At 38.4% G+C, this 47,758-nt stretch carries 40 protein-coding genes and 1 pseudogene; 38 read left to right on the top strand and 3 right to left on the bottom strand.

The features are described from left to right. The first annotated feature begins 484 nt into the window (after positions 1-484). The 31 genes from UN64_RS16195 to hfq all read left to right on the top strand — a co-directional run bounded on the left by UN64_RS16195 (position 485) and on the right by hfq (position 38,119). A complete protein-coding gene (locus UN64_RS16195; protein ID WP_077364627.1) occupies positions 485-2,152 on the top strand; it encodes a ribonuclease J in 1,668 nt (555 codons plus the stop codon). Between the two features lie 95 nt (positions 2,153-2,247). Next, the gene (locus UN64_RS16190) at positions 2,248-2,991 is read left to right on the top strand and encodes a ClpP family protease (protein ID WP_077364625.1); all 744 of its coding nucleotides are present in this window, start codon (positions 2,248-2,250) and stop codon (positions 2,989-2,991) included. Next, positions 2,988-3,197 carry a YlzJ-like family protein gene (locus tag UN64_RS16185; RefSeq protein WP_077364623.1) on the top strand — a complete coding sequence of 70 codons (210 nt, stop codon included), beginning with the start codon at positions 2,988-2,990 and terminating at the stop codon, positions 3,195-3,197. The genes UN64_RS16190 and UN64_RS16185 overlap by 4 nt, the downstream gene beginning before the upstream one ends. 120 nt (positions 3,198-3,317) lie before the next feature. Next, positions 3,318-5,681 (top strand): DNA translocase FtsK, encoded by a 2,364-nt coding sequence (locus UN64_RS16180; protein WP_077364621.1) that lies wholly within the window; start codon positions 3,318-3,320, stop codon positions 5,679-5,681. Between the two features lie 416 nt (positions 5,682-6,097). Next, complete coding sequence (locus UN64_RS16175) at positions 6,098-6,823, top strand: GntR family transcriptional regulator (protein WP_077364618.1); 726 nt, start codon at positions 6,098-6,100, stop codon at positions 6,821-6,823. 90 nt (positions 6,824-6,913) lie between these two features. Further along, positions 6,914-7,978, top strand: a complete 1,065-nt coding sequence (locus UN64_RS16170) for a BMP family lipoprotein (RefSeq protein ID WP_077364616.1) — start codon at positions 6,914-6,916, stop codon at positions 7,976-7,978. An 89-nt stretch (positions 7,979-8,067) separates the two neighbouring features. Next, on the top strand, positions 8,068-9,594 hold the full coding sequence (locus tag UN64_RS16165) for an ABC transporter ATP-binding protein (RefSeq protein ID WP_077364614.1): 1,527 nt from the start codon (positions 8,068-8,070) through the stop codon (positions 9,592-9,594). Further along, on the top strand, positions 9,584-10,636 hold the full coding sequence (locus tag UN64_RS16160) for an ABC transporter permease (protein ID WP_077364612.1): 1,053 nt from the start codon (positions 9,584-9,586) through the stop codon (positions 10,634-10,636). The genes UN64_RS16165 and UN64_RS16160 overlap by 11 nt, the downstream gene beginning before the upstream one ends. Then, positions 10,636-11,598 (top strand): ABC transporter permease, encoded by a 963-nt coding sequence (locus UN64_RS16155; RefSeq protein ID WP_077364610.1) that lies wholly within the window; start codon positions 10,636-10,638, stop codon positions 11,596-11,598. The genes UN64_RS16160 and UN64_RS16155 overlap by 1 nt, the downstream gene beginning before the upstream one ends. A gap of 413 nt (positions 11,599-12,011) precedes the next feature. Next, on the top strand, positions 12,012-13,310 hold the full coding sequence (gene yfmF, locus UN64_RS16150) for an EF-P 5-aminopentanol modification-associated protein YfmF (protein WP_077364675.1): 1,299 nt from the start codon (positions 12,012-12,014) through the stop codon (positions 13,308-13,310). Further along, positions 13,291-14,580, top strand: coding sequence for an EF-P 5-aminopentanol modification-associated protein YfmH (yfmH, locus tag UN64_RS16145; protein WP_077364608.1), 1,290 nt, complete (start codon positions 13,291-13,293; stop codon positions 14,578-14,580). Before yfmF ends, yfmH begins: the two co-directional genes overlap by 20 nt. Positions 14,581-14,640: 60 nt before the next feature. Further along, positions 14,641-15,366, top strand: coding sequence for an elongation factor P 5-aminopentanone reductase (ymfI, locus tag UN64_RS16140; RefSeq protein WP_077364605.1), 726 nt, complete (start codon positions 14,641-14,643; stop codon positions 15,364-15,366). A gap of 69 nt (positions 15,367-15,435) precedes the next feature. After that, positions 15,436-15,693 (top strand): DUF3243 domain-containing protein, encoded by a 258-nt coding sequence (locus tag UN64_RS16135; RefSeq protein WP_077364603.1) that lies wholly within the window; start codon positions 15,436-15,438, stop codon positions 15,691-15,693. A gap of 135 nt (positions 15,694-15,828) precedes the next feature. Continuing rightward, complete coding sequence (locus tag UN64_RS16130; protein WP_077364601.1) at positions 15,829-16,605, top strand: YmfK family protein; 777 nt, start codon at positions 15,829-15,831, stop codon at positions 16,603-16,605. Between the two features lie 18 nt (positions 16,606-16,623). Further along, positions 16,624-17,490 (top strand): helix-turn-helix domain-containing protein, encoded by an 867-nt coding sequence (locus UN64_RS16125; protein WP_077364599.1) that lies wholly within the window; start codon positions 16,624-16,626, stop codon positions 17,488-17,490. 38 nt (positions 17,491-17,528) lie between these two features. Continuing rightward, complete coding sequence (gene pgsA / locus UN64_RS16120; protein ID WP_077364597.1) at positions 17,529-18,107, top strand: CDP-diacylglycerol--glycerol-3-phosphate 3-phosphatidyltransferase; 579 nt, start codon at positions 17,529-17,531, stop codon at positions 18,105-18,107. Between the two features lie 148 nt (positions 18,108-18,255). After that, entirely contained in the window at positions 18,256-19,497 is a 1,242-nt protein-coding gene (locus UN64_RS16115) for a competence/damage-inducible protein A (RefSeq protein ID WP_077364595.1), read from the top strand. Between the two features lie 128 nt (positions 19,498-19,625). Further along, positions 19,626-20,672, top strand: coding sequence for a recombinase RecA (recA, locus tag UN64_RS16110; protein WP_077364593.1), 1,047 nt, complete (start codon positions 19,626-19,628; stop codon positions 20,670-20,672). A gap of 807 nt (positions 20,673-21,479) precedes the next feature. After that, positions 21,480-23,045: a ribonuclease Y gene (gene rny / locus UN64_RS16105; RefSeq protein WP_077364591.1), complete on the top strand. Its 1,566-nt coding sequence runs from the start codon at positions 21,480-21,482 to the stop codon at positions 23,043-23,045. Between the two features lie 260 nt (positions 23,046-23,305). Then, positions 23,306-23,566, top strand: a complete 261-nt coding sequence (gene spoVS, locus UN64_RS16100) for a stage V sporulation protein SpoVS (protein ID WP_010193268.1) — start codon at positions 23,306-23,308, stop codon at positions 23,564-23,566. A 355-nt stretch (positions 23,567-23,921) separates the two neighbouring features. Then, a complete protein-coding gene (locus UN64_RS16095) occupies positions 23,922-25,664 on the top strand; it encodes a 2-oxoacid:acceptor oxidoreductase subunit alpha (protein WP_077364589.1) in 1,743 nt (580 codons plus the stop codon). Between the two features lies 1 nt (position 25,665). Next, the gene (locus UN64_RS16090; RefSeq protein ID WP_077364587.1) at positions 25,666-26,532 is read left to right on the top strand and encodes a 2-oxoacid:ferredoxin oxidoreductase subunit beta; all 867 of its coding nucleotides are present in this window, start codon (positions 25,666-25,668) and stop codon (positions 26,530-26,532) included. 178 nt (positions 26,533-26,710) lie between these two features. After that, positions 26,711-27,751, top strand: coding sequence for an L-threonine 3-dehydrogenase (gene tdh / locus UN64_RS16085; RefSeq protein WP_245802055.1), 1,041 nt, complete (start codon positions 26,711-26,713; stop codon positions 27,749-27,751). 16 nt (positions 27,752-27,767) lie between these two features. Beyond that, positions 27,768-28,943, top strand: coding sequence for a glycine C-acetyltransferase (locus UN64_RS16080; RefSeq protein WP_077364585.1), 1,176 nt, complete (start codon positions 27,768-27,770; stop codon positions 28,941-28,943). Between the two features lie 416 nt (positions 28,944-29,359). Beyond that, positions 29,360-30,952, top strand: a complete 1,593-nt coding sequence (gene miaB / locus UN64_RS16075; RefSeq protein WP_077364583.1) for a tRNA (N6-isopentenyl adenosine(37)-C2)-methylthiotransferase MiaB — start codon at positions 29,360-29,362, stop codon at positions 30,950-30,952. Then, positions 30,952-31,386 carry a YlbF/YmcA family competence regulator gene (locus UN64_RS16070; RefSeq protein ID WP_077364581.1) on the top strand — a complete coding sequence of 145 codons (435 nt, stop codon included), beginning with the start codon at positions 30,952-30,954 and terminating at the stop codon, positions 31,384-31,386. The genes miaB and UN64_RS16070 overlap by 1 nt, the downstream gene beginning before the upstream one ends. 353 nt (positions 31,387-31,739) lie before the next feature. Continuing rightward, complete coding sequence (cotE, locus tag UN64_RS16065) at positions 31,740-32,312, top strand: outer spore coat protein CotE (protein WP_077364579.1); 573 nt, start codon at positions 31,740-31,742, stop codon at positions 32,310-32,312. 108 nt (positions 32,313-32,420) lie between these two features. Next, positions 32,421-35,012 carry a DNA mismatch repair protein MutS gene (gene mutS, locus UN64_RS16060; RefSeq protein ID WP_171978943.1) on the top strand — a complete coding sequence of 864 codons (2,592 nt, stop codon included), beginning with the start codon at positions 32,421-32,423 and terminating at the stop codon, positions 35,010-35,012. Between the two features lie 16 nt (positions 35,013-35,028). Further along, on the top strand, positions 35,029-36,891 hold the full coding sequence (gene mutL / locus UN64_RS16055; RefSeq protein WP_077364577.1) for a DNA mismatch repair endonuclease MutL: 1,863 nt from the start codon (positions 35,029-35,031) through the stop codon (positions 36,889-36,891). 9 nt (positions 36,892-36,900) lie between these two features. Further along, entirely contained in the window at positions 36,901-37,851 is a 951-nt protein-coding gene (miaA, locus tag UN64_RS16050) for a tRNA (adenosine(37)-N6)-dimethylallyltransferase MiaA (RefSeq protein WP_077364575.1), read from the top strand. Positions 37,852-37,882: 31 nt separating this feature from the next. After that, complete coding sequence (gene hfq / locus UN64_RS16045) at positions 37,883-38,119, top strand: RNA chaperone Hfq (RefSeq protein ID WP_066289634.1); 237 nt, start codon at positions 37,883-37,885, stop codon at positions 38,117-38,119. A gap of 29 nt (positions 38,120-38,148) precedes the next feature. Here the strand turns inward: hfq and UN64_RS16040 are convergent, their stop codons facing one another. Then, the gene (locus UN64_RS16040) at positions 38,149-39,150 is read right to left on the bottom strand and encodes a tyrosine-type recombinase/integrase (RefSeq protein ID WP_077364573.1); all 1,002 of its coding nucleotides are present in this window, start codon (positions 39,148-39,150) and stop codon (positions 38,149-38,151) included. 72 nt (positions 39,151-39,222) lie between these two features. Here UN64_RS16040 and UN64_RS16035 point away from each other — a divergent pair, with 72 nt between their 5' ends. Continuing rightward, a complete protein-coding gene (locus UN64_RS16035) occupies positions 39,223-39,801 on the top strand; it encodes a YhcN/YlaJ family sporulation lipoprotein (protein WP_171978942.1) in 579 nt (192 codons plus the stop codon). 120 nt (positions 39,802-39,921) lie between these two features. On the opposite strand, the gene UN64_RS16030 is transcribed toward UN64_RS16035, so the two are convergent. Beyond that, positions 39,922-40,545 (bottom strand): YitT family protein, encoded by a 624-nt coding sequence (locus tag UN64_RS16030; protein ID WP_077364569.1) that lies wholly within the window; start codon positions 40,543-40,545, stop codon positions 39,922-39,924. A gap of 281 nt (positions 40,546-40,826) precedes the next feature. Between UN64_RS16030 and spoVK the strand changes: the two genes are divergently transcribed. The 5 genes from spoVK to glnA all read left to right on the top strand — a co-directional run bounded on the left by spoVK (position 40,827) and on the right by glnA (position 46,278). Further along, a complete protein-coding gene (gene spoVK, locus UN64_RS16025; protein WP_077364567.1) occupies positions 40,827-41,777 on the top strand; it encodes a stage V sporulation protein K in 951 nt (316 codons plus the stop codon). Between the two features lie 39 nt (positions 41,778-41,816). Continuing rightward, the gene (gene hflX / locus UN64_RS16020; protein WP_077364565.1) at positions 41,817-43,073 is read left to right on the top strand and encodes a GTPase HflX; all 1,257 of its coding nucleotides are present in this window, start codon (positions 41,817-41,819) and stop codon (positions 43,071-43,073) included. Between the two features lies 1 nt (position 43,074). Continuing rightward, a complete protein-coding gene (locus UN64_RS16015) occupies positions 43,075-44,343 on the top strand; it encodes a methionine gamma-lyase family protein (protein WP_077364563.1) in 1,269 nt (422 codons plus the stop codon). A 122-nt stretch (positions 44,344-44,465) separates the two neighbouring features. Continuing rightward, on the top strand, positions 44,466-44,867 hold the full coding sequence (locus tag UN64_RS16010) for a MerR family transcriptional regulator (RefSeq protein ID WP_077364561.1): 402 nt from the start codon (positions 44,466-44,468) through the stop codon (positions 44,865-44,867). A gap of 76 nt (positions 44,868-44,943) precedes the next feature. After that, complete coding sequence (gene glnA / locus UN64_RS16005; RefSeq protein WP_066289654.1) at positions 44,944-46,278, top strand: type I glutamate--ammonia ligase; 1,335 nt, start codon at positions 44,944-44,946, stop codon at positions 46,276-46,278. 119 nt (positions 46,279-46,397) lie between these two features. On the opposite strand, the pseudogene UN64_RS21455 reads toward glnA, so the two are convergent. Further along, positions 46,398-46,705 (bottom strand): annotated as a pseudogene (locus UN64_RS21455) (phosphoesterase); the annotation flags it as partial. Positions 46,706-47,249: 544 nt separating this feature from the next. On the opposite strand from UN64_RS21455, the gene UN64_RS15995 reads away from it, so the two are divergent. Continuing rightward, entirely contained in the window at positions 47,250-47,573 is a 324-nt protein-coding gene (locus tag UN64_RS15995) for a hypothetical protein (protein WP_077364559.1), read from the top strand. Positions 47,574-47,758 lie beyond the last annotated feature (185 nt).

Genomic DNA, 47,758 nt, shown 5'->3' with positions numbered 1-47,758 from the left:
GGTTTTTTCTCAAGGCTGTTTTTTAGCAATCTTTGTTGCTCAAAGGAATTGGTTGATTTCCGTTCCAGTATACTCGCTTTCAACGGGGCGTGCGGTGAGCCTCTTTGGAATGTAACTCTATGTTAAGTAAGCCTATGTTAAATCAAATTCAAGAAAGCATATGTGCTCCTGCGTCTGCTAGAAATCCTGCCGAAGCCGGTTTCCTCGTCGCATGCCTTGCAAGTAGAACATTCATGCAGTAGGCACGCACCTTGCACTCCAATCACCTTGTCAATGATGATAGAGAAAAATGAACCATTCGTTGATCAGTTAATATTCTAGCGGATATCAACCACTTCAATACCAACAATCCCTACGGACCCATCCTTTTATTTCAATTGATGTTGCCTCAGTCTTGTTTTGTAATCCTCTGATAAGTTATAATGTTTTTAAGTGACGTGATCGGGATTAATTTTTTACATACAACTTAGGAGGAATATACACATTGTCAAAACAAAATAGAGAGAAGATTAAAGTTTTTGCCTTGGGCGGCGTAGGTGAGATCGGCAAAAACATGTATGTAGTGGATACGGGTGAAGAAATTTTTGTTATGGACTCCGGTCTAATGTTTCCGCAGGAGGAAATGCTCGGAATTGATATCGTAATACCGGATGTAACTTACTTAAAGGAAAACATTGAACGAGTAACAGGAATCTTCTTGACTCATGCCCATGAAGACCATATTGGAGGACTTCCTTATGTTCTAAGACAAGTTCCGGTTCCTGTTTATGGGACTCGCCTGACATTAGGCCTTGTAGAAGCTAAATTAAAAGAGGCAGGTCTGCTTCGTTCTACAGAACTTAATTTAATCGAAACAAATCAGAAATTATCGTTTAACAGTGCAAAAGTTAGTTTTTTTCATGTGAATCATAGTATTCCAGATGCAGTCGGTATTGCAATTCACACGTCACAGGGAGTTATTGCAAATACTGGTGATTTTAAGATAGATCACACACCAATTGATGGTCAGCATACAGAATTCGGAAAAATATCAGCACTTGCAGAAGAAGGTGTTCTTTGTCTTCTTTCTGACAGCACGAATGCGGAACGTCCAGGTTCTACGGGACCCGAAGCTCAAGTTGGACATGAGATACTAGATGTATTCCAGGCTGCAAAAGGACGTATCATTATTGCTTCCTTTGCATCGAATGTCCATCGTGTTCAGCAAGTGATGAATGCAGCTGCCAAAACAAATCGTAAAGTTGCTGTAAATGGCCGGAGCATGGTGAAAGTAGTAGACATCGCTTCACAGCTTGGTTATTTAAATATCGAAAAAGACCTCCTCATCACAATCGATCAAGCAAACGATTACAGTGATGAGAAAGTTGTTATTCTAACAACTGGAAGCCAGGGAGAGTCTATGGCGGCCTTATCAAGAATGGCTCAAAAATCCCATAAGCAAATTGCACTTCGTCCTACAGATACTGTTGTTATTGCCGCTACCCCGATACCTGGTAATGAAACTTCTGTTGCTAAAATGGTGGATAAATTAATGCGGACTGGTGCAGATGTAATTTTCGGCCAGAAAAAGGTTCACGTTTCAGGTCATGGAAGTGCAGAAGAACTGAAATTCATGCTCAGTATGATGAAGCCGAAATATTTTATTCCCGTTCATGGTGAATATAAAATGCAAAAAGCCCATCAAAAACTTGCAATTGAAGTAGGCGTTGAAAAAGATAATATCTTTATCATTGATAAAGGTGAAGTCGTAGAATTTGCAAACGGACAGGCTCAAAAGACTGGAAAAGTTCCTTCAGGAAATGTTCTTGTAGACGGATTGGGTGTCGGTGATATCGGGAATATCGTATTGCGTGACCGTAAACTCCTATCACAAGACGGCATCCTTGTTGTTGTAGTAACAATAAGCAAGGATTCTCATCAGCTTGTTTCCGGACCAGAAATCATTTCCCGTGGCTTCGTATATGTGCGTGAAAGTGAGGCGCTTCTTCAAGAGGCTAACACAAAAGTCCGTGATGTACTTGAAAAATGCATGAGTGAGAATATGAAAGAATGGTCTAGTCTAAAATCAAATGTAAGAGATACATTAAGTCAGTATTTATTTGAAAAAACTAAAAGAAGACCAATGATCATGCCGATCATTATGGAAATTTAACCTGCTGTTTTTTAGCAGGTTTTTTTTATTTTCTTATCATACGTTTAGAAATAACGCCCATACTAAGAAGAACTAAAAGAGAAGGGGTGGAGATTATGGACCAAACACCAGAAACAGAAACACCGCAGCCAGAAGCGCCTCCTAAAAAAGATGAAAGCTCAGGATTGATACAAAAAATTCAATCACTGGGACAAACAAATGTACCTCAGCTGGAAGGTTCGAGTATTCACTGTTTAACGATCGTAGGACAAATAGAAGGCCATATGCAGCTGCCGCCAAATAATAAAGCTACAAAATATGAACATTTGATTCCGCAGCTGGTTGCCATCGAACAAAATCACAAGATTGAAGGATTGCTTGTAATATTAAATACTGTTGGCGGTGACGTTGAAGCGGGACTTGCTATTTCAGAAATGATTGCTTCTTTGTCAAAACCAAGTGTTTCACTAGTCTTAGGCGGAGGACACTCTATTGGAGTGCCTATCGCTGTCAGTGCTAAATATTCTTTCATCGTTCCTACAGCTACAATGACGATTCACCCTGTAAGACTTACAGGATTAGTAATAGGTGTGCCGCAAACATTTGAATATCTTGATAAGATGCAAGAAAGAGTGATTTCATTTGTGACAAGCCATTCCAAGATCAGTGAAGAGCGTTTTAAAGAACTGATGTTTTCAAAAGGAAATTTAACGAGAGATATCGGAACAAATGTAATCGGGACTGATGCCGTTAAAGATGGACTTATTAATGAGGTTGGAGGGCTGGGTCAGGCGATTAAAAAATTGAACGATCTTATCGAAGAACATAAAAATATTGAGTCGGACGGTATAAAACAATGACTTGGTATACTATGCAGCCGTATGAATTGATGTTTCCGGAAGAAGGAAACAATGGAGCTATGCAGAATGTAATACTCTATAATGATGTTCCTGTTCTTGTTGAGCGGATCGGTGATGAGACAAGAATCGTTCAGATCATGAGCACAGACCCTTCGCATTATTTATTAGAAGACTGTCAGCCCGGAATGACGCTGCGAAACTTTTAATTAGTCACCTAAGAAATATGCTATACTAATGTGGGCAGCCTTTGTATATGCAGGGCTGCTTTTCTTTCCTTTTCCTATATACATACATAAAGAAAACAGCATGGTTGTGAGGTGAAATTGGTGGCAAAAAATAAGAAAAAGAAAGTTAAAAATAAAGCAAGATGGAAAGAGCAGCTGACATATGAGATTGCAGGTTTATCATTATTAGCTCTTGCATCATTAGGTCTAGCTAAAATGGGAAACGTCGGTATGGCATTCGTGCATCTTTTACGTTTTTTTAGTGGAGAATGGTATGGCGTTTTGCTTTTAACCTGTATTTTATTATCTTTTTATCTTATTTGGAAACGAAGCTGGCCAGCTATGATTTCAAAAAGATTAACAGGTATTTATCTTCTATTCTTCTCATTCCTCGTTCTTAGTCATTTAACATTGTTTGAACATTTAACGAACGGCGGAGATTGGAAAGATGCTTCTGTAATACGTAACACATGGGATCTGTACTGGCTTCAGCTTCAAGGAACGACAGCTGCAAATGACCTTGGTGGAGGTATCATTGGATCTATAGGCTTTGCGCTATTTTATTTTTTATTTGGAGCGGGTGGTACTAAGCTAGTTATCTTTTTCTTGATTATTGGAAGTCTCCTCTTGATAACAGGCAAATCACTTTCTGTAGTTATGCAGAAGATTGTAACGAGTTTAAATGAAACGAGTGCAAAACTAAAAGAATATCTTTTAGAAAAGAAAAATTCAATTGCTGAAGAACGTTCTAGAAAGGCAAGTGAAAAGAAGACATTAAAGCCTGCTACACCTGATGCTGATGAAGCTGAGACAGAGGAAATCATCATATCTGAAGAACCTGTAATTGAGGATTTTACCAAAAGAGTGCATCATACAGAAAGCGGCGTTCAACTGAAATTCGGTTCTCAAAGCTTTAATGATTCTGAGGAAGCAATCAAGAAAAACGAAACAGAAAAAGCTGAGAGTGAACCTTCAATCTCACCGCTTCCAGCAAACTTTGGTGATGAAGTCATCCAGAACGAGCATTATCAGCTTCCTTCAATGAAACATCTGCGTACTCCTCAAAACAGCGGTCAGCATAAGGACAAGCAGTATGCAGCCAGTAAAAGCAATGCAAAAAAATTAGAAAAAACCTTTGAAAGTTTTGGGGTAAAAGCAAAGGTGCTCAAAGTCCATTTAGGACCGGCTGTAACAAAATATGAAGTGTATCCAGATGTGGGTGTTAAAGTAAGCAAAATCGTTAATCTTACAGATGATTTAGCCTTGGCACTTGCGGCAAAAGATATAAGAATTGAAGCACCGATACCTGGGAAATCTGCTGTTGGTATTGAAGTACCGAATGGCGAGATCTCAATGGTTACGTTGAGAGAAGTATTAGAAGCTCCTCAGTTCTCTGGACAAAAATCACCGCTTGCAATAGGTCTTGGGAGAGATATTTCTGGAGAACCAATAATCGCAGATCTTTCCAAGATGCCCCATCTGCTAGTAGCAGGTGCTACCGGAAGCGGAAAAAGTGTATGTGTAAATGGAATAATAACAAGTATTCTCATGCGGGCTAAGCCTCATGAAGTTAAAATGATGATGATCGATCCGAAAATGGTCGAGCTTAATATGTATAATGGCATCCCGCATCTTTTAGCACCAGTTGTTACAGAGCCTAAGAAAGCAGCTCAAGCACTTAAAAGAGTCGTGTCAGAGATGGAAAGAAGATATGAATTATTTTCTCACAGCGGTACCCGAAACATCGAAGGGTATAATGAATCGATCAGAAAACAGAATGGCAGAAGTGACGCCAAACAGCCGTTTTTGCCTTATATCGTTGTAATCGTCGATGAGCTTGCTGATCTGATGATGGTTGCTTCTGGTGATGTGGAAGACGCTATCACTCGCCTTGCTCAAATGGCGCGTGCAGCCGGAATCCATTTAATTATTGCAACACAAAGACCTTCGGTTGACGTAATTACAGGGGTTATCAAAGCGAATATACCATCAAGGATCGCATTTAGTGTATCCTCTCAAACAGATTCAAGAACAATCTTGGATATGGGGGGAGCGGAAAAACTTCTTGGAAGAGGAGATATGCTATTCTTCCCGTCAGGAGCTTCAAAGCCTGTACGTGTTCAGGGAGCTTTCCTGTCGGATGAAGAAGTTGAAACAATAGTTGACCATTGTGTAAGTCAGCAAAAAGCTCAGTATCAAAAGGAAATGATTCCTACTGAGGAAGCCGAACCTGCTGTAATGGAATCTGAGGATGACCTCTTTTCAGATGCGGTAAAGCTTGTTGTTGACATGCAGACTGCTTCAGTTTCAATGCTTCAAAGAAGGTTCCGTATCGGTTATTCCAGAGCAGCAAGATTAATCGACACGATGGAATCAAAAGGAATAGTTGGACCTTATGAAGGATCGAAACCTAGAGAAGTTTTGATATCAGCAATGCCTGAAGAAAAAGAAGCTTCAAGTTCATAAAAACGGGCTTAAATTGCCCGTTTTTTTTTAATGGCTCATTTCTAAAAGATTACTCCCGTTGAAGGTGTTTTTAAGTACGCTTCCTCGACTGGTTGATTGGAGTGTAGGGTGAAAGACTCCTGGGGGATCAGGGGGACAGGTGAGACTCCTAAGGGCGCAAAGCGCCGAGGAGGCTTACCGCACACCCCCCGGAAAGCGAGCATCCCGGAGCGGAAATCAACCACTTCCAAAGGCATCAAAGTGTAAGAAAACAGCCTTTTTCATTTACCTTTTTATTGAAGAAGTGGTAAATGAAAATAATACCTATTAAAAATTTGTAAAAATAGTATTTATTTATAGAATTAAAAATGGTATATTAATGTCGATTATTCAAACAATTTGTCATACGTCGAACAACTAGTTAAGGTGGTTTTGTAATGTCGATAAAAGCGGACCATCGCTTGTTATATATTAAAGTGATAGAGAAGTTAAAGAAAGATATTGAAAATGGTATTTATAAAGAAGGAGAAAAGCTTCCTTCAGAATTTGAACTTTCCAAACAGTTAGGTATAAGCCGTGCGACATTGCGAGAAGCACTTCGTATTTTAGAAGATGAAAACGTCCTCATACGTAAACATGGAGTTGGAACTTTCGTTAGAACAAGAGCACTTTTTTCTTCAGGTATTGAAGAACTGTACAGTGTTACCGATATGATTGAAAGAGGCGGTAAGAAAGCAGGTACGATTTTTCTTTCTTCGCAAACTACTGATGTTACCGATGAACTTCTTGCAAAGTTTAATAACTCGCTTCCAGACGGGCTTATGATGATGGAGCGTGTCCGAACAGCAGACGGAGAACCAGTAGTATTTTGTAAGGATCACATGCCGTCACATTTGTTTTCAGCCAAAGGGCTCCATGATTATGAATCTTTTTTAGAAATGCTTGAAAAAGAAACTGGAAGACGTGTAATGTATGCCGTTACAAACATTGAACCTATCGGGTATCACGACAGAATCTCTGAAATTCTGGAAAGTGATGAAGGTGTCCCGTTATTAGTGTTAAAACAAATGCACTACGATCAATATGATGAACCAGTGCTCTATTCTTGTAATTACTTTAGATCTGATAAATTTCTATTTTCTGTTTTAAGAAAGCGCTTTTAATAAAAGTCTTTTTTAGGGGGTGATGGGGGTACTTAATTGCACCTAGGGTTAGTCACAAAAAAATGAAAACATTTTTAGGGGGAAATTAACTTGAAAAAGAAATTAGGTTTAATGGTAACTGCAATGCTAACTGCTGGTACTATTCTTGCAGGTTGTGGAAATTCTGAAGAAGGAAAGTCTGGCGGAGACGCTAAAAAAGATTTTAAAGTAGCAATGGTAACGGATACTGGCGGTGTTGATGATAAGTCATTCAACCAATCGGCTTGGGAAGGTTTAACGAAGTTTGGAAAAGATAACAGCCTGGAAGAAAACAAAGGCTATAAGTACTTGCAGTCAACTGCTCAAAGTGATTACAAGCCAAACTTAAACTCTTTAATCCGTCAAAAGTATGATCTTGTTTTCGGAATCGGCTTCTTGATGGGTACTGATGTAGAAACAGTTGCTAAACAGCAGCCGGATGCAAAGCTTGCAATCGTTGATATGGTTGTTAAAGGCGATAACGTTGCTAACATCACGTTCTCTGAGCACGAAGGATCTTTCTTAGTTGGATTAATTGCAGGTATGCAAACTACATCTAACAAAGTAGGATTTGTTGGAGGTGTTAACTCTGAGCTTATCAAAAAGTTTGAAAATGGATTTAAAGCTGGTGTGAAAACTGCAAATCCTGATGCTGAAATTTTAGTTCAATATGCAGAAGACTTTAACAAAGCAGAAAAAGGACAGCAGATTGCTAACACATTCTATGAGCAAGGCGCTGACATCATCTATCATGCTGCTGGCGGAACTGGAATGGGTGTATTCACAGAAGCGAAAAACCGTAAGAAGAACGGTGAAGATGTTTGGGTAATCGGTGTTGACCGTGATCAGCACGAAGAAGGTATGCCAGAAAACGTAACATTAACTTCAATGGTAAAACGTGTAGACCAAGCAGTATATGAAGTTTCTGAGCAAACAGCTGCAGGCAAATTCCCAGGCGGAAAAGTTGTAGAATTCGGTCTTAAACAAGATGGAGTAGGTATTGCTCCAACTCAAGAAAACGTTAAGGAAGACGCACTAAAATCTGTTGAAGATTATAAGAAGAAAATCATTGATGGTGAAGTGAAAGTTCCTAAGACAGATGCTGAGTTCGAAGAGTTCGTAAAAAACTTAAAGTAAGCAAATTATGAAACTATTTTAATAACAGGCCAGGACTTGGCATAAGCCAAGTCCTTCCTTATGTACTTAAAAGGGGGGACATCATTAGAATGGAATACGTAATTGATATGAGGAATATCCGTAAAGAATTTCCGGGAATCGTAGCCAATGACAATATTACCCTTCAGGTTAAAAAAGGGGAGATTCATGCGCTTCTTGGAGAGAATGGTGCCGGAAAATCAACGTTGATGAATGTATTGTTCGGGCTATATGAGCCTGAGCAAGGTGAAATATACGTTAAAGGCAATAAAGTGGTGAACAATGATCCGAATATTGCAAACTCGCTTGGTATTGGGATGGTTCATCAGCACTTTATGCTCGTTGATAAATTTACAGTTACCGAAAATATCATTCTAGGAAAAGAACCGACAAAAGGTGGGAAAGTAGATTTACATACAGCCGCTAAAGAAGTTCAGGCACTTTCTGATCAATATGGACTCAGAGTGGATCCATATGCAAAAATTGAGGACATCTCAGTGGGAATGCAGCAGAGAGTAGAGATTTTAAAGACGCTTTACCGCGGTGCAGATATTCTTATTTTTGATGAACCTACTGCAGTTTTAACTCCACAGGAGATTGTAGAACTGATTCAGATTATGAGAAAACTAGTAAGTGAAGGAAAGTCTATCATACTAATCACTCATAAGCTGAAAGAAATTATGGAAGTGTGTGACCGCTGCACGGTCATCAGAAGAGGAAGAGGCGTTGGTACAGTTGACGTTAAGGACTCCAATCCTGATTCTCTTGCAGCGATGATGGTAGGTCGTGAAGTTAATTTTACCGTTATCAAAGGAATCTCAGAACCAAAAGAGGCTGTTTTGACGATTAAAGATCTTGTTGTTTTAGACAGCCGTAAAGTTCCTGCTGTAAATGGATTGAACCTGACAGTAAAAGCTGGAGAGATTGTTGGGATAGCAGGTGTTGATGGAAATGGTCAATCTGAGCTATTAGAGGCAATTACTGGACTTAGAAAAGCAAATGAAGGTTCTATTCATTTAAGAGATAAAGATATTACAAACAAAACACCTAGAAGTGTTACAGCAAGCGGACTCGCTCATATACCTCAAGACCGTCATAAGCACGGACTTGTCTTAGATTTTTCAGTTGGTGAGAACATGGTGCTTCAAACCTATTACCAAAGGCCATTTTCTAAGAACGGAATACTGAAATTTTCGCCAATTTTTGATAAGGCAAAAAATCTGATTGCAGAGTATGACGTTCGTACACCTGATGCTTATACACTTGCACGTGCATTATCAGGAGGGAATCAGCAGAAAGCGATCATTGCAAGAGAAGTAGACCGTGATCCTGACTTTTTAATTGCTGCTCAGCCTACCCGCGGACTTGATGTCGGTGCGATTGAATTTATTCATTCTAAACTAATTGAACAGCGTGATAAAGGTAAGGCAGTGCTGCTTGTATCTTTTGAGCTCGATGAAATTATAAACGTGAGCGATCGTATTGCGGTTATGTATGAAGGCAAAATCGTAGCAATCGTTGATCCGAAAGAAACGACTGAGCAAGAACTCGGATTATTGATGGCTGGCGGAAAGAGAGGTACTGTAAATGCAGAATAAAAATAATAAGATGAAACTTCTTGTGCCTCTTGTCTCTGTTTTCCTTGGATTGTTAATCGGCGGAATTATCATGCTAGTTAGCGGATACAAGCCTATTGAAGCTTATGTTGCGTTATTTCAAGGGATGTTTGGAGGCCCGTACTATATAGGTGAAACAATCAGACAAATGTCACCTCTGATTCTATCGGGACTTGCAGTCGCGTTTGCATTCCGTACAGGATTATTCAATATCGGAGTTGAGGGTCAGCTATTAGTTGGCTGGCTCGCAGCTGTTTATGTTGGTGTGACTGTAGATGCACCAGCGATTGTACACATTCCTCTTGCTATTCTTGCTGCTGCTTTAGCCGGCGCATTATGGGGAGCAGTGCCCGGTATATTAAAAGCTAGATTTAAAGTTCATGAAGTTATTACAACAATTATGATGAACTATATTGCACTTTACACTACTAATGAAATCATCCGTAGCTTTTTGCTTGCTCCGGGTGAAAGAACAGAGAATGTTAAAGAATCTGCATCTCTTGCTTCACCATTCTTGCAGAGCATCACTGAATATTCAACTTTGCATTACGGAATCATTGTTGCCCTGATTGCGGCTGTGATTATGTGGTTCTTGCTTTGGAGAACGACTATGGGATATGAACTCCGTGCAGTTGGTTTCAATCAGCACGCGTCTCAGTATGCGGGTATAAATGTATCAAAAAACATTGTTCTATCAATGGCCATTTCCGGGGCATTCGCAGGTATTGCCGGAAGTATGGAAGGTCTTGGAACATATCAGTACATGACGATTAACGCCGCATTCACAGGTGTTGGTTTTGATGGAATCGCAGTAGCTCTTTTAGGCGCAAACAGCGCTATCGGAGTAGTCCTTGGTGCAGCACTATTCGGCGGATTAAAGATCGGTGCACTCAACATGCAGTCTATCGCAGGTGTTCCAACAGAACTTGTTGGAGTTGTTATTGCACTTATCATCTTCTTTGTTGCATGCAGTTATATCGTTCATTGGCTGATGAACCGTGTAAGCAAAGGGGGTAAAATCTAATGAGTTTTATGGATATTCTTGCACTTATTATCCCTGCTGCAATCGTATCAGCAGCTCCACTGATCTTCACAGCTCTTGGCGGTGTATTCAGTGAACGTTCCGGTGTTGTAAATATCGGTTTAGAAGGGTTAATGCTGTTTGGTGCCTTTACCGGTGCCGTTACAATCTATTACGGTGAACAGTTAGGATTGAATGGAGCGGCACCTTGGGTAAGTTTTATCGTTGCAATGATCGTAGGAGCCATGCTTGCTTCTATTCATGCACTTGCGAGTATCACACTAAAAGCGGATCAAGTCGTATCCGGTGTTGCTTTGAACTTCCTTGCTGCAGGACTTGCAATCTTCTTAACGAAGAAAATCTTTAATGCAGGACAAACACCAGTAATTTCTGAAAGAATTTCAAAGAGCGACATTCCGTTCTTATCTGATATTCCTTTAATCGGAAAACTTTTCTTCTCTAATGCTTATTTAACATCCTATGTGGCTGTTGGTGTAGCATTGATCGTTTGGTATGTACTATACAAAACACCATTCGGGCTGCGCTTGCGTTCTGTTGGTGAGCATCCAATGGCAGCTGATACAATGGGTATAAACGTAACAAAAGTACGCTATATCGGAGTTTTATTAAGTGGAGCTCTTGCAGGTCTTGGGGGAGCGGTATATGTAGCTTCTATCTCTGGAAACTTCACTCACTCAACGATAACAGGTCAAGGGTTTATGGCACTTGCTGCAATGATTTTTGGTAAGTGGCATCCGCTAGGAGCATTAGGAGCAGCTTTATTCTTTGGGTTAGCTCAAGCAATCAGTATCTCCGGATCCCACATTCCATTTTTACAGGATATTCCAAAAGTATTCTTATTAATCGCTCCATACGTTCTTACAATCTTAGCATTAGCAGGACTTGTAGGACGAGCTGATGCACCAAAAGCTCTTGGAACTCCTTACGAAAAAGGAAAAAGATAAAGGCTGTTTTGTAAAACATTGTTGCTATTGTAAGTGGTTGATTTCCGCTCCAGGATGCTCGCTTTCCGCGGGGCGTGCGGTGAGCCCCCTAGGCTAATATAGCCTGCCGAGGTCTCACCTGTCCCGCTGATCCCGCAGGACAAGGAAGGGTTCGGCAGCGTTCCATCGCACGAAGAAAATGTAATTTTCATTTTCGAGGAGTCTCGCACCTTGCGCTCCAATCAACTAATCAAAGTAGCATTCTAAAAATAAAAAATGTTTAAGAGTAACATTCTTTCAAAATAAGCCCATCACATAAAAGTTCGCCTTATGGCGGACTTTTTTTCTTTTGAAAGAGGGATTGTCATGGTGAGTATAGAAAATGGGTAAACTAGGATGTAGGCTATAATGAAAGGGGCATTTATCCGATGGGAATTGTAAACCATGAACAAACAGATCTCCATGGTATTACCGTACATACGATAGAAACAAAAAAGTACAAGACCACATCATTTATTCTGCAGATAAAAGCTGCTATTAATGAAAAGAACGTTACAAAAAGAGCGCTGCTTTCCTATGTTCTCCAAAGTGGAACGAAAGATTTTCCATCCAGCAAAGAGTTAAGAAGTGCTTTGGATGATCTATACGGTGCTACATTACATGCTGATCTTTCAAAAAAGGGTGAAAACCAGGTAATCAGCATTCGTATGGAAGTAGCAAATGAGAAGTTCTTATCCAAGTCAGAACCTGTCCTCGACAAAGCGTTTCACTTGCTTTCTCAAGTTCTGCTCGCACCTGCTCTTGATAATGGTGTTTTCAAAGAAAATATCGTTAAAAAGGAGAAACGCAGCTTAAAACAGCAAATTGAATCCATCTATGATGATAAGATGCGTTATGCAAATAAGAGACTTCTTGAAGAAATGTATGAATCAGAACCTTACCATTTAAACGTATATGGAAACGAAAATGAAGTCGATGGGATCACTTCTAAAGAATTATTTGATTATTATCTGGAAGTCATTAACAACGACAAATTGGACCTATATGTAATCGGAGATATCTCAACAAATGAAATGATCGAAAAAGTTAAAAAGCACTTTCGTTTTCCAGAGAATCGGAATGAAACGCTTGTAACTGATGATCAAAATCGGGAAGAAAAGAAAATTTCAGAGGTTAAAGAAATTTTTGAAGAGCAGGATGTACAACAAGGAAAACTTCATATGGGGTATCGTACATATACCACATACAGCGACGAAGATTATTTTGCACTTCAAGTATTCAATGGGGTTTATGGAGGTTTTTCGCATTCAAAGCTCTTTATCAATGTGAGAGAAAAAGAGAGTCTTGCTTATTATGCAGCTTCCAGGTTTGAAAGCCATAAAGGTGCAGTGTTTGTAATGAGCGGAATTGAAACTGGAAATTACGAAAAAGCGGTAAAGATTATAAAAGAACAACACGAGGAAATTAAAAACGGGAACATCACTGATGCGGAATTTGAACAGACCAAAGCAATGATCAATAACCAGGTACTTGAAACGATTGACCATCCGATCGGATTATCAGAGGTTCTATATCACAATGTAGTCGCAGGGAAGAACAGAACGATTGAAGAGTGGATGGAAGGCATTCGGAATGTAACAAAAGAAGACGTTGTAAAAGTTGCTAAAAAGGTTACATTGGATACCATTTTCTTCTTGAAAGGAGCAGGCACAAATGGGAATGAAAACATTTGATCAACTAGATGAAACATTGCATTTTGAGGAGCTTGAAAATGGCTTGAAAGTGTATGTGCTCGAAAAGAAAGGTTTTAACAAAACATATGCTACTTTCACAACTCACTATGGATCTGTCGACAACCATTTTAAGCCTCTCGGAAAGAATGAAGAAGTAAAAGTTCCTGATGGAATCGCACATTTTTTAGAACATAAATTGTTTGAAAAAGAACATGGTGATGTTTTTCAAGATTTCAGCAAGCAAGGTGCCTCTGCAAATGCATTTACGACATTCAACCGTACCGCATATCTTTTTTCAACAACAGGTGATGTAAAAAAGAATTTAACCACACTGATCAATTTTGTTCAAGAGCCATACTTTACAGAGAAAACTGTAGAAAAAGAAAAAGGAATCATCGGCCAGGAAATCAGAATGTATGATGATAATCCTGACTGGAGAGTGTACTTCGGGCTGATCGAAAACATGTATCATCATCATCCTGTAAAGATTGATATTGCAGGTACGGAAAAATCAATCGCTAAAATTACGAAAGATACTCTGTATGAATGCTACGAAACATTTTACCATCCAAGCAATATGATCTTGTTTGTCGTAGGCCCGGTAAATGCTCAAGATATCCTTAATTTTGTAAAAGAGAATCAATCACAAAAATCTTTTAAAGAAAAAGCGCCTATTGAACGTTTTTTTGAAGATGAGCCGCCGATAGTAGCAAAAACTGAAAAAGTAATCGAGATGACGGTACAGACTCCTAAATGCTATATAGGTTTTAAAGAGGCAGCTCCTAAGCGTAAAGGAAAAGAATTGATGCGTCATGAGCTTTGTGTAAACTTGGCTCTTGAAATGATGTTTGGCAAGAGTTCACCAAATTACGAAGCCCTTTATGAAGAAGGATTGATCGATCAGACTTTCTCTTTTGATTATACTGAAGAGAACGGTTTCGGGTTTAGCATGCTTGGCGGGGATACTCAGTCTCCTGATGACTTAGTTAAGCGAGTATCGAATATGGTTGAAGCCTTTAAACAGGAGAATATTTCAACAGATTCTTTTGAAAGAGCTCGAAAAAAGAAAATTGGTGCCTTTCTAAGATCATTAAATTCTCCAGAGTTCATTGCAAACCAATTCACGAGATATGCTTTTAATGAAATGGATCTGTTTGATGTAATTCCTGTCTTTGAATCATTGCAAGCTAGTGATGTTGAAGAAGTTCTTCAAAGTCACTTCAAGAAAGAAGCGATGACTGTTTGCCAAGTCCGTAAAAAAAAGTCATAATATAATCAAAAAAACATCCTGGTTCTAGGATGTTTTTTAATTGCAAAGAGGGTTATTTATTTGAAAACTGCGCTCGTTACAGGAGCAACTGGAGCTATTGGCACTAAAATATGCCATATGCTTGCCAACCGCGGCTACTTTTTATATATGCACTACAATAGGAACGCTGATGCGGCGATAAAACTTCAAGAAGTACTCGAAACACGATATAAAGCTAAAAGTGCAATTATTTCTGCAGATCTGTCCCTTCCAAAAGGACCGGAAAACTTATTTAAACAGATAACGGGTCCAATCGATGTATTAATTTATAATTGCGGAGCACAGCATTACGGGCTGTTAACAGATTTCACGGATAAATCAATAAATGAAACGATGCAGCTGCACCTTCTTAGTGCTATTTCTATTACAAGATCAGTTATTCCGGCAATGGTTCAAAATAAAGCAGGAAAAGTTATTATGATTTCCTCGGTCTGGGGAGAGGTTGGAGCTGCCTGTGAAACAGTCTATTCTGCTGCAAAGGGAGGATTAAATGCTTTTGTAAAAGCATTATCCAAAGAACTTGCACCGAGCCGCATTCAAGTAAACAGCGTCTCACCAGGAGTTATTGCAACCCCTATGCTTGATCAATTTTCAGATTCAGAAAAGGCAGAACTTGCATCAGATATTCCAGCAGGAAGGTTTGGAGAGCCTGATGAAGTTGCTCATGCGGTTGAATTTTTAATAAGCAATAAAGCAGATTATATTTCAGGGCACATCTTATCAATAAATGGATCTTGGTTTACTTAAAATTAATGTATAAAAAAGAATGAACTAAGGGATATTAATGCTGTATCAAACCTTTAAGGAGGAGACAGCATGTCTGTATTAGACAACTTTGGCCAATGGAAAAATTTCTTGGCAGAACGATTGAATCATGCTGAGCATGAAGGCATGAACCACGATACGATCTCAAATTTAGCTACAGAAATCGGCGGATATTTAGCTAACCACGTTGAACCTAAGAACGAGGAAGAAAAAGTTCTTGCCGATCTATGGAAAGTGGCAGATGAAAATGAAAAACACGCCATTGCTAACATGATGGTCAAGCTTGTTCAAAACGACGGAAGCCGTTAAACTTAGAGAGGATGTTAAGATTTTTTTCTTAACATCCTTTTATTTTTCTTTCATAATAAATTGAAATCATTTATTATTAATTACAAAGAATAAATGTAGAAATTTGTTTCATTTTGAAGAATAAGGAGCTGAAGCATGGGAGAGCAGGAATGGTATTTAGAGTATGAAATACATAAAAACCGACCGGGCCTCCTAGGGGATATATCATCCTTGTTAGGTATGCTGGGCATTAACATCATAACGATCAATGGTGTTGACAACGAGCGGCGAGGTATGCTGCTGATTATTGATAATGAAGAGAAAACAAACCGGTTAAAATCAATACTGGAATCTATGGATAACATTACAGTAACCAAATTTCGCAAACCAAAGCTGCGTGACAGACTGGCTGTCAGACATGGACGATATATTGAACGTGATGCGGATGACAAAAAAACGTTTCGGTTTATTCGTGATGAGCTTGGTATATTGGTTGACTTTTTAGCTGAATTATATAAGGTTGAAGGACATAAATTAATCGGCGTCAGAGGAATGCCCCGTGTAGGGAAAACGGAAAGCATAGTAGCTTCGAGTGTATGTGCGAATAAAAGATGGGTCTTTATTTCATCAACCTTGCTTCGTCAAACCGTCAGAAATATGCTCGCGGATGATGAATATGATTCTGATCATGTTTTTATTATCGATGGAGCGGTATCTGCAAGAAATATGAACGATAAGCATTGGCAGCTGATTCGCGAAATAATGAGGCTTCCTGCGGCTAAGGTTGTAGAACACCCTGACCTTTTTGTACAGCAAACTGAATATACATTAGATGATTTTGATTACATTATCGAGCTAAAAAGTCACCGCGATGAAGAAATTACATATGAAGCTCTTAAAGAAGATTCAACAGGATTTGGAAATCTAGAATGATGTAAGTGGGTGGGAAGGTTGACAGAACTCGGAAAACTATTGAAAGAAAAGCGCGAAGAAAAAGGCATGTCGCTAGAAGAACTTCAAACAGCTACGAAGATACAAAAACGTTATTTAGCTGCGATTGAAGTGGGGAATTATGATGTGCTGCCTGGCACATTTTATGCAAGAGCCTTTATTAAAAATTATTGTGAAGCAGTAGGATTAAACTACGAAACGATTTTTGATGAATATGCTCATGAAATCCCGAAGGCAATTAAAGAAACAACAACGGAATTTGAACCCCGGTCAAAAAGAGAACGCTCATCTGTTAACGAAGAGAATTCTTTTTTAAAGCGGTTAATCCCGATTTTACTTATCGGAGTTTTAATTATTGCGATTCTTTTCTTTGTGTGGAAATTTTTGCTGCCGGATGGCAATGATCAGGCCAAAAGCGGTGAAGATGTAAAATCCGTTGAATTAGATGCGGACACAAACAAACCGAAAAAGAAAGAAGAACCAAAAAAAGAAACTGAAAAAGAAGAATCAAAAAATGAAGAACCAGCAGAGAAAGAAGAAACTGCAGCACCAAAATTGACAAAGCTTCAGACAGCCGGCAAAGTAACAACATATGAGATGTCTGATGGAAACGAACTCGTAATCGATCTGACTGCATCTGGGCCAAGTTATGTAGGAATTAAAGATGAAACCGGAAAAAGTCATTTTGATAGTCAGATTAAAGAAGGAGAAACAAAAACTTTTGATTTAACTTCTGCAAAAGAGGTTACTTTAAATATTGGTGCATCTCATGTAACATCTATAAAAATAAATGGTGAACCATTCACTTATCCTGTACCGCCTTCAGATTTAGTTCACCAAAAGATTGTTATTAAAAAGGCACAATAATTAAATAAGACGTTGACCGTATTTTGGAGGAATTTGTTTTGAATTTACCTAACAAGATAACAATATCTCGAATTTTTTTAATCCCGCTATTTATGATTGTACTTTTAGGCGGTTTCGATTGGGGAACATGGACAATCGCAGGAGAAAAGTTGCCTGTGACCCATTTTATTGCAGCCCTGATCTTTATATTTGCATCCAGTACTGACTGGGTAGATGGTTATTATGCACGTAAATACAACTTAGTAACAAACTTAGGAAAGTTTTTAGATCCTCTTGCAGATAAACTTCTTGTGTCTGCTGCTCTGATTGGATTAGTTGAACTAGGTGCAGCTCCCGCTTGGATGGTTATCGTTATCCTTAGCCGGGAATTCGCAGTGACTGGTATCCGGGCTGTTGCTTCTGCTGAAGGAGAAGTTATTGCAGCGGGTCAGATGGGGAAACTAAAAATGTGGATACAGATCATTGCAATATCCGCTTTGTTGCTTCATAATCTTCCTTTTGCATGGATCGGTGTTCCGTTTGCAACAATTAGCTTATGGCTTGCTACTTTAATTACTCTTTATTCCGGGTGGGAATATTTTGTGAACAGCAAACACATTTTACTAAAATCAAAGTAAATCATGAAAAACAGGAGAGGAATACTCCTGTTTTTTTATTCTTACTAAGAGAAATTGCTAAAAACCAAGCTATAATTATTATGCTATCTTTTCTTTTGCAAAGTTGAACTAATATTAATTGAAGATATAATCAGGGAGAGTGATTGAGATGAACGCAGAAATTATTGCAGTAGGCAGTGAACTGCTTTTAGGCCAGATCGTAAATTCCAATGCTCAATATATTTCTAAAAATCTAGCTGACATAGGGGTGAACGTCTTTTATCACACGGTTGCCGGAGATAATGAAAGAAGGCTGTCTTCTGCTGTAAAAACAGCTTGCTCTCGTTCAAACCTTCTTATTTTCACAGGAGGTCTGGGACCGACCAAAGATGACCTAACAAAAGAGACGATTGCAAAATTATTCAATAAAGAACTGGTTCATGATGAGGATTCACTGCGTTACATAACAAATTACTTTGAACAAACAAATAGGGAAATGACGGATAACAATAAGAAACAAGCCCTTATCATTAAAGATGCCAAGGTATTGCCTAATGAAAATGGAATGGCTCCTGGCATGGCATTTACTCAAGATGAAATAACCTGTATATTGCTTCCTGGTCCTCCGAGTGAGATGAAGCCAATGTTCATGAATTATGTTGTTCCTTTTCTTCTTTCAAAGATGGATGTGCAAATTAGATTATATTCCCGTGTTTTGAAGTTCTTTGGCATTGGTGAGTCGATTTTGGAAACAAAGCTTCAAGATTTGATTGAAAAACAAACGAATCCTACAATCGCACCATTAGCGTCTGAACATGAAGTGACAATCCGTCTGACTGCTGCACATACCGATCAAGAAGAAGCCAAAAAATTGCTTGATGAAACTGAGTCAGAGATTGTGGGAAGAACATCTGCTTTTTTTTACGGGTATGAGAATGATACTCTGGAAAAACAGACAATGGATTCATTGATGAAAAGGAAAGCTACTGTTGCCTCTGCTGAAAGTCTGACAGGCGGTTTGTTCGGAAGGATTATGACAGATCAGCCTGGATCCTCGGCTGTGTTTAAAGGCGGTATAATTGCCTATTCAAATGAATTAAAGAAAAACCTGCTAAATGTACCTGATTCTTTAATTAAAGAACATGGAGCCGTCAGTGAAGAATGTGCTGAATGGATGGCTGAACATATAAGAAAAATGGCTAAAACAGATTATGGGATCAGTTTTACAGGTGTGGCAGGACCAGAACAACAAGAGGAAAAGCCTGTTGGAACTATATTTATCGGCGTTGCAGGACCGCAGGAGACAAAAGTTTTTCCTATAAGACTTGCTGGAACAAGGAACAGTATTCGTGAAAAGACAGTAAAACATGGTTTATACTTATTAAACCGATTGGTCAAAGAAGATCAATAAAAAAATCGAATAAATGTTCGTAAAATGATTGGCAAAATGAAAAAAAAGAGATATGATAGAAAAGTAGTTAATAAAGGAATTAATGAATTAAAAATAAATGAAGATACAAATAAGAGGAGTGAATTTTGATGAGCGATAGAAAAGCGGCTTTAGATATGGCTCTGCGTCAAATTGAAAAGCAATTTGGTAAAGGTTCAATTATGAAACTGGGAGAACAGACAGATCAGAGAGTTTCAACTGTTTCCAGTGGTTCCATTGCTTTAGATATTGCACTTGGAATCGGTGGTTATCCACGAGGCAGAATTATTGAGGTTTATGGTCCGGAATCTTCAGGTAAAACAACTGTTGCACTTCATGCCATTGCTGAAGTTCAAAGAAACGGCGGACAAGCTGCTTTTATTGATGCTGAGCACGCGCTGGATCCTGTATATGCACAAAAACTTGGAGTTAACATCGATGAATTGTTACTGTCCCAGCCTGATACTGGGGAGCAAGCGCTCGAAATCGCTGAAGCACTTGTTCGAAGCGGAGCGGTCGATATCCTAATTATTGACTCAGTTGCTGCTCTTGTACCAAAAGCTGAGATTGAAGGGGAAATGGGAGACTCTCACGTGGGTCTTCAAGCTCGATTGATGTCTCAAGCATTGCGTAAACTATCAGGAGCGATTAACAAGTCCAAAACAATCGCAGTATTTATTAACCAAATCCGTGAAAAAGTCGGGGTTATGTTCGGTAATCCGGAAACAACTCCAGGCGGAAGAGCACTAAAGTTCTATTCTTCAGTACGACTAGAGGTGAGAAGAGCAGAACAGCTTAAACAGGGTCAGGATGTTGTCGGAAACAAAACGAAGATTAAAGTTGTGAAAAATAAGGTTGCTCCTCCATTCAGAACAGCTGAAGTTGATATCATGTACGGAGAAGGAATCTCTTATCAAGGCGAGATTTTAGATATCGGTTCAGAGATTGATATTGTTCAAAAGAGCGGAGCCTGGTATTCATATGAAGGTGAGCGTTTAGGTCAAGGCCGTGAAAACTCTAAGCAATTCTTAAAAGAAAATCCTGAGATTGCGGCAGCGATTGTTGCTGAAATCCGTAACTACTATCAGTTAGAAGGAAAAACAGCAGAAGTAGAAGCTCCTGCTTCAGAAGAAGAATTCGAGCTGACAGAAAAGTAAGAGATGAGGCCAGTCATTTGACTGGCCACTGAAAAACCGGTTGAATTTCACCGGTTTTTCTTTTTATACAGTAAAAAAACAAGGGCTTCGCATGGCATTCACTTGCGAAGCCCTTGTTTTTTGTCCTTGTCTTACCCTTTATTATTTAATTAACTTCATGATTATTTTAAATTTACAATAAATATCGGGACGGCATCTTGCATTTCCATGCTACCTCGTTAATGCGAGATGGTCAGAACCTTCTTTTGAATTTGCGATACAAACATGTAGTGATTGGAGCGGAAGGGTACTGACTCCTCGAAAATGAAATTCACATTTTCTTCGTGCGAGGCAATGCTGCCGAAGCCTTCCTTGTCCTGCGGGACGAGTGGGACAGGTGAGACCCATAAAGGCGCGTAGCGGCATGGGGCTCACCGCCCGCCCCGCGGAAAGCATGTACCCTGGAGCGGAGATCCTCTTCTATATGTTGGACTTTTTTAGTGGCTTCTCATTTGACTGGCAATTTTTATTTTTAACTCTTACGTAAAAGAGAAAAACAGCCTTATTTCCGGAGACTAATTTCGTCAAATACAGGCAAATAATGCTCCTTGCTATTTTTATGCCATCCTATTATTATAGAAGATTGACTCTCTTGACAAGCTATGGGCACACCTATAAAATGGAGATATATTTTGATTTCTTATGAAATTAAAAGATATGTATAGAATTTGTACGACATGAATGGTGCAAAGCACATGTAACATGAATGACGCCAAGAAATGCAGTATGAAAAGCAGAAAAGCAGAATAAGCAAGAGGAGGTGGAAATATGCCAAGTTTAGCAGTATTCATCTCCAGTTTGCTTGTCTCATTAGGTGTCGGTGCAATTGTCGGATATCTTGTTAGGAAATCAATTGCTGAAGCGAAGATTTCAAGCGCAGAGCGTGCAGCTGCGCAAATTGTTGAAGATGCAAAGCGCGATGCTGACGCCAGCAAGAAAGAAGCGCTGTTAGAAGCAAAAGATGAAATCCATAAGCTACGTACAGAGGCAGAACGCGAGATTCGCGAACGTCGAAACGAGCTTCAAAAACAAGAACATCGATTGGTTCAGAAAGAAGAGATCCTGGACAGAAAAGGTGAAACTCTTGACAAGAAAGAGGAAACTTTAGAAAGACGTGAGGAATCTCTCACCAAAAAACAGCGACAAATTGAAGAGATTGAAAGCAAAGTGGAGGAATTGCTGGAGGAACAGCAACGAGAGCTTGAGCGCATTTCCAGTATTACCAGGGATGAAGCACGCCAAATCATTATGACTGAAACTGAGAACGAGATGACACATGAGTTGGCGATGATGGTAAAAGAAATGGAAAATCGTGCAAAAGAAGAAGCGGACAAGAAAGCGAAAGAAATTCTTTCACTGGCTATCCAACGCTGCGCAGCCGATCACGTAGCAGAAACAACAGTCTCTGTGGTAAATCTTCCTAATGATGAAATGAAAGGAAGAATTATTGGGCGTGAAGGACGAAACATCAGAACACTTGAAACATTAACGGGAATCGATTTAATCATCGATGATACACCGGAAGCTGTTATTTTGTCTGGTTTTGATCCTATTCGTCGCGAGATTGCGCGTATGGCTTTGGATAAACTTGTTCAGGATGGAAGAATCCACCCTGCACGAATTGAAGAAATGGTTGAAAAATCACGCAGAGAAGTGGATGAGTACATTCGAGAAGTTGGAGAACAAACTACGTTTGAAGTAGGTGTTCACGGACTTCACCCAGATTTAATTAAGATCCTTGGTCGTTTGAAGTATCGTACAAGCTACGGTCAGAACGTACTGAAACATTCAACAGAAGTGGCTTACTTAGCTGGGTTAATGGCAGCTGAAGTAGGTGAAGATGTACATCTTGCTAGACGCGCTGGATTACTTCATGATATCGGTAAAGCGATTGATCATGAAGTTGAAGGCAGCCACGTTGATATCGGGGTAGAACTTGCTACAAAGTATAAAGAACACCCTGTAGTTATCAATAGTATTGCGTCACACCATGGTGATACAGAACCAACATCAATTATTGCTACTCTAGTGGCAGCAGCAGATGCACTATCAGCTGCTAGACCAGGAGCGCGCCGGGAAACTTTAGAAACGTATATTCGCAGACTTGAAAAGCTGGAAGAGATTTCAGAGTCATTTGATGGAGTTGAAAAATCTTTTGCTATTCAAGCAGGACGCGAAATTCGTATCATGGTCAAACCTGATATGATTGATGATGTAGCTTCTTATAGACTTGCCCGTGATATAACGAAGAAGATCGAGAGTGAACTGGATTATCCAGGACATATCAAAGTAACGGTTATTCGTGAAACACGAGCAGTAGAATACGCGAAATAATGAACAGGCTCTGAGGCTATTAAAAACCTTTTGAGCCTGTTTTTTTATTTTTTTATATGCAATATTCGGAGATTTCTAAATTACAATAAGGTTTGAACTGCCAATGTTAAGGGAAACAGATAACCGGGGTTTATTCAGAAGGTCAACTTAGCAGAACAAATATTTTATAAAGATGCCGGTAAATTTGTTACTGCAGGAATACAAGCCATGATCAATGAATATAGTAGAACAGGTATCTATCCTGAAGGAGGTTCAAAACAATGGAAATATTAAAAGTTTCAGCAAAATCCAACCCCAATTCTGTAGCTGGTGCACTTGCAGGTGTTCTCCGTGAAAGAGGAGGCGCTGAAATACAGGCGATCGGTGCAGGTGCATTAAATCAAGCTGTAAAAGCAGTAGCGATTGCAAGAGGATTTGTAGCACCGAGCGGAGTTGACCTCATTTGTATACCAGCATTTACAGATATCTTAATTGATGGGGAAGAAAGAACCGCAATTAAATTAATAGTGGAACCGCGATAATAAGAAAATGAAAAAACCTGTTTACTTAATATGAGTAAGCAGGTTTTTTTGTGATTTTAATATACTTACAGTGCTGCTTATGGAGGAATATGAAGAAATATAATAGAATTGATAGTACAAGAACAGGGGTGGTAACAATAACAATGAAGTTCTTACATGATTTGCCTGTTTTTGAAATAGTTTGAATAATTTCGGCCGAATACTTGCATTTTTATTAAGTTAAGTCTAGAATTGTAGACGTTTAGTACATAATTTATTTAACGTATCAAAACGTTGAAATCACCATGAAAGCAATACACAAAACTAAGTAATTCCTCAAAAAATTAACGTTTGGGTTACTGAAAGGGTGGAGTACATGATTGATCAACTTTCTTGGAAAGTTGGCGGACAGCAGGGTGAAGGTATCGATAGCACAGGTGAGATTTTTGCGATGGCTCTTAATCGCCTTGGCTATTATCTCTATAGCTATCGACACTTTTCTTCGAGAATTAAAGGCGGTCATACCAACAATAAAATTCGTGTAAGCACGAGTGAAACCCGTTCTATTTCTGATGATCTTGATATTTTAATAGCATTCGATCAAGAGACAATTGATGTGAATGTTCATGAGCTACGCGATGGCGGAGTTGTAATAGGAGATTCTAAATTTAATCCTACAGTACCAGAAGACCTCAATGTCAGATTGTATGCGGTTCCATTTACTGAGATTGCAAGTGAACTCGGAACTTCTCTCATGAAGAATATGGTGGCGATTGGCGCAACAAGTGCTGTACTTGGATTGCCAGTAGAAAGCTACTTGGAAGTTGTTGAGGAAATTTTTTCACGTAAAGGTGCAAAAGTAGTTGAAAAGAACATGGAAGCTATTCAAAAAGGTGCAGATCATTTTAATGAATTATCAGGCGGCCAGATTGACGGTTTCCAGTTAAATAAAGCAGACGGCAAAAAGAGAATGTTCATGATTGGAAACGATGCAATCGCATTAGGTTTTGTTTCGGGCGGCGTTCGTTTTATGGCAGCTTATCCTATCACGCCTGCTTCAGAGATCATGGAGTATTTAATTAAGAAACTTCCTGAATTTGGCGGAACAGTTATTCAGACAGAAGATGAGATCGCTGCATGTACGATGGCAATTGGTGCAAACTATGCTGGAGTTAGAACGATCACTTCATCTGCAGGTCCAGGACTTTCATTGATGATGGAAGCACTTGGTCTTTCTGGAATGACAGAAGTACCGTTAGTAGTTGTTGATACACAGCGCGGAGGACCATCCACAGGACTTCCGACAAAACAAGAACAATCAGATTTGATGGCAATGATTTACGGTACACATGGTGAAATTCCAAAAGTAGTTATGGCACCAAGTACTGTTGAAGAGGCATTTTATGATGCTGTAGAGGCTTTAAATATTGCAGAAGAATACCAATGCCCAGTTATTTTACTAACGGATCTTCAGCTTTCGCTCGGTAAACAATCTGTTGAACCGTTAGATTTCAGCCGTGTGGAAATTCGCCGCGGTAAACTTGATCCAAATCAAGAATTGCCTGAAACTGATGATAAAGACGGGTACTTTAAACGATATGAAGTTACTGAAGACGGCATCTCGCCTCGTGTAATTCCTGGTATGAAAAATGGTATTCACCATGTTACAGGTGTAGAGCATGATGAAACCGGAAAACCGTCAGAAGTAGCAGCTAACCGTCAAAAGCAGATGGATAAGCGTCTTCGCAAATTAAAGAACCTTAATTTCAATGTTCCTATTGTAAAGCAGGGACAACACGAGGAAGCGGACATTCTTCTTGTTGGCTTTAATTCTACAAGAGGTGTTATTGAAGAAGCGATGCCGCGTTTAGAAGCTGACGGGTTTAAAGTAAATCATGCGCATATTCGTTTAATTCATCCATTCCCGGCTGATGAGATGAAACCGTTAATTGACGCTGCGAAAACAGTAATCGTTGTTGAAAATAACGCAACAGGACAATTAGCTAACATTTTAAAAATGAATGTTGGGCAGCATGAAAAAATTAAGAGTTTATTAAAATATGATGGAAATCCTTTCTTGCCATCTGAAGTTGTCATGAAATGCAAGGAGCTGGTTTAATATGGCTACATTTAAAGAATTTCGTAACAGTATCAAACCTAACTGGTGTCCGGGTTGTGGAGATTTTTCTGTGCAGGCAGCCATTCAAAGAGCGGCAGCAAATGTCGGGTTAGAACCAGATAATCTTGCGGTCGTATCTGGAATCGGCTGTTCTGGGCGAATCTCTGGATATATCAAATCTTATGGGTTTCATGGAATTCATGGGCGTTCACTGCCTATTGCACAAGGTGTAAAGATGGCAAACCGCGACTTAACTGTAATCGCTTCTGGCGGTGACGGTGACGGATTTGCAATCGGTATGGGCCACACGGTACACGCGATCAGAAGAAATATTGATATCACATACATCGTAATGGATAACCAGATTTATGGACTGACGAAAGGACAGACATCACCGCGTTCTGATGTTGGTTTTAAGACGAAAAGTACGCCAGAAGGTTCTGTAGAATCAGCTATAGGCATTATGGAGCTTGCCTTAACCGCAGGTGCGACATTTGTAGCTCAAAGCTTTTCAACAGATCTTAAAGAACTTACTTCTATAATTGAAGCAGGTATTAATCACAAAGGATTCTCTTTAATCAACGTTTTCTCGCCTTGTGTTACTTACAATAAGGTAAACACATATGACTGGTTCAAAGAACACTTGGTTCCATTAAGCTCAATTGAAAACTATGATTCTTCAAATCGAATGATGGCTATGCAAACATTGATGGAGAACAAAGGCCTTGTCAAAGGGATTATCTACCAGGATAAAGTAAAGTCTTCTTATCAGGATCTTGCCCATGGCTACAGCAAAGAAGCTCTAGCTAAAATGGACTTAAACCTGTCAGAGGAAAAATTCAATCAGCTAATGACAGAATTTATGTAATTCATAGCCTCCTCCTATATTTAGGAGGAGGTTTTTGTTTAAGTTAAAATTTTTTCAAGAATTTTTTTCGGTGTCTGCGTATGTCCATCTGAGGAGAACACTGCTCTTTACCTCACTATTTATAAAATGTACAATGATGTTGGATATGATATTTGATGTTTAGTGAGGAGTGTTCAGTTTGGAAGGGAAAATGAAAGCAATTGTTAAGCATCATGCGGGATACGGTGCTCGATTAGAAACAGTAGATATACCTCAAATTAAAGATGATGAAGTTTTAATTAAAGTAAAAGCAACTTCGATCTGCGGTACGGATGTCCATATATACACTTGGGATGAATGGTCCCAAAGCCGTGTGAAAACTCCTTATGTTTTCGGACATGAATTTTCTGGGGTTGTTGAAAAAGTAGGAAGCTCAGTGAAAAATGTTAAAGCTGGCGATCACGTTTCAGCAGAAACTCATATAGTTTGCCATTCTTGTCCACAATGTTTAAAAGGGCAGTTCCATATCTGTAAAAATACGAAGATTATTGGTGTTGATACTCACGGCTGTTTTGCTGAATATGTGGCGATGCCTGCGGAAAACATCTGGAAGAATGATCCTGATATGCCATTTGAACATGGTTCTATTCAAGAGCCGATGGGAAATGCAGTTCATACGGTTCTAGCTGGTGATGTTGCAGGTAAAACAGTTTCAGTTATCGGCTGCGGACCGATAGGCATCATGGCTGTAAACGTAGCTAAAGCTGCTGGGGCCAGCCAGGTAATCGCGTTAGATCTTAACGAATACCGTCTTGATTTAGCAAAAAAAATTGGTGCTACAGCTGTTATTAATCCGAAAAATGAAGACCCTGTAGCAAGAGTGCTGGAGCTTACAGACGGGAATGGTGTGGATGTTGTCTGTGAGATGAGCGGGCACCCTGTAGCTATCGACCAAGGTTTTAAAATGATTACGAACGGTGGCCGGGTATCTATTTTAAGTTTGCCTGTTAAGCCTGTTGAAATTGACCTTACAAATGATGTTGTTTTCAAAGGAGTAACAGTACAAGGTATTACTGGCAGAAAGATGTATGAAACATGGCAGCAGGTGTCTGGACTTTTACAATCTGGAAACATGTACCCTGAAACAATCATCACTCACACTCTTCCATTGGAGCAGTTTGAGGAAGGTTTTGATTTAATGATAAAAGGCAATTGCGGAAAAGTAGTTCTAATACCTTAGAAAGGGGCTTGTAATGATGAAAGGTTTTGAATACTTACAAGAAGAATTAGACCATATGAAAGAAGAGGGAACGTTTAGAAAACTTGTACCTCTTGAATCTGAGCAAGGATCAAAAGTTGTTATCAATGGCAAAGAAGTAATCCAGCTTTCTTCAAACAACTATTTAGGATTAACAAGCCATCCGAAAATGAAAGACGCAGCATTAAAAGCAGTTGAAGAGTTTGGTGTAGGAACTGGTTCTGTTCGTACGATTGCAGGGACACTTTCTATGCACGAGGAATTCGAAAAAAAGCTTGCTGAATTTAAACATACAGAAGCATGCCTTGTATTCCAATCTGGCTTTTCAACAAACCAAGGAATCCTTTCAGCGATCCTGACAGATCAGGATGTCGTTATTTCGGATGAACTGAATCATGCTTCAATAATAGACGGAATCCGTTTAACAAAAGCAAAAAGAAGAATCTATAAGCATGTAGATTTAGAAGATTTGGAAGCTGCGTTAAAAGAAACACAGGATTATAGAAAAAGAATCGTCGTAACAGATGGCGTATTCTCCATGGACGGCAATATCGCACCACTGCCTGGAATCGTAGAACTTGCTGAAAAGTACGATGCACTTGTGATGGTTGACGATGCCCATGCAAGCGGAGTGTTAGGAACTAACGGACGCGGTACGATCGATCACTTTAATTTAAACGGCCGTGTACACATCCAAGTTGGTACATTAAGTAAAGCGATTGGTGTTCTTGGAGGTTATATTGCAAGTACCCAAACTTTAAGAGACTACCTGATCCATAAAGGACGTCCTTTCCTTTTCAGTACATCTCATCCGCCTGCAGTTATCGCTGCTAGTTCTGCTGCTATTGATGTATTAGAAGAAGAACCAGAACACATGGAACGATTATGGGAAAATACGAAATTTTTCAAAGCAGGTCTTAAAGAACTTGGATTTAAGACGGGTGTAAGTGAAACACCTATCACTCCTGTTCTTGTTGGTGATGATGCTTTAGCACATAAGCTTTCAGATACATTGTTAAAGTATGGTGTATTTGCTCAAGGCATCGCATTCCCGACAGTTGCGAAAGGGAAAGCTCGCGTAAGAACAATCGTTACCGCACAGCATACTAAAGAAGAATTGCAAGCGGCCCTTGACGCATTTGAAAAGGCTGGAAAAGAACTAGAAATTATTTAATGTAAAGCTGATTTTATAAACATTGTTGTTTTTGAAGGTAGTTGATTTTCGTTCCAGTTCGCTCGCTTTCCACGGGGCGGGCGGTGAGCCTCCTCGCGCTTTGCCCCTTTGGGAGTCTCACCATCTGGGAAGTATATGTGCTCCTGCGTCTACACGCAAATCCTGACGCGGCCTGTTCCTCGTCGCATGCCTTGCAAGAGGATTATTCAGGTAGTTTGCACGCACCTTGCACTTCAATCAACTTATCAATGTAGCGAAAAAAATTATCATAAGCAACAATCTTTTAGAAAAGAGCCTAATGTAAAAAAGAAGGAGAAATCCTTCTTTTTTGTTTGCAGCAGTGATACTAGTTACTATAATATCATTATGTAAACCTACGGGATTACACGTTTTAATAAAACCAATTATTTGATATAATGTTACAGTTAGATACATGTATTATTAAAAGATTGAAGCAGCAATATGCAGCAAAGGCAGTTAGGAGTGAAAATGTCTTGGATACGAAAGACAATAAAACGATTAATAAAGATAAAAATAGAGACTACTCACAATATTTTCAAACCACTTATACTCCGCCTTCTTTAAAAGACGCAAAAAAGCGCGGTAAAGAGCAGACTCAAATTTTAAAAGATTTCATGATTCCTGAGAATTTAAAAGATATAGGTGTTGGGAAGAAGTTCTATATACGAACTTACGGATGCCAGATGAACGAACATGATACTGAGGTTATGGCTGGCATACTTAATGAGATGGGCTATGATGTTACAGACTCGACAGAAGATGCGGATGTCATTTTATTAAATACGTGTGCGATTCGTGAAAATGCTGAAAATAAAGTTTTCGGTGAACTTGGACATTTGAAACATACAAAAGCGAACAATCCAAACTTGCTTTTAGGTGTCTGTGGATGTATGTCTCAGGAAGAATCTGTTGTAAACCGAATACTATCAACTTATCCTCAAGTAGATATGATTTTTGGTACTCACAATATCCACCGACTTCCTCAAATCATTGAAAATGCACTATTTTCAAAAGAAATGGTTGTTGAGGTTTGGTCTAAGGAGGGTGACATTGTTGAAAACCTTCCAAGAAAACGCAAGGGCAATGTAAAAGGCTGGGTAAACATTATGTACGGATGTGACAAGTTCTGTACGTATTGTATTGTTCCATATACACGAGGCAAAGAACGCAGCAGGCATCCGCAAGATATTATCGAGGAAGTTAGACAGCTGGCAAGAGAAGGCTATAAGGAAGTTACATTGCTAGGTCAAAATGTAAATGCTTACGGCAAAGATTTCGAAGACTTAAACTACGGTCTAGGAGATCTAATGGATGAAATCCGCAAGATTGATATACCAAGACTGCGATTTACGACGAGTCACCCGCGTGATTTTGATGACCGCTTGATCGAAGTGCTTGCAAAAGGCGGTAATATCGTCGATCACATCCATCTACCAGTTCAGCACGGCAATAGTGATATCTTAAAATTAATGGCTCGAAAATATACACGTGAGCACTATCTGGAACTTGTAAATAAGATAAAGGCTGCCGTTCCAAACGCAGCATTAACGACAGATATTATTGTGGGATTCCCTAATGAAACAGATGAACAGTTTGAAGAAACGATTACTCTTGTAAAAGAAGTAGAGTACGATGCGGCGTATACGTTTATTTACTCACCGCGAGAAGGTACTCCGGCTGCAAAGATGGAAGACAATGTGCCAATGGAGGTTAAGCGTGAGCGTCTTCAGCGTTTGAACAGCGTTTTAAATGATATTTCGCTTCGCAAAAACCACGCTTACATGGGAAAAGTTGTAGAAGTGCTAGTTGAAGGAGAAAGCAAAAAGAATCCGGATGTGCTGACCGGTCACACTGGTTCTAATAAAGTAGTAAACTTTAAAGCTCCTAAACACTTGATCGGTGAAATTGTAAAAGTTAAGATTACCGACGCTAAAACTTGGAATCTTGGCGGAGAATTAGTCGTAGAAAAATCAGAGGTGGTAAGCTAATGGCAACTTATACTAAAGAAGAAATTTTAGGGAAAGCAAAAGAACTTGCAAAAATGATCGCGACAACTGAAGAAGTGGAATTTTTCAAGAAAGCTGAAGCTCAAATCAATACGAATGCCAACGTTGCTAAATTGATGGGGCAAATTAAGAACTTGCAAAAGCAAGCTGTTAATCTTCAGCATTATCAAAAGCATGAAGCTTCTAGAGAAGTAGAAGAAAAGATTGACTCACTTATGGCTGAACTAGACAGCATCCCTGTCGTTCAGGAATTTAAACAGTCGCAGAATGATGTGAATGATATTCTGCAAATGGTTTCACATACAATCTCAAACAAAGTAACAGATGAGATCATTGAATCGACTGGCGGAGATCTTCTTAAAGGAACAACAGGTTCTCAAGAAGGATGTTCTCCTGGCGGCTGCGGCTGCCACTAATATTATATTAAAGACACGATGTTCGATGAGCATCGTGTTTTTTGTTGTTCTGCATAATATAGCTAAAAAGAGGGCCGATGAAATAGATGAAAGACTATAAAATAAAGTTTTATGGTCCTTTATATTTATTTATGATCCTTCAAAAAGTTTTATAGGCTGTTCGACAATTGCCTTTCATCCAATCATTTTCCATTGATATATAATTTCACGTACCGTATATTAAAAATATTTTTTGAACATTCCGCTAAGAATGCCCATATAAATAGACTAATTGCTGATTTTTTTATTAATAAGCACAATAGGCATTAGCCCTGCATAAAATGTATGGAGAGCGAAATAGGAGGGATTCATGTATGGCTAGACACGTTGATCAGGAGTTGACTTACAGAGAGATCATCACAAAAGCAGTGTGTGGTAAAGGCAGAAAGTTTTCTCAGGCGACTCATACGATTGCACCAGCTCATCGTCCCAGCAGTATTTTAGGATGCTGGATCATTAATCATGCTTATAAGCCGAAGAGAAACGGTGAATGTGTAGAAGTTGAAGGAAGCTACGATATTAACGTTTGGTACTCATACAATGATAATACTAGAACGGAAGTAGTAACTGAAACCATACATTTTAAAGATAAAGTGGATTTGAGTGTAAGAGATAAAAACGCGCTTGGGAATCAGTATGAAGTAACTTGCCGTGCCCTGCAAGAGCCTAATACGCTTGAAGCAACCATTTCTCCAAACGGAAATAAGGTCATTGTTCAAGTAGAAAGAGAGTTTGTATGCGAGATCATTGGTGAGACAAAGGTTTGCGTTTACGTAAATCCGGATGGATTTGACGATGAGAATACACGAGATTGGGAATATGATGTTGATAATGAAAACTTCGAAGATCTTGATCCGAACTTTCTGATTGGCGATTTAGAAGAATAACAGAAGCGGGGAGAATTCTTCCCGTTTTTTTCATGCAGAGAAAACGAAATGAATTGAGGAGTTATGATATAATAGCAACATCGAAATGTTATGAAAAAAGGTGAAATCATGTCGCAATATACTCCAATGATACAACAATACTTATCTATCAAGGCAGCTCATCAAGATGCCTTTTTATTTTTTCGTTTAGGCGATTTTTATGAAATGTTTTTTGATGATGCAGTCCGTGCAGCTCAAATTTTAGAGATTACATTAACAAGCAGAGATGGGGGCAGTCAGGATCGCATACCAATGTGCGGCGTGCCATATCATTCTTCTGCAGGTTATATAAAAACCCTGGTTGAAAATGGTTATAAAGTAGCCATCTGTGAACAAGTAGAAGACCCTAAGCAAGCAGTAGGGGTTGTGAAGCGGGAAGTTATTCAAATCATAACACCAGGAACGGTAATTGATGATCATTTATTGCAAGACAGGGAAAATAATTACCTTGTTTCAATTGAAAGAGAAAATGATTTATTTGCTTATATTCTTTGTGACTTATCTACAGGAGAACAAAAAGGATATACATATAGTGGCAATCAGCTGTCATTCATCCAATTGCTCTTAAGCCAAGGGGTTAAAGAAATAGTTGGAGATGAAGAGTTACATGCTGAGTGGAATGAAAAGATATCTCTCAACGGACAGGCTTCGGTTTCCATTCAAAAGGAGAATAGCGTTGATGAAAGATTTCTGCATCTTACACAAGATATCTCTCATCTTTCTTTATTGAAAGCAGCAGGGAGGCTGTTTCATTACTTAAACTATACGCAGAAGCGTTCCTTTCAGCATCTGAAGCCGGTTGAATTTCAGCAGAATGACCTGCGAATGAAACTGGACGCATTTTCAAAAAGAAATCTAGAGCTCACTGAGTCAATTCGGGCAAAAGGCAAAAAAGGTTCGTTGTTATGGCTGTTAGATTCTACTATGACGGCAATGGGAGCCAGAAAACTTAAACAATGGGTAGAAGAACCGCTTTTCGTAAAGAAGACTATTGAGAAACGGTTACAGCTGGTTGAAGAGCTCATTAATGAATTTTTTATCCGTGAAGAAATGAAAGAACAGCTGAAGTCTGTATATGACATGGAACGGCTGATCGCTAAAATCTCTTATGGAAATGCTAGTCCAAGAGATTTGGTCCAGTTAAAAAGATCATTGTTAAGTGTTCCGGTTCTAAAAGAAAAAATAAGTCAAATTCCGGGTGAGTATGCGTCTGAAATTTATGAAAAAATGACGGATCATAAAGACCTGGCTCATTATTTGGATTCAGCTATACATGATGAAGCCCCTGTTCAAATTAAAGAAGGCGGAATCATTAAAAAAGGCTATAATGCTAAGCTGGATGAATATAAAGATGCGAGCATGAACGGGAAAGCTTGGATTGCTGCACTAGAACAGCAAGAAAAAACAGAGACCGGAATTAAATCCTTAAAAATAGGATTCAATAAAATATTCGGCTATTATATCGAAGTTACGAAATCTAACTTATCGATGGTACCAGCTGAGCGATATGAAAGAAAACAGACTCTTGCAAACGCAGAAAGGTATGTAACTCCTGAGCTTAAAGAAAAAGAGCGTATTATTTTAGAAGCTGAAGAAAAAATTTCAGGTCTTGAGTACACTTTATTTTTAGAAGTTAGAGAATATGTAAAGCAATATATTCCTGGGCTTCAGCAGCTCGCTTCTGCGATTTCAGAACTGGACGTCATTCAATCATTTGCTGCGATCAGTGAACAGTATCGTTATGTAAGACCGTCCGTTTCAGAAGATGGAAAAGTAAATATTGTTGGTGGCCGTCACCCAGTTGTAGAAAAAGTAATGGATGCACAAGAATATGTTCCCAATGATATTTTCTTAAATAATGAAAGAAATATGCTTTTGATCACCGGACCTAACATGGCAGGTAAAAGTACGTATATGCGCCAGCTTGCCTTAACGGCCATAATGATGCAAATCGGTTGTTTTGTACCAGCAGAACAAGCTGAACTGCCGATGTTTGACCAAATCTTTACACGGATTGGTGCAGCTGATGATTTAGTAGGCGGACAAAGTACGTTTATGGTAGAAATGCTTGAAACAAACTTTGCTCTTACAAGTGCGACAGAAAATAGTTTGATTCTTCTTGATGAAATCGGGCGTGGAACTTCAACCTATGACGGGATGGCACTTGCACAGTCTATAATCGAGTTTATTCATGAAAGAATTCAAGCGAAGACGCTCTTTTCCACCCATTATCATGAGCTGACTGTTCTTGAAAATTCGCTTCCATCCTTAAAAAATGTTTTTGTAAGTGCTGTTGAGGAAAATGGAAGTCTCGTATTTTTGCATAAAGTAATTGATGGACAAGCTGATAAAAGTTTCGGGATTCAAGTAGCAGAATTAGCAGATCTTCCTCAGGATGTTATACAAAGAGCGAAAACCATCCTTCAGACTTATGAAAAACAAGAAAAGAATGAAGCGCTCCCTATCCAGGAAGTCTCTGCAACAAAAGAAGAAATACAGGAAAGCCAGCTAAGTTTGTTTGCGGATAAAAGCACTGTTTCCCGAAAAAGAGATTCAAAAGAAACTGACGTTTTAAAAGATTTAAAAGCATTGAATGTCCTTGAAATGACACCGCTTGAGGCGATGAATGCTTTATATAAACTGCAGACCAAATTGAAATAAAAAGGAGGCATAAAAGATGGGCAAAATCGTACAGCTTGATGAGCATTTATCGAACAAGATTGCAGCTGGAGAAGTAGTTGAACGCCCAGCCTCTGTTGTTAAAGAACTTGTTGAGAATTCAATTGATGCAAATGCTTCTAGAATCGAAATTGAAGTAGAAGAAGGCGGCTTGTCACTCATTCGTGTGCTTGATAATGGGGACGGTATTGAGGCCGACGACTGTGTCCTTGCTTTTAATCGTCATGCTACTAGCAAGATTAAGAGTGAACATGACCTTATCCAGATTCGCACGATGGGTTTTCGCGGAGAAGCGCTGCCAAGTATCTCTTCCGTCTCTCAGGTAGAGTTGAAATCTTCAACAGGTGATGGTCCTGGTACTTATCTGTTTATCGAAAACGGTAAAATTAAAAAACAGCAGCAAACAAATAGCAGAAAAGGTACCGACCTGACAGTGCGTAACCTGTTTTATAATACACCTGCTCGTCTAAAACATGTAAAAACCATTCAAACTGAACTAGGGACGATCACTGATTTAGTCAACAGGCTTGCATTGGCAAACCCAGATGTTTCTTTTCGGTTAAAACATAACGGAAAAGAATTGCTTCATACATCAGGCAATGGAAACTTGCAGCAGATTATTGCAGCTGTTTATGGTATTCAGACAGCAAAGAATATGCTGCCAGTTTCATTTACATCTCTTGACTATGAAGTAACAGGTTATATAGCTAAACCCGAGATGAACAGAGCATCTAGACAATATATTTCACTGTTTATGAACGGCAGATATATTAAGAACTATGCACTTTCAAAAGCGATCCAAAATGCCTATCATACATTTTTGCCGATTGGGCGATTTCCGATTGCCGTTCTTTCTGTTAAGATGGACCCGACAATTATAGATGTAAACGTACATCCTTCAAAACATGAAGCTAGGCTTAGTAAAGAAACAGAACTCGTCCAATTAGTCGAAAATGAATTAAGAAAAGTAATAAAAGCTGTTCAGCTCATCCCAGAAGTTAATTTTCAGAAGAAAGAACAGAGGCAGAAAGAAACAGATATGCAGTCTGCTTTTTCGTTTGAATACGCTCAAAAGAACAAAGAGATTGATCCTTATCAAGTACCTGAACCTGTTAAATTTAAAACTTCTATTCCTTCTAATTCACCTGCAGGCATTCAGGAAACAGTTCAAGTAAACGAAATGATGGATTCATTTTTAGATACAAAGAAAAATTACACTGAAACAGTTGTTGAAGACAGAGAAGAAAGGATCGAAGAAACAGGAGCAAACAAACAAGAGAAATTACCTGTTCTTTATCCAATCGGCCAGATGCACGGGACATATATACTTGCACAAAATGAAAATGGATTATATTTAATTGATCAGCATGCTGCGCAAGAAAGAATTAAGTATGAATATTTCAGGAAAAAAGTAGGGATGGTTGAACGGGAATTACAGCTGTTAACGGTTCCTTACACATTTGAATACACAACACACGAAGCTGCATTTATTAGCAATCATCTGAATTTTTTAAGCCAAGTCGGGCTGTTTCTTGAGCCCTTTGGACAAAATACTTTTATTGTTAGAGAACATCCGCAATGGTTTCCAAAAGGATATGAAAAAGAAACCATCATGGATATTATTCAGCAGGTACTAGATCATAGAAAGATTGATATAGAAAAATTAAGAGAAGAAGCTGCCATCATGATGTCATGTAAAGGATCGATAAAAGCAAACCATCATTTAAGAAACGATGAAATATTTGCTTTGCTGGAGACTTTGCGAAAATCTGAAGATCCATATACATGCCCTCATGGGAGACCGATAACCATTCATCTATCAACTTATGAACTCGAGAAAATGTTCAAACGGGTCATGTAGGAGCTAACCATGAAAGAAAAATTAATAGTTATAGTAGGTCCGACTGCTGTTGGAAAAACGAAAACAAGTATCGAACTCGCTAAGGCCATTAATGGTGAAATTATCAGCGGTGATTCTATGCAGGTTTACCGCGGATTAGATATTGGAACGGCGAAAATTACAGATGATGAAAGAGAAGGCATCCCTCATTACATGATTGATATCAAAGATCCTTCTGAGCCATTTTCTGTTGCTGAGTTTCAAGAAAAAGCAAAAGAACTAATCAGTAGTATCAATAATAGGGGGAAGATCCCTATCATTGTTGGAGGTACTGGCCTCTATATACGTTCGGTTACACATCATTATGAGTTTTCAGAAGCAAACAAAAACAACGAGATCAGGGATGAACTTCAAAAAAAAGCTGATGCTGAAGGTCCAGAATCACTTCATTTAGAATTAATGTCAATAGATCCTGTAAGGGCAGCTGAAATCCATCCAAATAATATACACAGAGTTATTAGGGCTCTCGAAATATATTATGAAACTGGCAGCATACCCTCAAAGGAACAAAAAAATATGCAAGGGAAAGATGAATCATCATATAACCTTGCATTAATAGGATTAACAATGGAGAGGGAAAAGTTATATCAGCGGATAAATGAACGTGTAGATTTGATGGTTAAGTCAGGTGTTATTAAAGAAGCGAAATGGTTATTACAGCAGGATATCTCCAATAGTCTTGCAGCAAAAGCGATCGGTTACAAAGAATTTTTTCCTTATTTAACTGGTAATAGCACATTAAAAGAATCCATTGAATTATTGAAACGAAATTCGAGAAGATATGCAAAAAGACAGTTCACATGGTTCAATAATCAGATGGATGTGAAGTGGTTTTCCATGGATGAATCACCATTTGAGAAAAAATTTAAAGAAATTCGTCACTTTGTGGAAGGGAAATTAGATATTTCCGAGAATGTATAAAGGTAATGCCCAAAGAGGAGGATCTGTTCACATGAAGCAATCAATCAATTTACAGGATCATTACTTAAACCAATTACGGCGCGAAAACATTTATGTGACCGTATATTTGCTGAATGGTTTTCAGCTTAAAGGTTTAGTAAAGGGGTTTGACAACTTTACGGTTGTACTTGAGGCAGAAGGGAAACAGCACCTCATATATAAGCATGCCATTTCAACGTTCACCCCGCATCGAAATGTCGATTTATCTTCTGCAAATATGAATGAATAAAAAATACTCCCTAAGAACCTGCTGAGGTTCTAGGGAGTTTTTATTTGTTTTATGAAGTTATCATATCTTTGTAAAGTAAGATATGATTTTAAACCGAACCAATACTGAACTTCTTCGTCTGTTCTACCTGAAGCTAAATAATTTAATATTGCTGTCCTCCGTAGGTGTTGAGAGCTTATACCTTGTCTAATACCAGATCGCTTGATTTCCTGTCTTAACATTTTCTGTATGGCGATTACAGTTAAAGGTTTTGGTTCATAAGTTGAATAATCAAATCGAAAAGTACCCCTTTGATAATCAAATGCGATAAAAAAACGGTCAGAAGAATAATGATTTGGTCTGATAGAGGCTGGGATATCTTCTTTGTACGTATATAACAGTTGTTGTGTGAAAGCAGTAAGAGGCAAGTGCCTGATTTCTGCACTATTTACAACCGTTAATTGCTGCCTTGTAAAATTAACGTGTTTCATTTCAATGTTCGTTAATTCTTGCAGCGTTAATCCGTAGTGGTATAGCAGTGATAATATTGCTTCATTTCTTTTGACAAGCAAATGTCTGTATTTTAGCTGATTTTCAGTGAGACCATCAGAAGAAGAAAGTGTTTCAAAAAGCTGCTGAAATTCCTCATCCGTTATAAAGTCGTTCTCATGAAATTGTTTATCTTCTTTTAAATCTTTTTCAATTTCTGAAAAGGGGTTTTCATTGATAAGTCTTTGTGATTGAAGAAATTGAAAGAGACTTTTTATTACGGTAAATACTCGTTGACTGGTCGCTGTGCTATATTCTCTTTGTTCAGAAAGAAATAAAAAATATTCTTTTAATTGTTCAGAAGTCAAATTTAAAATCATAGGTATTTGATCACTGTTTTTGATCACTCTAAGCCAAGCAAAAAAATCCAGCAGATCATAATAATAACGTTTAATCGTACTTTTTTTCTTCCTTTTTTTGTAAATGTGAGATAAATGAATTGGCATATTCGGGTAAGTGTGGGTACTCTTCCATAATTGCCTCCTATAACCTCTTTTTCCCATTATATCAAAGGCAATATTTTTTGCATATTTAACATGCGTCCAATCAAAACTATTTAAAAAAGGATGATGAAAATGCGAAAATTGTCAGTGATATTAATGTGTTTACTCTTTGCTCTCGGTGCTTGTTCAGGAAAGAGCGGGTCAGGGGATGAGACACTGGATACGAAGCAGGTAAAATACGACACTTCAGAGCGTAAGCCTAATTCTCAAATTGATACACCGCGTGTGAAAGAACATAGTGATGAAATACATCAATCAAAAGATTTAGTACAGCTTGCTGAAAAAGTTAACGGAGTTGAAAAAGCATATGTAATCGTCAGTGGCAGTTATACACTGGTCGGAATTGTTTCTTCAGAACTAACAGCGCCAGGTGAAGAAAATGATGCTTTACGCAAGGAAGTTTATAGTGTTCTAAAAGGAAACGCACATGGAAGGAATGCAGCGATTACAACTGATCCGGATAAAATTCAAAAAATAAAAGAATTAGGTAAAAAAGCAAATCTGAGCAACAAAGAAAGTCAAAGCGGCGTTTTTAACGAGATGGGCATATTGATAGGAAAGATTAAACCGCTTGAAGGGCATATGAAGTCCACTAGAAGGCAGGATATGCATGAAGAAATAGATCATAGCCGTGATGATTTATATGAATAAGGAATTCATTATTTCCTAAGGAAGCGCATAAACAGACATATATAGACAGGTTTAATTAACATAAGATATATTATGTTAATTAATGATCAAAAAAAGCATTCTCCATACAAAGAGAATGCTTTAATTATTTCTTACAGCTTCTGTTTTGCTTGAGACATAAATAGAAGTCGAAGCTTTTGGTGTGCTTTTTAATTTTCCGGCTATATAAGAAGCAATTGTAATTGCAATAATTGAGATAAAGGCATTTTTAAAGCCAAACATGGCTACAGCGGAAGAAACAATAATAAAATCAGTAACAAAAAGTGATACACCTCGGTTTATATCAGATTTTTGTTCAAGGTATAAAGCAAGTATGTGGATTCCTCCGAGAGAAGCACCTGAATTTAGAACAAAACTTACCCCGACACCAATCAAGATTCCAGCTATTACCGCAGCAATTACTGGAGAGATCACTGGAAAATGAACAAAATCCATTAAATCTGATATAACGGAAATAAGTAAAATACATAAAAAAGTTGATAGTGAAAAAGTCCATCCAAGTTTTTTTATAGAAAGAACGAAAAAAGGGAGATTTACAATTATAAAAAGAATTTCCCACGACCATTCAGTCATGTAAGCGCCAAGTGTTGCGACTCCAGCTGTTCCTCCAAATGTTAATGAATGTACCGTTAACAGCTTAATACCTGCAGCAGTTAAAAATAATCCTAAAATAATCATTATACTTTTATAAAATTTAGCTTCCAACTTGATTTCCTACTTCCGATTTAACAATTCACTTGATATTTCATTATTTAACATATCACGGAAATCTTGCATACTTGAGTATTTTTATTCGTCTGAAAATAGAAAACGTTCACAATTCATTAATATTTATTCATCAATAAAAAACAGGCTTGTCATTGTGGTAGACAATGTTGCTTTGTCATAAATTGATAACAGTGGGTAAATAAACGATATAGGCATTTGTCACAGGTATTATCTAAAGAGCATACATTGATTTGACTGGTAAAGAGAGGTGGTACCGCTTGAACGAACCTATCGCGATTAAAAAACAGCGGCAGATCAACATTGTGTTAAACCAGGGAAATGAGAAGAACAAAGCAGATGATGCCTTAACTTTAGCCGGAAAAGATAAAGTGAAAGAGCAGCATCTTCCATTAATAAAAATTGAACAAGATCTGAACAGGCTTGTTGGGATGGAAGACTTAAAACATCATGTTAAAGAAATTTACGCATGGCTTCATATTAATAAATGCCGGCAGGAATTGGGACTGAAGGCGGAAAAGCAGGCTCTGCATATGTTATTCAAAGGGAATCCAGGTACTGGGAAAACCACAGTTGCAAGGAAACTGGGAACACTTTTTCATGAGATGAAAGTATTATCTAAAGGTCATTTAATTGAAGCAGAAAGAGCGGATCTCGTAGGCGAATACATCGGTCATACTGCTCAAAAAACAAGAGAATTACTTAAAAAAGCAAATGGAGGAATTCTATTCATTGATGAGGCTTATTCTTTGGGCAGGGGCGGAGAAAAGGACTTTGGAAAAGAAGCGATTGATACACTGGTAAAAGCCATGGAAGATCAGCAGCATGAATTTATATTAATTCTTGCAGGCTACCCGAAAGAAATGGATCGGTTTTTAAAACTAAATCCAGGACTTCCTTCAAGGTTTCCGGTTGTTATTTCTTTTCCTGATTATTCAGTGGATGAACTAATGGAAATATCCAAAAGGATGCTTTCCGAAAGAGAATACGTATTAACAAGAGACTGTGAGTGGAAACTAAAAACACATATTGAACGAGTCAGAAACTCAGGAAATGCCTCTTTCTCAAACGGAAGATACATTCGAAATATGATTGAAAAAGCTGTAAGAAGACAATCTGTAAGGCTCCTAAATGATGCAAGGCAAGATAAAAAAGCGTTGATGACCATTCAAAGTGATGACCTTGTGCTAGAAGAACGTGATTTGATTTGATATGATGGAAGGAGACTATGGAAAGCAGGGATCGCAAATTTGAACAGACAAAAAGATTCAGTTCAGGAAAAAGCGATTCTCGTCGGCTGTCAGCTTCCGCGGCAGGACGACGAGCGTTTTTTTTATTCGATGGAAGAATTAAAGTCGCTGACGAAAACAGCAAATGGAACAGTTTGCGCAGTGGTTTCTCAAAAAAGAGACAGGTATGATTCTGCTACTTTTATAGGTAAAGGAAAAGTTGAAGAATTGATAACTCTTGAAGAAGAACTTGAAGCGGAACTTATTATCTTTAATAGTGAACTGTCACCATCACAAGTACGTAACCTTTCAAAACATTTTCAAGCAAGAATTATAGACCGTACCCAGCTGATTCTTGATATATTTGCTCAGCGTGCCAAAACACGAGAAGGAAAGCTTCAGGTTGAACTGGCGCAGCTGGAATATCTTTTGCCAAGGCTGTCTGGCATCGGTGCAAGCCTTTCAAGACTTGGCGGTGGAATTGGGACAAGAGGTCCTGGTGAAACAAAACTTGAAAAGGACCGCCGTCATATAAGACTGCGTATCCATGAACTAAAACAGCAGCTGAACCAAGTGGTAGGCCATAGAGAAAGATATAGAGAACGGCGCAAACACCAAGGCGCTTTTCAAGCAGCACTAGTCGGTTACACGAATGCGGGAAAATCAACAATATTCAACAAGCTGACTGAAGCTGACAGTTATGAAGAAGATCAGCTTTTTGCGACGTTAGATCCTTTAACAAGAAAAGTGAAACTGACAAGCGGTTTTCAAATGCTGTTAACAGATACGGTAGGCTTTATTCAAGATCTTCCGACTTCATTAATTGCCGCCTTTCGATCAACATTAGAAGAAGCTGCTGAGGCTGATCTGCTTATTCACGTTATTGACGGATCAAGTGAGGACCGCAATCAGCATGAAAAAACAGTTAAACGAATTTTGAGTGATCTGAAAGCTAGCCATATTCCAATGTTAACGGTATACAATAAAAAAGATCAGTTTGCTCCAGACTTTTTACCAGAAAGTCCGTCTATTTCTATTTCAGCTTTATCTGAACAAGATATTACAATGTTAAAAGATACGATTGAAAAGGAAGTTACTAAACAGCTTACATATTATCAAATCAGTGTGCCTTCACACGATGGCAAACAGCTTGCGAGACTTCGGTCCGAAACGATCTTAATCAAACAAGAGTTTGATAAAGAAAAGCTGGTTTATGATTGCAGGGGTTATGCCCTTCCATCAACTTCTATAGAGCAAATCAGCAATAAAGGAGAATAGCATGTATTCGCAGTTCCAAAATGGAGAAATCTTAGAGAAAATAGCAAAAAGAGTAGCTGATCGTATAAAGGATGTTCATGAGTCGATTGATTCAATTGCACAATTTAATCAGCTTAAAGTTTTAAAAGCATTCCAAAAAAATCATGTAGGAGACCATCATTTCAATCCATCTACTGGTTATGGCTATGATGATTCTGGACGGGATACACTTGAAAAGGTCTATGCTGAAGTCTTTCAAGCAGAGGCAGCTATTGTCAGGCCGCAAATTATTTCGGGAACGCATGCCATTACATTATCCCTTTTTGGTGTGCTCCGCCCAGGTGATGAACTCTTATATATAACTGGAAAACCTTATGATACTTTAGAAGAAATTGTTGGGATCAGAGGATCAGGTGAAGGTTCATTAAAAGATTATAACATCTCATATAAGCATGTTGACTTAACTGCACAAGGAGAAATTGATTACGAAGCGGTAAAAAAATCAATTACAGAAAAGACAAAAATGATCGGTATTCAGCGTTCTAAAGGGTATGCTGACCGTCCTTCATTCACAGTGAATGCTATTAAACAAATGATTGATTATGTTAAACGTATCAAAAAAGACGTAATCGTATTTGTTGATAATTGCTATGGTGAATTTGTTGAACAAACGGAGCCTATTGAAGCGGGTGCAGATATCATTGCAGGATCATTAATCAAAAACCCTGGGGGAGGTCTTGCGAAAACAGGAGGATATATAGCAGGAACAGAATCACTGATTAATAGAATTTCTTATCGTCTTACTTCTCCTGGAATCGGAAGAGAAGCAGGTGCATCACTTTACAGTTTACAAGAGATGTATCAAGGCTTTTTCTTAGCTCCCCACGTTACCGCACAGGCTTTAAAAGGAGCTGTTTTTACAGCCGCATTCTTGGAAGAGCTAGGCATGGAAACCCGACCGGCATGGCATGAGAAAAGAACGGATCTAATCCAATCCGTTATCTTCGGAGACAAAGAGAGAATGATTACATTCTGTCAGGCTATCCAAAAATCATCACCAATTAATTCATTTGCAGTTCCTTATCCTGATTACATGCCTGGTTATGAAGATGATGTCATTATGGCAGCAGGAACATTTATCCAAGGAGCGAGTATTGAGCTTACTGCTGATGGACCGATACGTCCGCCGTATATTGCATTTGTACAGGGCGGTCTTACACTTGAACATGTCAAAATTGCTGTTATCTCCGCTGTGGATGAACTTTTAACACATGGTTTAATTAAAAAATAAGCATCTTAAAAAGGCCGCTCTTGGTCTTTTTTTAATTTGATGTTACTTTTTCTAACATTATGTTTGACATGTTAGCTTTTCTGACATAAGATATAAAAAGAAGTTGAAAGGAGGTATTTATAATGAACGATATGAACCGCAGGAACTTACCTTTGTTCCCAATTAGCATTGTTATGCAGCTGACTGAGTTGTCTGCAAGACAGATTCGCTATTATGAAGAACATGAATTGATTCATCCTGCAAGGACAGAAGGTAATCGTCGTTTGTTTTCTTTCAATGATGTAGATAAGCTTCTTGAGATCAAAGCACTTCTCGAACAAGGGGTGAATTTAGCAGGTATCAAAAGGGTATTTGAACTTAACGAACAAGCTGCTGAATTACTTAAAAATCAGCAAAATGTTCAAGGAGTAAAAGAAATTTCGGAATCTGCGCTTCATCGCCGTTTAAAACGGGAATTGATTCATGCAGGAAGACATGGGAAGACCTCATTAATTCAAGGAGAACTTTCCAGGTTTTTTCACTAAACAAAAACAAAATAATACTTAATAGGTGAACAATCGCCTTAAATAGGCGTTTTTATATTTAAAGGAGGAGAAAGATTTGGCTAAGTACACTAAAGATGACATTTTAAGAATGGTAAAAGAAGAAAATGTAAGGTTCATTCGTTTGCAATTCACAGATTTATTGGGTGTAATTAAAAACGTTGAGATTCCAATCGGACAGCTTGAAAAAGCTTTGGAAAATAAAATGATGTTTGACGGATCTTCTATTGAAGGTTTTGTACGAATTGAAGAATCTGATATGAATCTATTTCCTGATCTAGATACATTTATGATTTTCCCTTGGACATCTGAAAAAGGTAAAGTAGCACGTTTGATCTGTGATATCTACATGCCAGATGGAAATCCTTTTGATGGAGATCCGCGTGGTATTCTAAAGCGTGTACTAAAAGAGATGGAAGACCTAGGATTCTCTGATTTCAACATTGGACCTGAGCCAGAATTTTTCTTGTTCAAAAATGATGAAAAAGGCGAACCTACTCTTGAATTAAATGATAAAGGCGGATACTTTGACCTTGCTCCAACAGATCTTGGTGAAAACTGCCGAAGAGATATCGTACTGGAGCTTGAAGATATGGGCTTTGAGATCGAAGCATCTCACCATGAGGTAGCACCTGGTCAGCATGAAATTGACTTTAAATATGCGGATGCAGTGAGCACTTGTGATAACATCCAAACGTTTAAGCTTGCTGTTAAAACAATTGCACGTAAACACGGGCTTCACGCTACATTCATGGCAAAACCATTATTTGGTGTAAACGGTTCTGGTATGCATGCTAACATGTCTTTATTTAAAGACGGCGAAAATGTATTCTATGATGAAAAGTCTGAAACAGGCTTAAGTGAGACAGCAATGCATTTCTTAGCTGGTATTCTAAAGCACGCTCAAGGTTTTACAGCAATCACAAACCCTACTGTAAACTCTTATAAGCGTCTAGTGCCTGGCTATGAAGCTCCTTGTTATGTAGCTTGGTCTATGCAAAACAGAAGTCCATTAATCCGTATTCCAGCATCACGCGGTATCAGCACACGTATCGAAGTTCGAAGTGTTGATCCAACGGCTAACCCGTATCTTGCAATGGCAGTATTGCTTGCATCGGGTCTTGATGGAATCAAGAATAAATTAGCTGCTCCGAAGCCTGTAGACCGCAACATCTATGTAATGGATAAAGATGAGCGAGAAGCAGAAGGAATTCAAGATCTTCCAGCAACATTAAAAGAAGCTCTAGTTCTTTTCAGTAAAAATGAAGTTCTGACAAAAGCTCTAGGTGAGCACGCTACAGAACATTTTATTGAAGCGAAAGAGATCGAGTGGGATATGTTCCGTACGCAGGTTCACCCTTGGGAACGCGAACAATATATGAGCATGTATTAAAACCTAAAACCCCTGATACCAACGGTATCAGGGGTTTTTAGATTTTTAGTCCAAATAGTAAATATTAGTATCAATTGGTCTCGACTTTCACAGTTTATTCCCAGTTGCATCTTTTTAACCTATTTGATTGTGATCGGAGTCCCGTCAAACTTAGTGAATGAGAAACCACTGAATTTCTCATTGTAGGTCGCCCTATAGTCCCTAAGAATGCTTATTGCGACGGCTTCACCAAGTTTCATCCCCTCAATCCCATCAGAACGCCAATGAACGCCGCTGTATCGCGGCCAAAGGAGATATTGGCGGCAAGTTTATTCATTTCCACGCCTATTGTCAATGGGTCTCCTGAATAAGGAAGCAATGAGAGACCATTCGAACTGGCGGAGACTGGATTTGGGATCCTAAACGATTCTTTAAAGAATGCCTTGAGCTTGGGTTTCTGATTTAAGGTAGGGGTTTGATTCATTTAATGCTTCACTGCCATAACTCAGCAGAACTAGCTTTTCAATTATAGGATTTGTTTTTTCTCTATTTCGAAAATGGAAATCAGAAGAGAATAAAGGAAAATGAAATTATCCTTAAATTGAAAAAAAAACAAGCCATTAATTTTTATTCACATCTTGTCTAATCTCAAATAGTATACTTAATGAATACTTCTATATATGCCGATAACTTTCCCAAAAAACTTATAAAGGTACTTGCTCATTCCATTATTTTATTTTTTGAAATTTCATGTAGTTTACTTTTAGTAAATTGAAAAAGTCGAATTAATAAAATTGCAGATAATAGATGGGTTGGAATAGAATAAATGGGGCAATTATTAAAAGAAAAAGTATTCTCCTTATGTTAAGACATGAAAAGACGAGATGTTAATAAATTATATCATCTTTTTTTTGCATTCATAGATTTTTGTTTAAAAACTAATGAATAATTTAGTTTGACGAAGGTAACCTGATTATGAAAGGAGATTTTTTATGTGGCTGCTAATCTCTACTATTACCATTCTTTTAATAATCATATATGTCATGCCAAAAAACGTTACGAAATCAGAGGCTTTTTTTTCTGTGTTTTTTTCAATGGCTTTTCAGCAACTGGTAGATTGTTATTTAGATTTTAAATATGACCTTTATGGATATTTCAGTGTTGGTGTTGATTCAGAATACATCTTGGTTTTATTACTTTTATTTCCTGCTTTTAAACTTGTATTTATAAATTTTTTTCCTTTCGGTTTAAGCTTTCGTTCAAAAGTAAAATACATATTATTTTGGACAGTTTTTTCAACTCTCTATGAATACTGATCCCTTTATACAAGTTTGTTCTACTACCATGGGTGGCGAATAGAATGGTCAATTGCTATGTATCCCGTAATATTTTCAATTAATGGATATGTATTTTATCTTTTTCGTAAATGGAAAGCTGAAGAAAAAAATAGTAATTGCCTAGGTAAAGTTTAGTGTTTTTATTATTCGATGAATTTAAAGGC

Source organism: Fictibacillus arsenicus, assembly GCF_001999465.1.
In the GTDB taxonomy this organism is placed as follows: Bacteria; Bacillota; Bacilli; order Bacillales; family Fictibacillaceae; genus Fictibacillus; species Fictibacillus arsenicus.
This window is presented reverse-complemented; position numbering and strand designations above follow the sequence as displayed.

Bases quoted from the DNA above. Each gene is read 5' to 3' on its own strand.
- UN64_RS16190 (WP_077364625.1), top strand. From the start codon at position 2,248: ATGGACCAAACACCAGAAACAGAAACACCGCAGCCAGAAGCGCCTCCT.
- UN64_RS16185 (WP_077364623.1), top strand. From the start codon at position 2,988: ATGACTTGGTATACTATGCAGCCGTATGAATTGATGTTTCCGGAAGAA.
- UN64_RS16175 (WP_077364618.1), top strand. From the start codon at position 6,098: ATGTCGATAAAAGCGGACCATCGCTTGTTATATATTAAAGTGATAGAG.
- UN64_RS16165 (WP_077364614.1), top strand. From the start codon at position 8,068: ATGGAATACGTAATTGATATGAGGAATATCCGTAAAGAATTTCCGGGA.
- UN64_RS16160 (WP_077364612.1), top strand. From the start codon at position 9,584: ATGCAGAATAAAAATAATAAGATGAAACTTCTTGTGCCTCTTGTCTCT.
- UN64_RS16155 (WP_077364610.1), top strand. From the start codon at position 10,636: ATGAGTTTTATGGATATTCTTGCACTTATTATCCCTGCTGCAATCGTA.
- yfmH (WP_077364608.1), top strand. From the start codon at position 13,291: ATGGGAATGAAAACATTTGATCAACTAGATGAAACATTGCATTTTGAG.
- UN64_RS16135 (WP_077364603.1), top strand. From the start codon at position 15,436: ATGTCTGTATTAGACAACTTTGGCCAATGGAAAAATTTCTTGGCAGAA.
- UN64_RS16130 (WP_077364601.1), top strand. From the start codon at position 15,829: ATGGGAGAGCAGGAATGGTATTTAGAGTATGAAATACATAAAAACCGA.
- UN64_RS16115 (WP_077364595.1), top strand. From the start codon at position 18,256: ATGAACGCAGAAATTATTGCAGTAGGCAGTGAACTGCTTTTAGGCCAG.
- recA (WP_077364593.1), top strand. From the start codon at position 19,626: ATGAGCGATAGAAAAGCGGCTTTAGATATGGCTCTGCGTCAAATTGAA.
- rny (WP_077364591.1), top strand. From the start codon at position 21,480: ATGCCAAGTTTAGCAGTATTCATCTCCAGTTTGCTTGTCTCATTAGGT.
- spoVS (WP_010193268.1), top strand. From the start codon at position 23,306: ATGGAAATATTAAAAGTTTCAGCAAAATCCAACCCCAATTCTGTAGCT.
- UN64_RS16095 (WP_077364589.1), top strand. From the start codon at position 23,922: ATGATTGATCAACTTTCTTGGAAAGTTGGCGGACAGCAGGGTGAAGGT.
- UN64_RS16090 (WP_077364587.1), top strand. From the start codon at position 25,666: ATGGCTACATTTAAAGAATTTCGTAACAGTATCAAACCTAACTGGTGT.
- UN64_RS16080 (WP_077364585.1), top strand. From the start codon at position 27,768: ATGAAAGGTTTTGAATACTTACAAGAAGAATTAGACCATATGAAAGAA.
- miaB (WP_077364583.1), top strand. From the start codon at position 29,360: ATGTTACAGTTAGATACATGTATTATTAAAAGATTGAAGCAGCAATAT.
- UN64_RS16070 (WP_077364581.1), top strand. From the start codon at position 30,952: ATGGCAACTTATACTAAAGAAGAAATTTTAGGGAAAGCAAAAGAACTT.
- cotE (WP_077364579.1), top strand. From the start codon at position 31,740: ATGGCTAGACACGTTGATCAGGAGTTGACTTACAGAGAGATCATCACA.
- mutS (WP_171978943.1), top strand. From the start codon at position 32,421: ATGTCGCAATATACTCCAATGATACAACAATACTTATCTATCAAGGCA.
- mutL (WP_077364577.1), top strand. From the start codon at position 35,029: ATGGGCAAAATCGTACAGCTTGATGAGCATTTATCGAACAAGATTGCA.
- miaA (WP_077364575.1), top strand. From the start codon at position 36,901: ATGAAAGAAAAATTAATAGTTATAGTAGGTCCGACTGCTGTTGGAAAA.
- hfq (WP_066289634.1), top strand. From the start codon at position 37,883: ATGAAGCAATCAATCAATTTACAGGATCATTACTTAAACCAATTACGG.
- UN64_RS16040 (WP_077364573.1), bottom strand. From the start codon at position 39,150: ATGGGAAAAAGAGGTTATAGGAGGCAATTATGGAAGAGTACCCACACT.
- UN64_RS16035 (WP_171978942.1), top strand. From the start codon at position 39,223: ATGCGAAAATTGTCAGTGATATTAATGTGTTTACTCTTTGCTCTCGGT.
- UN64_RS16015 (WP_077364563.1), top strand. From the start codon at position 43,075: ATGTATTCGCAGTTCCAAAATGGAGAAATCTTAGAGAAAATAGCAAAA.
- UN64_RS16010 (WP_077364561.1), top strand. From the start codon at position 44,466: ATGAACGATATGAACCGCAGGAACTTACCTTTGTTCCCAATTAGCATT.
- UN64_RS15995 (WP_077364559.1), top strand. From the start codon at position 47,250: ATGTGGCTGCTAATCTCTACTATTACCATTCTTTTAATAATCATATAT.